Annotated in this window: 47 protein-coding genes and 1 pseudogene (1 of these 48 running past the window's edge); 15 read left to right on the top strand and 33 right to left on the bottom strand. The window is 39.1% G+C overall.

Annotation, left to right across the window (positions count from 1 at the left end; translation table 11 throughout):
* Together PSR9079_RS07410 and PSR9079_RS07405 are read right to left on the bottom strand one after the other, a co-directional pair.
* Positions 1-4,985, bottom strand: the beginning of a protein-coding gene (locus PSR9079_RS07410; RefSeq protein WP_149980975.1) for a non-ribosomal peptide synthetase. Its footprint begins 4,993 nt before the window's first position; the window shows 4,985 of its 9,978 coding nt (coding positions 1-4,985); its start codon is at positions 4,983-4,985; its stop codon lies off the left edge, out of view.
* 1 nt (position 4,986) lies between these two features.
* Positions 4,987-15,057: a non-ribosomal peptide synthetase/type I polyketide synthase gene (locus PSR9079_RS07405; protein WP_149980974.1), complete on the bottom strand. Its 10,071-nt coding sequence runs from the start codon at positions 15,055-15,057 to the stop codon at positions 4,987-4,989.
* A gap of 763 nt (positions 15,058-15,820) precedes the next feature.
* On the opposite strand from PSR9079_RS07405, the gene PSR9079_RS07400 reads away from it, so the two are divergent.
* The 4 genes from PSR9079_RS07400 (at position 15,821) to PSR9079_RS07385 (ending at position 21,438) form a co-directional block, all read left to right on the top strand.
* Positions 15,821-16,642: an AraC family transcriptional regulator gene (locus tag PSR9079_RS07400; RefSeq protein WP_149980973.1), complete on the top strand. Its 822-nt coding sequence runs from the start codon at positions 15,821-15,823 to the stop codon at positions 16,640-16,642.
* A gap of 16 nt (positions 16,643-16,658) precedes the next feature.
* The gene (locus PSR9079_RS07395) at positions 16,659-17,255 is read left to right on the top strand and encodes a LysE family translocator (RefSeq protein WP_149980972.1); all 597 of its coding nucleotides are present in this window, start codon (positions 16,659-16,661) and stop codon (positions 17,253-17,255) included.
* Positions 17,256-17,833: 578 nt separating this feature from the next.
* Positions 17,834-19,783, top strand: a complete 1,950-nt coding sequence (locus tag PSR9079_RS07390; protein ID WP_149980971.1) for a methyl-accepting chemotaxis protein — start codon at positions 17,834-17,836, stop codon at positions 19,781-19,783.
* Between the two features lie 296 nt (positions 19,784-20,079).
* Positions 20,080-21,438, top strand: a complete 1,359-nt coding sequence (locus PSR9079_RS07385) for a GGDEF domain-containing protein (RefSeq protein ID WP_149980970.1) — start codon at positions 20,080-20,082, stop codon at positions 21,436-21,438.
* A gap of 82 nt (positions 21,439-21,520) precedes the next feature.
* Here PSR9079_RS07385 and PSR9079_RS07380 read toward each other — a convergent pair whose 3' ends face one another.
* The gene (locus PSR9079_RS07380; protein WP_149980969.1) at positions 21,521-22,348 is read right to left on the bottom strand and encodes a phytanoyl-CoA dioxygenase family protein; all 828 of its coding nucleotides are present in this window, start codon (positions 22,346-22,348) and stop codon (positions 21,521-21,523) included.
* 115 nt (positions 22,349-22,463) lie between these two features.
* On the bottom strand, positions 22,464-23,357 hold the full coding sequence (locus PSR9079_RS07375; protein WP_149980968.1) for a LysR family transcriptional regulator: 894 nt from the start codon (positions 23,355-23,357) through the stop codon (positions 22,464-22,466).
* Between the two features lie 91 nt (positions 23,358-23,448).
* Between PSR9079_RS07375 and PSR9079_RS07370 the strand changes: the two genes are divergently transcribed.
* Together PSR9079_RS07370 and PSR9079_RS07365 are read left to right on the top strand one after the other, a co-directional pair.
* Entirely contained in the window at positions 23,449-24,372 is a 924-nt protein-coding gene (locus tag PSR9079_RS07370; RefSeq protein ID WP_149980967.1) for a DMT family transporter, read from the top strand.
* A 169-nt stretch (positions 24,373-24,541) separates the two neighbouring features.
* Positions 24,542-24,787 (top strand): hypothetical protein, encoded by a 246-nt coding sequence (locus PSR9079_RS07365; RefSeq protein WP_145233036.1) that lies wholly within the window; start codon positions 24,542-24,544, stop codon positions 24,785-24,787.
* Between the two features lie 92 nt (positions 24,788-24,879).
* Here PSR9079_RS07365 and PSR9079_RS07360 read toward each other — a convergent pair whose 3' ends face one another.
* From PSR9079_RS07360 to PSR9079_RS07340, 5 genes are all read right to left on the bottom strand, one after another.
* A complete protein-coding gene (locus PSR9079_RS07360) occupies positions 24,880-26,229 on the bottom strand; it encodes an SPFH domain-containing protein (RefSeq protein WP_149980966.1) in 1,350 nt (449 codons plus the stop codon).
* Positions 26,222-26,560 (bottom strand): methanolan biosynthesis protein EpsI, encoded by a 339-nt coding sequence (locus PSR9079_RS07355; protein WP_145233034.1) that lies wholly within the window; start codon positions 26,558-26,560, stop codon positions 26,222-26,224. Before PSR9079_RS07355 ends, PSR9079_RS07360 begins: the two co-directional genes overlap by 8 nt.
* A 265-nt stretch (positions 26,561-26,825) precedes the next feature.
* Positions 26,826-27,233 (bottom strand): hypothetical protein, encoded by a 408-nt coding sequence (locus PSR9079_RS07350; protein ID WP_149980964.1) that lies wholly within the window; start codon positions 27,231-27,233, stop codon positions 26,826-26,828.
* A gap of 214 nt (positions 27,234-27,447) precedes the next feature.
* Positions 27,448-28,071: a hypothetical protein gene (locus PSR9079_RS07345; protein ID WP_149980965.1), complete on the bottom strand. Its 624-nt coding sequence runs from the start codon at positions 28,069-28,071 to the stop codon at positions 27,448-27,450.
* A gap of 882 nt (positions 28,072-28,953) precedes the next feature.
* Positions 28,954-29,361, bottom strand: a complete 408-nt coding sequence (locus PSR9079_RS07340; RefSeq protein WP_149980964.1) for a hypothetical protein — start codon at positions 29,359-29,361, stop codon at positions 28,954-28,956.
* 161 nt (positions 29,362-29,522) lie between these two features.
* On the opposite strand from PSR9079_RS07340, the pseudogene PSR9079_RS07335 reads away from it, so the two are divergent.
* Positions 29,523-29,876: pseudogene (locus tag PSR9079_RS07335) on the top strand (hypothetical protein); the annotation flags it as partial.
* A gap of 136 nt (positions 29,877-30,012) precedes the next feature.
* Here the strand turns inward: PSR9079_RS07335 and PSR9079_RS07330 are convergent.
* Positions 30,013-30,462, bottom strand: a complete 450-nt coding sequence (locus PSR9079_RS07330) for a hypothetical protein (protein ID WP_149980963.1) — start codon at positions 30,460-30,462, stop codon at positions 30,013-30,015.
* A gap of 205 nt (positions 30,463-30,667) precedes the next feature.
* Positions 30,668-31,225 carry a hypothetical protein gene (locus PSR9079_RS24240; protein WP_246175503.1) on the bottom strand — a complete coding sequence of 186 codons (558 nt, stop codon included), beginning with the start codon at positions 31,223-31,225 and terminating at the stop codon, positions 30,668-30,670.
* Between the two features lie 251 nt (positions 31,226-31,476).
* Here PSR9079_RS24240 and PSR9079_RS23625 point away from each other — a divergent pair, with 251 nt between their 5' ends.
* Positions 31,477-31,650 carry a hypothetical protein gene (locus PSR9079_RS23625; RefSeq protein WP_179959152.1) on the top strand — a complete coding sequence of 58 codons (174 nt, stop codon included), beginning with the start codon at positions 31,477-31,479 and terminating at the stop codon, positions 31,648-31,650.
* A gap of 32 nt (positions 31,651-31,682) precedes the next feature.
* On the opposite strand, the gene PSR9079_RS07320 is transcribed toward PSR9079_RS23625, so the two are convergent.
* Positions 31,683-31,997, bottom strand: a complete 315-nt coding sequence (locus tag PSR9079_RS07320; RefSeq protein WP_149980962.1) for a hypothetical protein — start codon at positions 31,995-31,997, stop codon at positions 31,683-31,685.
* A gap of 124 nt (positions 31,998-32,121) precedes the next feature.
* On the opposite strand from PSR9079_RS07320, the gene PSR9079_RS07315 reads away from it, so the two are divergent.
* Positions 32,122-32,367, top strand: coding sequence for an ogr/Delta-like zinc finger family protein (locus tag PSR9079_RS07315; protein ID WP_149980961.1), 246 nt, complete (start codon positions 32,122-32,124; stop codon positions 32,365-32,367).
* 48 nt (positions 32,368-32,415) lie between these two features.
* On the opposite strand, the gene PSR9079_RS07310 is transcribed toward PSR9079_RS07315, so the two are convergent.
* Positions 32,416-33,594: a hypothetical protein gene (locus PSR9079_RS07310; RefSeq protein ID WP_149980960.1), complete on the bottom strand. Its 1,179-nt coding sequence runs from the start codon at positions 33,592-33,594 to the stop codon at positions 32,416-32,418.
* Between the two features lie 1,261 nt (positions 33,595-34,855).
* On the opposite strand from PSR9079_RS07310, the gene sbcB reads away from it, so the two are divergent.
* Complete coding sequence (gene sbcB, locus PSR9079_RS07305; protein WP_149980959.1) at positions 34,856-36,301, top strand: exodeoxyribonuclease I; 1,446 nt, start codon at positions 34,856-34,858, stop codon at positions 36,299-36,301.
* Between the two features lie 48 nt (positions 36,302-36,349).
* Here the strand turns inward: sbcB and PSR9079_RS07300 are convergent, their stop codons facing one another.
* The 11 genes from PSR9079_RS07300 to PSR9079_RS07250 all read right to left on the bottom strand — a co-directional run bounded on the left by PSR9079_RS07300 (position 36,350) and on the right by PSR9079_RS07250 (position 45,444).
* Positions 36,350-37,012 (bottom strand): hypothetical protein, encoded by a 663-nt coding sequence (locus PSR9079_RS07300; protein ID WP_246175522.1) that lies wholly within the window; start codon positions 37,010-37,012, stop codon positions 36,350-36,352.
* A gap of 38 nt (positions 37,013-37,050) precedes the next feature.
* Positions 37,051-37,791 (bottom strand): iron transporter, encoded by a 741-nt coding sequence (locus PSR9079_RS07295; RefSeq protein ID WP_149980958.1) that lies wholly within the window; start codon positions 37,789-37,791, stop codon positions 37,051-37,053.
* Complete coding sequence (locus PSR9079_RS07290) at positions 37,778-38,104, bottom strand: cupredoxin domain-containing protein (protein ID WP_246175520.1); 327 nt, start codon at positions 38,102-38,104, stop codon at positions 37,778-37,780. The genes PSR9079_RS07295 and PSR9079_RS07290 overlap by 14 nt, the downstream gene beginning before the upstream one ends.
* Positions 38,105-38,117: 13 nt before the next feature.
* Positions 38,118-39,422 (bottom strand): ATP-binding protein, encoded by a 1,305-nt coding sequence (locus PSR9079_RS07285; RefSeq protein WP_145233023.1) that lies wholly within the window; start codon positions 39,420-39,422, stop codon positions 38,118-38,120.
* A complete protein-coding gene (locus PSR9079_RS07280) occupies positions 39,422-40,081 on the bottom strand; it encodes a response regulator transcription factor (RefSeq protein ID WP_149980957.1) in 660 nt (219 codons plus the stop codon). Before PSR9079_RS07280 ends, PSR9079_RS07285 begins: the two co-directional genes overlap by 1 nt.
* A 1-nt stretch (position 40,082) precedes the next feature.
* A complete protein-coding gene (locus tag PSR9079_RS07275; protein ID WP_149980956.1) occupies positions 40,083-40,730 on the bottom strand; it encodes a hypothetical protein in 648 nt (215 codons plus the stop codon).
* Positions 40,731-40,732: 2 nt separating this feature from the next.
* Positions 40,733-41,527 (bottom strand): SDR family oxidoreductase, encoded by a 795-nt coding sequence (locus tag PSR9079_RS07270; RefSeq protein ID WP_149980955.1) that lies wholly within the window; start codon positions 41,525-41,527, stop codon positions 40,733-40,735.
* Positions 41,524-42,213: an iron-containing redox enzyme family protein gene (locus tag PSR9079_RS07265; RefSeq protein WP_149980954.1), complete on the bottom strand. Its 690-nt coding sequence runs from the start codon at positions 42,211-42,213 to the stop codon at positions 41,524-41,526. The genes PSR9079_RS07270 and PSR9079_RS07265 overlap by 4 nt, the downstream gene beginning before the upstream one ends.
* Entirely contained in the window at positions 42,210-43,682 is a 1,473-nt protein-coding gene (locus tag PSR9079_RS07260) for an AMP-binding protein (protein WP_149980953.1), read from the bottom strand. Before PSR9079_RS07260 ends, PSR9079_RS07265 begins: the two co-directional genes overlap by 4 nt.
* Positions 43,682-44,320: a thermostable hemolysin gene (locus PSR9079_RS07255; protein WP_149980952.1), complete on the bottom strand. Its 639-nt coding sequence runs from the start codon at positions 44,318-44,320 to the stop codon at positions 43,682-43,684. Before PSR9079_RS07255 ends, PSR9079_RS07260 begins: the two co-directional genes overlap by 1 nt.
* A gap of 242 nt (positions 44,321-44,562) precedes the next feature.
* Positions 44,563-45,444 (bottom strand): NAD(P)-dependent oxidoreductase, encoded by an 882-nt coding sequence (locus PSR9079_RS07250; RefSeq protein WP_149980951.1) that lies wholly within the window; start codon positions 45,442-45,444, stop codon positions 44,563-44,565.
* Between the two features lie 122 nt (positions 45,445-45,566).
* Here PSR9079_RS07250 and PSR9079_RS07245 point away from each other — a divergent pair, with 122 nt between their 5' ends.
* Both PSR9079_RS07245 and PSR9079_RS07240 read left to right on the top strand, forming a co-directional pair.
* Positions 45,567-46,088, top strand: coding sequence for a glutathione peroxidase (locus tag PSR9079_RS07245; protein WP_145233015.1), 522 nt, complete (start codon positions 45,567-45,569; stop codon positions 46,086-46,088).
* Positions 46,048-47,034, top strand: a complete 987-nt coding sequence (locus tag PSR9079_RS07240) for a 2-hydroxyacid dehydrogenase (RefSeq protein ID WP_149981180.1) — start codon at positions 46,048-46,050, stop codon at positions 47,032-47,034. Before PSR9079_RS07245 ends, PSR9079_RS07240 begins: the two co-directional genes overlap by 41 nt.
* Positions 47,035-47,283: 249 nt before the next feature.
* On the opposite strand, the gene PSR9079_RS07235 is transcribed toward PSR9079_RS07240, so the two are convergent.
* Complete coding sequence (locus PSR9079_RS07235) at positions 47,284-47,658, bottom strand: DUF3224 domain-containing protein (RefSeq protein WP_149980950.1); 375 nt, start codon at positions 47,656-47,658, stop codon at positions 47,284-47,286.
* Between the two features lie 98 nt (positions 47,659-47,756).
* Here PSR9079_RS07235 and PSR9079_RS07230 point away from each other — a divergent pair, with 98 nt between their 5' ends.
* Positions 47,757-48,551 (top strand): helix-turn-helix transcriptional regulator, encoded by a 795-nt coding sequence (locus PSR9079_RS07230; RefSeq protein ID WP_149980949.1) that lies wholly within the window; start codon positions 47,757-47,759, stop codon positions 48,549-48,551.
* 229 nt (positions 48,552-48,780) lie between these two features.
* Here the strand turns inward: PSR9079_RS07230 and PSR9079_RS07225 are convergent, their stop codons facing one another.
* Positions 48,781-49,083 (bottom strand): hypothetical protein, encoded by a 303-nt coding sequence (locus PSR9079_RS07225; RefSeq protein ID WP_149980948.1) that lies wholly within the window; start codon positions 49,081-49,083, stop codon positions 48,781-48,783.
* A 45-nt stretch (positions 49,084-49,128) separates the two neighbouring features.
* Positions 49,129-49,497, bottom strand: coding sequence for a hypothetical protein (locus tag PSR9079_RS07220; protein ID WP_149980947.1), 369 nt, complete (start codon positions 49,495-49,497; stop codon positions 49,129-49,131).
* A gap of 327 nt (positions 49,498-49,824) precedes the next feature.
* Between PSR9079_RS07220 and PSR9079_RS07215 the strand changes: the two genes are divergently transcribed.
* The gene (locus PSR9079_RS07215; RefSeq protein WP_149980946.1) at positions 49,825-50,256 is read left to right on the top strand and encodes a GNAT family N-acetyltransferase; all 432 of its coding nucleotides are present in this window, start codon (positions 49,825-49,827) and stop codon (positions 50,254-50,256) included.
* A gap of 235 nt (positions 50,257-50,491) precedes the next feature.
* Here PSR9079_RS07215 and PSR9079_RS07210 read toward each other — a convergent pair whose 3' ends face one another.
* From PSR9079_RS07210 to PSR9079_RS07185, 6 genes are all read right to left on the bottom strand, one after another.
* Positions 50,492-52,123, bottom strand: a complete 1,632-nt coding sequence (locus PSR9079_RS07210; protein ID WP_149980945.1) for a UvrD-helicase domain-containing protein — start codon at positions 52,121-52,123, stop codon at positions 50,492-50,494.
* A gap of 1 nt (position 52,124) precedes the next feature.
* Positions 52,125-53,825 carry an ATP-dependent nuclease gene (locus tag PSR9079_RS07205; protein WP_149980944.1) on the bottom strand — a complete coding sequence of 567 codons (1,701 nt, stop codon included), beginning with the start codon at positions 53,823-53,825 and terminating at the stop codon, positions 52,125-52,127.
* A gap of 401 nt (positions 53,826-54,226) precedes the next feature.
* A complete protein-coding gene (locus PSR9079_RS07200) occupies positions 54,227-55,021 on the bottom strand; it encodes a TIGR02391 family protein (protein ID WP_149980943.1) in 795 nt (264 codons plus the stop codon).
* A gap of 28 nt (positions 55,022-55,049) precedes the next feature.
* Positions 55,050-55,742 (bottom strand): hypothetical protein, encoded by a 693-nt coding sequence (locus PSR9079_RS07195; RefSeq protein WP_149980942.1) that lies wholly within the window; start codon positions 55,740-55,742, stop codon positions 55,050-55,052.
* Positions 55,743-56,020: 278 nt separating this feature from the next.
* A complete protein-coding gene (locus PSR9079_RS07190) occupies positions 56,021-56,464 on the bottom strand; it encodes a hypothetical protein (RefSeq protein ID WP_149980941.1) in 444 nt (147 codons plus the stop codon).
* A 290-nt stretch (positions 56,465-56,754) separates the two neighbouring features.
* The gene (locus PSR9079_RS07185) at positions 56,755-57,195 is read right to left on the bottom strand and encodes a hypothetical protein (RefSeq protein WP_149980940.1); all 441 of its coding nucleotides are present in this window, start codon (positions 57,193-57,195) and stop codon (positions 56,755-56,757) included.
* A gap of 136 nt (positions 57,196-57,331) precedes the next feature.
* On the opposite strand from PSR9079_RS07185, the gene PSR9079_RS07180 reads away from it, so the two are divergent.
* Positions 57,332-57,671 (top strand): IS110 family transposase (locus tag PSR9079_RS07180; protein WP_149980939.1); only part of this gene is annotated, 340 nt, incomplete at its 3' end.

The raw sequence follows: 57,671 nt of genomic DNA, 5'->3' as shown, positions 1-57,671 counted from the left end.
ATCGCCACCAACATAGCGGCACCTGATGGCAGCAAAATGGCAATTCGACTTTGCGCAGCAAAATCCATTTCGAGTAAACAATGTGCAAGCTGATTAGCACGTTGTTCAAGCGCGAGGTAACTATAGGTTTGGCCATTACATCTTACTGCGGGGTGTTGCGGGTGCTGCTTTGCAAAGTGCGAAAAACAAACATGTAAAGGCGATAGTTGGGTATTTTGTATATCAATTGAGTCACTATGAGATAATGCCGCTGCGTGCTGGCTCGGGCTCCACAGCATTAACTCAGCGAGCTTGACGCTTTGATCAGCCAAGCATTGCTGCAACACATAACTAAATTGAGCAAAGAATGTCTCTATATTCGCTTGATGCCATAGTGCGGTATCGTATAACCACTCAATTTCTAGCACGTCACCGGTATCTATAACTGAGACTTCTAAGTCAAGTTTAGCGCTACGCACCTTGCTCTGTGAGGCTTTAATTGATAGCCCTGCTAGCTGTAAATTTTCATTTATCGTATTGTTTACTCTAAAGATGACTTGTACTAACGGCGGAATTGCTAAACTGCGTTCAGTGGCTAATTCATCCACTAAGAGATCAAATGGGATCTGTTGATGAAGCAGTGCTTCACTCAATGTTGCTTTTACATCAGCTAACGCTTGGTTAAAGCATGTATCCGCTGACACCGTATTACGTAATACCAGCGTGTTAACAAAGTTGCCAATAATAGGTTCAAGCTCTGCGGCAACTCGCCCTGCAACTGGCGTACCTAGCACACAATCTGATTGCCCAGAAACTCGACTAAACCACAAAGTAAATACAGTTTGTAAGGTTACAAACAAAGTGTCACCTTGGTTTGCAATAAACAATCTTAATTGTTCAGTTAATGCAGGCGACAACACGGTTTTATATAAACCGCCGCCGCTGAGCACATCGTTACCTCGCTCGTACTGTGTAGGTAACTCATGCACTGTAGGTAATTGCGCTAACTGTTGACGCCAGTAGTCAATACTTATTTGCCACTGAGGATCAGCTTGCATACTATGCTGCCAATGTACAAAATCAATATAATTATGCTCTAGAGTTTGCAAATCAGTGGCGTTTGTCATACCAATATGCTGATTATAATTGCTAGCGAGTTCACGGCATATCAAGCCAATAGACCAGCCATCGGCAACAATATGATGAACAGTAACAAGTAACTGATAATGGTGATCGGCTATTTTAATCAAGCTTGCCCGTAACATCAGCTGTGAGGTTAAATCAAATGACTGATTATAATCTTCCACTATCATCTTCTGTAACAGCTGCTGTTGATCTGCTTGGGTGCAAAGGTCTATCTGTTGCAATGAAAAAGCTAAATGGCCGTTAAAATATTGGCATGGCTGCGCATCAGCTGTACTTTTATAGTTATAACTTAGGATCGTATGGCGCTTAATGATATCTTTAAATGCCTGCTGCAATGCCACCACATCAACATCACCGCGCAGCGTAAACACGCCCTGTAAATTATATTGACGGCTGTGTCCTTGCAGCTGATCAACAAACCAAATACGCCGCTGAGAAAATGACAACGGGTGTTCCCCAGCTAAATCAATATGTGTTAATTGCACCTTTGAACTAGCTTGTTCACTACAGGTTAAATACTGGGCTAACTCCTCAACGGTTGCATGATTGAAGATGTCTTTAAGTGACAATGAAACGCCAAACTGCTGACGAATTTGGTTAAGTAATCTAATTGCTAGTAAGGAATGCCCACCGATTGCAAAAAAGTCATCTTCTAGACCAACCCTAGCAAAGCCTGTTAACTGTGCAAATAACGCCGCTACTTGCTGCTGCATTAGCGTTTTTGGCGCTACAAAAGTATCGCTGCTGCGTACCATTTGTTGTTGTAAGAATTTACGATCAACTTTGCCATTTTCAAGATAAGGTAATTGCTCTTTCAGCACAAAGAAACTGGGGATCATAGGCTCTGGTAATACACACTTTAAGTCCGTTTTGATCCGTTGTTGTAAGGCCTCAGCAGTTAATTGCTGGCCTTCATTAGATGCCACATAGTACGCAACTAAAGTATCTGCAGAAGCAATTTCGCGACAAATCACAGCACTATTTTTAACCACTGATAAAGCCGTTAACTTTGCCTCGATATCAAGTAAGTCAACTCTAAAGCCTCTGATCTTAGGTTGCTTATCTAAACGCCCTAAATATTCCAGCGCACCGTCTTTGCGCAAACGAACATTATCACCAGAGCAATAATAGCGTTGTTGTCCCTTGGTCGTGTTAATCACAACAAAACTTTTCGCAGTCTGATCCGTTGCACGAATATAGCCTGTTGCTAAACTCTCACCACCAATATAAAGCTGTCCAGGCATGCCCATGGCAACGGGCTCGTGGTGTGCATCTAGTATGGCAAGTTCAACATGCGCAAGCGCGCTACCAATAGGATAACTCATCTGCTCAGCAGTTTGATGATCCTCAATTTCATAGGTAGCCACCCCAATGCAGGTTTCTGTCGGCCCATAATGATTGATTAATTTAGCGCTTGGATAGAGCGCCCGAATTTGCGCTACTAATTGCGCTGTTAATGATTCCCCCCCTAACACCCACTGTTGAAGAGGTGCGCGAGGTACTTGACTCGCAGCAATAGTGGCTAATAGTTCAGCAGCAAAGCTGGGAGTGATCTTTAAAAAGTTAATTGCTTGCTCACTGAACGTATCGACAATCGCAACAGGATCACTTTTTACATGTGGTGAAATTAATACCACAGTGCCGCCACTCGCCCATACCGGATATATCCCAGTTAAACAAAGATCGGTCGCAAGCCCTGTAACCACAGCTGACTTGGTATCATTATTCAATTCAAGTCGCTTAGTAATACTTTGAACATAGTGCGCTAATGCAGCATGATTAATTTCAACCCCTTTTGGCGCGCCTGTTGAACCGGAGGTAAATATCACGTACGCGCTGTCATTAAGGTTTAAATTGGGTAAGCCAGTTAAATTAACCGCCGCTTTTGACAGCTGCGCAAAAGGCCATAATGTAATGTGTTGCTCATTTAATACCGTAACTGCTTGCTTTTCGAGCGCTGTATCATCAAATGTTACTAAATATTCACAGCCTGCCTGCTGTAAAATTTCCGCAATACGCGCCACTGGAGTGCCTTGCTCAATCGGTAAGTAAGCACGGCCTGTTTGCAATAGTGCAAACATCGTTAATAAGGCATCGATTGAGCGAGATACCAATAATGCAATGGGTGCTGCAGTTGTTTGTTGATGATGAGTTTGCAAAGCTAAAATATGGCTGGCGAGTGCTGCGCTTTGTTGCACTAATTGTTGATAACTCAAACTTCGTGCGGTTTTTCCATGTTGGTCAGCTTCAATACAAGCTGTTTTTTCAGCACTAAGCTCAGCCTGCTTTATCACCTGTACAGGTAATGCAATCACATCACTGCTGACTTTTTCATGATCTTTTTTACGCCCTAACAACTGGCTGGCATAACACGCAGAGGGTAACTCAACGGTTGCAATAGTTTGTGCTGCGTTATTGCCAAAAGATATAACTAATTCATTAAAATCATTGCTCATTTGCTGAATAACATGGTCATCAAATAGCGCACTGCAATAATCAAAACTAATATCTAAGCCCTGCTCTGATTCACTTACATTCAAGGTTAAATCAAATTTTGCAGTACCGTTATCTAATGGCAATAATTTAGCCGACAATGTTGCGGTTTCCACAGTACCGGTATCTACACCGTTATAATTAAACAGTATTTGAAACAATGCTGAATGTGCTGACGATTTAGCTAAGCCAAGTGTTTCGATAATATCTTCAACTGCCACACTTTGATTTGCTAGCCCTTGCGCCACTAACACTTTAGTTTGCGCTATTAATTGCGCAAAAGAGCTCTGCGGTGACACCATTTGTCGCATAGGTAAGGTATTGATAAAACACCCTATAACATTCTCAAATTCGGGCTGTTCACGATTCAATACAGGCACCGCCACCGTAATATCCTGTTTTTGGCTATAGCGCTGTAATAGTACATAAAACACACTTAACAACCCGACAAACCGAGTAGCACTTAATTGCTGACAGCAACTGTCAAATTCGGTAACCAGCCGTGTCTCGATAACACTGTGCTGGCTCTTGCCTTGATAGGTTTTTTGTTTATCACGAGGATAACTCGTTGGCAGCTCAAATAACTCCATCCCTGTTAGCGCTTGTTGCCAATAACTTAGCTGCTGTTGATATATAGGTGATTGTTTAAACTGACCTTGCCAATGTACATAATCTAAATACTGTAAAGGTTTACATGCAGCCGCATTATTAACGGTATTATTATTATTTGTCAGTATCGCCAATAATTCTTGCACCAAAAGCCGCACAGACCAACCATCGGCAATAATATGATGCATCGCAATGTATAACCATTTACCTTCACCTGAGTGGCCAATTAACGTTGCACGTATCAGTAAATCATTTTCCAGATCAAAGCGGTAACTTAATTCATCGTGTAATTTTTCAACTATTTGTGTGGGTGTTTCATGCCGTGCTATCTCAAGTGTATTCAATGCTAGGCGCAACTGGCTATTAACTCGCTGCACAACACCTTGATCAGTGTTAAAAAATTGCGTTGTTAATATTTGATGGCGAACCAACAATGTGTCAAATGCCCGCTGTAGTTCATTTATTGTCAATGAATCTGACAGCTGCAACAGACCACACATATTGTATGCAGTTGACTGCTGTTCATATTGATCAATAAACCAAATACGTTGTTGCGCACTTGATAAATCCCCTTGTTGCTGATGATGACGTTGCATATAGGCAATCAGCTCATCCTTACATGCTTTGATCTTTGCCAGTTCTGGTGCTGGGACTGTCGTTAACTTACTTCGTAACTTTAACCGCCCATCTTGCAAATAAACGAAGATACCTTGTGCGTCCAATTCGGCCAGTAAAGTTTTAATTGCTACATTATCCATGTTACAAGTCCATTTCAGTCATGCTGCTATCATCAAGGGCTTTACTAATATCACGGCCGCTCACTATATCGCTCACAACAGTAACCTGAGGCTGACTTTGCTCGGTACTTGCTGCTCGCGCTGATAATAAATCGTCAATTCGTAGCGCTAATTGCGCCACGCTAGGGTAGTCAAAAATATCGCCTACCGTCACCCGTACTTTAAATTGCAGATTAATTCGTGACACAAGCTGCATAGCGAGTACAGAGTTACCACCACAATCAAAGAAACTTTCTTGGGTACCTAACACTGCAACCTTAAGTAATGCTAAATAATGTTGCAGTAAGCTCGTTTCAGTCGCGCAGCTGGGGGCAATACGTACTATTGCCGATTGCATAGCCGCAGTCGGAAGCGGTAATGCTTTCGTGTCTAATTTTCCATTTGGTGTGGTTGGCCACTGCGTTAACCAACAGATTGATTCTGGCACCATATAACTTGGCAATGATTGTGATAGCACACGACGTAATTCACTCACACTCCAAACACTTTCCAAACTGTCGTCCTCAAGGCTATAAGCACATAAACTCGGCTGGTCGTGATTGTTTGGTTTGATAAAAACACGTACATCTTGGTTCGCAAATAACAAGCGCAGGTGGTGTTCAATTTCACTTAATTCAATACGATGCCCGTTTAGTTTAACTTGTTGATCTAACCGCCCTTGTAGTTCAATACGGCCATCGAGTAAACGCCTTGCACGGTCGCCAGTTTTATACAAACGCTGATGCGATTGACCATTAAAAACATGACTAACAAAACGTTCAGCTGTGAGTGCTGGTTGCTGTAAGTAGCCAGTCGCTAATCCTAAACCACCGATCCATAACTCCCCCCACACGCCAATAGGTAGAGGTAAACATGGACTTTGTGCATCCTCAGCCATAACATACAAGCTCGTATTAGCAATTGCTGAACCTATCGTAATATCATCACTGTGCTGAATATGGCTAATTGCAGACCAAATGGTGGTTTCGGTTGGACCATACATATTCCATAAATCCCCCTGCTGCGACAGCACCGCCTGAGCAAGTGCTGGATCAAGCGGTTCGCCACCACACAAGACCTTGATACCAGCTAAACAATCAGGTGCTGCATTTATTATTAATCGCCATAACGTCGGAGTCGCTTGCATAATAGACACTGGGAAATGTGCTATTAGATCGGTAATTGCATATGGGTCACTGCATGTTTGCTCACTCGCAAGCAGTACATTAGCCCCAACAATTAAGGGCGAAAACAGCTCTAACATCGCGATATCAAATGCAATAGTGGTAACTGCCAACAAGCAATCGGTTGGCTCTATTCCAGGCTGTACCGTCATAGCGAGCAACAGGTTTTGCAGCCCTTGGTGATTAATTTCCACACCTTTAGGTTGCCCCGTTGAGCCCGATGTATATATAACATAAGCGGTTGATAAAGGAGCAATAACGCGATCTGGATTACTGCTTTGCAAGCCTGTAAGTACCACAGTATCAATATCTAATACGGGCAATTTGTTGCTCGCAATAATTGGGCTACTATCACTAAAACTGTCACACAACAGTAAATCAGCTTGTGCATCAGCCAGAATATATTCAATGCGTGCTTGCGGAAAAGTAATATCGAGTGGCAAAAATGCAGCCCCCGTTTTTAATACCGCTAATAAGCTAATAATCAGCTCCGCACGCCTTGGTAGTGCAATTGCGACTAAGCTGCCGCCCCCAATACCTTGCTCAATAAGATAATGGGCAAAGGTATTTACTCGTTGATTTAACTGTGAATAGTTAAGGCTTTGGCCATCACAGGTAATAGCAATATTGTCAGGGTATTGAGTCGCAGCATATTCAAATGAAACGATACAAGAATCGACACAAAGTTGTTTATCAACACGCTCACATTGTTCAGTAACCAGTGTCGCTATTTGTAAATCATCTAACAATGAACAGTTCGCACTGTTTAGTTCGTCTGTCCCAACAGCGTTGCTAAACAACCCTATTAACCCAGATAACCAATGATTTACCTGTTCATATGTAAATTTATCTTGTTGATATTCAAGGGTGAGTGACCAACTGTTAGCAAACTGAGTTAAGTTACAACTTAATTGGAATTGGCTATAACTGGTGTTGCTTGGCATGGTATTTAATTGCAATTCAGTAAATGCCGGTAAGGCAGTAACTTTATCTAAATTAAATAAAGTATTAGGTAAATTAAGCGATTCATTTGCTAACGCTGAATAAGGGAAATGTTGATGTTCAAATGCAGTTAATAATTCAGATTGCACTGTTTTGATTAACTCTCGAACACTGCTGATGTTTGTAACATCAATGCAAATTGGTAAAATATTCGTGCAATAACCGACTAATTCGCTATCGGAAGATTCTGCGCTATCAGCTTGAGGGAGTAATTGTCGATCAGAGCAAGGGATCCCAACGGTGATCATTGACTGCTGGCTAAGCTTACTTAACCACGCTATATATAACCCCAATAAAGTGGCAAATTGACCGCAGCCCTGCTGTTTAGCCAGATCAGCAATATTTCCTTTGGTGTGCTCATTAAGCTCAACAGTCAATACCGATACTGCATAGTTCGTTGTCGTTGCAATCGCAGTGTTTGTTGGTAGTTGCAACGGCATACTTGGCGCTAGTTGTGCCAACCAAAATGCCTTATCTTGCTGGTAATTAGCAGACTCTTTATAGTGGTCAAGTGCTTTAACATATGCACTAAAGTCTACCGGTGCTGCCAACGCCTCTGTTGTGTTTTTATAGTGCTGGGTGTTGTTATAGTGTTGGGCAACTTTACTCAAAATAATCTGCAACGATACGCCATCACAGAGTAAATGATGCGTAACCACACTTAAGTAAGCAGTATTATCATTTTCTCTTAGTAGCGCAAAGCGACATGCAACTTCATTATTAAAATCAAAAGCATGGTAACGTAACTCCTGCAACTGAGTTGCTACAGCGATATTATTATCTGAGTGTTGTAGATTAATAACTAACAATTGAGGACGATGCTCAGCCACTAACCTATGGCAAAGCGTATCGCTATCAATTGCATACTGTAAAATAGTGCACTCGCGTACTGTTTTATCAACTGCGGTAACTAAGCGACTTATATCTAACTGACCTGTTAATTTAAGTACGGCTTGTAAGTGATACGCAAAAGCCCCCTCAGGTGACTTTGACGCTAAGGCAAGTAATTGCTGCTGCGCCTCGGTCAATGGAAATGTCGCCGCTAAGGTGGCCAAGCTCATTTTATCATCACGGTCACTACCAAAATAACCTGCCGCCTTTAAGCTCAAGGCACTGTCTTTAACTGCGGTAATAATGATCTCTATATCTGCATCTGTATGAGCTGCTGATAAAAAGCAGTTACGTCCTTCCCAAATAAAGATGCCACGATTAAGCATTTCATAAAAAAACATATCTAGATTTTGGCTAAATCTAAAACGAAATAAAGAGCTAAAAGCTTCAATTTGAATAGGGATCATTGCATCAGCAAAAAAGCGATTAAGGGTTGTTTTCAGATAACTGGTTTTATCACTTAGCCTTTGTTGTAACTGTGGTCCTTGGCGTTTAATTTCGCTTAAAACCGCTTTTGCACTGGCCATTGCCATTGGGTGTTTACAAAATGTTCCAGCAAAAAAAGTCGTATCTGCTTGTGGATAAGACTGATCACCATATTGCCATACACCACCATCAATACCGTCTAAGTAATCGGCACTGCCGGCAACAACCCCGATTGGTAACCCTCCACCAACAATTTTGCCATAGGTTGCCATATCAGCTTGGATCCCCACTAATCCCTGTACGCCGCCTGGGTGAGCACGAAAGCCGGTGATCATCTCATCAAAAATCAGTGCTATTCCATGCTCTGCGGTTATTGCTCTGAGCTCTTTTAAAAATTCCCACGGTTGTATTTCTGGGTATCTGCTTTGAACCGGTTCAACCAATACCGCAGCAATTGTATGTGCATTTGCACGAATAATTTCCAGCGCCTGCGCGCTACCGTAATCTAATACTAAGTTGTCATTAACTGCGCCTTGGCGAACACCTGCGCACATAGGCTCGATGTCTCCTTGGCCCACAGAGTGCGCCAAAGTACCATCATAATGACCATGGTATGCCCCACTAAACTGCACAATTTTGTCACGTTTTGTATAATTGCGTGCTAAGCGCAGTGCGGTCATGACCGCCTCGGTGCCTGAATTACAAAACGTCACACGCGCCAAACCAGTTAATTCGCTGATCAAAGCAGCCACTTCACACGCTAAAGGACTGGCTAAGCCTAATTGAATACCTTGATCTACTTGTTGCGCTAAGGCATCAGTCACAAATTCGGCTTTATGGCCAAATAAATTAACTCCAAAATCCATTGTAATATCAATGTATTCATTGCCGTCTATATCCCATAATCTGGCTTGCTCGCAGTGGTCTGCATAAATCGGATAAAGCATTTCCTTGCTTGATAACCTAAACCCCGCTGAGGCTCTGCAATCAGCTAAGTTGCCACGATGTTGAGCAACCAGCTTTTTCGATGCGCTGGTTTTTGCGCAATAATCAGCTTTTAGTTGTTCAAAATGCTGCTGCATAGCGGGTGACTGATGCTGCATGTGTAATTGTCTACTTTGCGATGCAGGAAGTTCTGTGGCGCGTTTATTTACGGGCATTGCAACTGTTTTTACTTGCTGCTGAGGCATATTGTCTGGCGTTACACTTGCCGTGGAGGTTATAGCACTGCCTTGTAGAAAACGTAATTGTTGCGCTGTCACCGCAGCAATACTTTGACGGCCAAAATCATTAGTTACACTCGCGGCAGCTTGCAGCTGCTGCTGGCAAATTGCCATGATAGTCTGTTGATCAAACCCCATATTGGCTGAAGAAGTTGTTGTATCAGAGTACGAAGGGTTATTCTGCTCTATAATTGCAATATCCGAGGTTAACTGGGCATCTTCAGTGTGTGGGTAAAAGTCACTATGTTGCGCAATATAATCCAATAAACTATCCACTGTGCTTAGTTCTTCGTAAAACTGGCGTACGCTAAACTCTAAGCCAAATTCTCTTTCATAGGTGCGTACGGCTTGCATTATCATTAATGAATCAACCCCCATTTCAAGTAAGGGAACATTCGTTTTTATAGCATCAACTGGTAATGATAATAAATTTGCAAGATTAGAGAGTACGATGTCACGAATAAGCTCAGTTCGTGCAACAACTTGGTTTATGTTTGTTATCGATTTATTGGCCTGCATATTTTCCTGCATTGCAGTACTTTTTAGCGCTGGTTGCTTTGCTGTTGGCACTATCCAATGTACATTTTTTGCAAACGGATAAGCGGGTAACGGCTGTTTTTGAATATTTATTTGTGGATAAATATGCGCCCAATTTAGCTCAATGCCTAGTTCAAAAATACGCCCTAAACTGGTTGCTAAACGTGCTTTATCAGCACCTTGACTGTGCAATATAGGTAAATATTCAGCATCTAAATGGGGCAAGTTTTCTTGCAATAACACCATCAAAACAGGTTTTGGTCCAACTTCTACCGCGCACAAATGCTCACGTTTATCTAACTCGCTCACGCATAAATCAATGCGAACAGGTTTAGTGATCTGCTCGATCCAGTATTGAGGTGTTGCTAAGGCGTCAGTTTCTAGCTGGCCAGTCACCGACGACAACAAGGGATAACAAGGTTTTCTATAGTTTACTTGCGCTGCTATAGCAGCAAAATCATCAAGCATCGGATCCATAAGTGGTGAATGAAAAGCACGTGCTGTGTTGAGCTGTTTAATCGTCAGATTTTGTTCTTTTAATAACTCAATGGCAATCTCAAGCGCTGAGTTTTCGCCTGAGAACACCACGCCAGAAGCACCATGATAGGCTGAAATTGCAATTTGAGTCTTGCCATTATCATGGCATTTTGTAATGACTTGCTGGGCAACTTGCTCACTACAACGCACTGCAAACATGCCCCCATTATCAGCAAGTTCATGCATGAGTTGGCCACGCGCAGCTATCAATAAAATAGCATCAGCTAACGAAAACACCTGAGCAATGCATGCCGCTGCATACTCCCCAACACTGTGACCTAATAACAGCTTAGGAGTGGCGCCAAAGTGGATCATTAATTTGGCCGTAGCATACTCAACCGCAAATAAGCCGACTTGAGTCCAGTTAGTTTGTTCTAAAAACTGTTTATGGCTTTGCTGATACAGAACCGTTAGCAATGACTCGCCGAGTCTATCGCCAAGTAAATGATCACATTCATCAATCGCGTTTTTAAATACAATTTGCGTATCATACAATTGTTTTGCCATTGCCGGATATTGCGAGCCCTGACCAGTAAATAGCATTACTAACTCATAATTTGTCGCAGCTTTATCATTTTCAGCCGCACTTAAATGTGAGGTTGTATTTAAGCCACGCATCGCACGTAATAAACCTGCACGATCTTCGCCGCATACGGCACGTTTTGCTTCTTTAAACTTAGTCAGGTGTGCTGCTGTGTAGATCAGCGCATCAAATTCATTATCAGATAAACTCTTTAATCTCGTTTCATAACGCGTCAGTAAATTGGCTAACGCATCTGGAGTTTTAGCTGATAACGGTAACAGGTAAAATCCCGTTTGCGAGGCTAAATCAATGGTATCGACCGCACGTTGAGGTGCACTCGCACAGATAATATGTGCATTGGTGCCACCAAAACCAAACGAGCTAACACCAGCAATACAACCATTGTCTGAACCAACAGGCCACGGCTGTAAATCACGATTAATTTTTAACGCAATTTTATGCCAAGCAATGTGTTTGTTAAGCTCTTTAGCATGAGCTTGGCCGGGTATTTTTTTATGCTGCATGCATAACATGGTTTTGATCACACCAGCAATGCCTGCACCCGATTCCAAATGGCCAATATTCGCTTTCACAGCGCCCACAGTAAGTGGCTCAGCTAATGTTTGTGGCCTATATACTTTACTCAGCGCCGATACTTCTATTGGATCACCCAGCTCTGTACCAGTGCCATGGGCTTCAACATATTGCACGTCATCTGCTGCAATTTGTGCATTAGCTAACGCCGACTTAATAACACTTTGCTGTGACAAGCCATTAGGTGCTGTAATGCCATTACTGCGGCCATCTTGATTGACTGCACTGCCTTTTAGTACCCCGTAAATAGGGTCGTTATCCTGTACTGCCTGCGCTAACGACTTTAATAATAAACATCCCACCCCTTCACTTCGTACATAGCCATCTGCGGAGTCTGAAAACGTTTTACAACGGCCATCTTTTGCAAGCATTTGCGCGTTTTCACAGGCGTTCGTTACCTCATCACTGAGGATCAAATTCACCCCGCCTACCAAAGCTTGGGCTATTTCACCACAGTGAATACTTTGCATGGCTAAATGCAATGCAACTAACGAAGATGAGCATGCTGTATCAACTGCAACACTTGGCCCGCTGAAATTGTAATAATACGATAACCGATTAGCCGCAATACTCAGCGCAGTACCAGTACCTAAATAAGCATTTTGCTTTTCATATTGCTGAGAAAGTAAGAAGTAATCATTTTGCGAGATACCAATATAAACCCCTACTTTTGCACCCGATAATTGCATCGGCGCATAACCTGCGGCTTCAATGGCATGGTAACTGGTTTCTAGCAATAATCGATGCTGAGGATCTATATGCTTAGCTTCGGTTGGAGAAATACCAAATAAATTTGCATCAAATTGTTCAATGTCACTGATGTAACCACCTAAACGGGTATTATCCAAATGTGGGCATAACATGCCGCGACTTTCGTTTGGCAGTCCAATTGCATCTTGTTGGTTACATAATAGCTGCCAAAACGCCTCTATACTTTCAGCTTCAGGGTAACGACATGCCATCCCTATAATGGCAATGTCTTTGTCCGTGCAGTCCCTTAGAGACGGAGCAGCTTCATTTAGTGTGGGTATAGCCGCGGGCATAGTGACTGCATTTGATGATATAGCAGCGGTTCGGATCGCAGCAAATTGCCATAAATAATTAGCAAGCTTTGAAATAGATGGATAGTCATATAAAACTGTCGGCTCTAACTCAATATCATGCAATTCCATTAACTCACCCGAAATACGCACCGCCTTCATTGAATCAACTCCTAAAGATTGAAATGAAGCATCAACAGCAAGTGATTGCGGGTCCATATCAACTTCCTGTGCAACGACGCTTTGCAACAAGCGAAGTAAATTTGCATGTTGTTCATCTTCAAGTGCACAGTGGCTACTGAATATATCTGCTGATTGTGGCTCAAACGTTTCGCTCTCAAAAGAACCACGCAATTGATAAAGTGGCGTTAGCTGCTGCGCTAAGTAATGACGTTTGTTTTCTTGACGTTGAATTTTTCCGCTAGATGTTTTTAATACTCGCCCAGGTTTTATCAGTACAACATCATAGGGCGTAATACCATGCTGCTCTGTAATCGCTTGGATCACATCTTTACATATCGCTTCAGGATCAAGTTTACGAACCGCAGTACGTTTTACTTGTTGCACAATGACAAGTCGCTCTTGCTGTTCGCACATTATTGAAAATGCCGCACCACCGTTATTATCAAGTGCAGCATTTGCGTTACTTACCGTCAATTCAATATCTTGTGGGTAATAATTTTTACCGCGAAAAATTAATACATCTTTAGAGCGCCCAGTGACGAACAACTCATCGCGATATACAAAGCCTAAGTCGCCAGTGCGTAAGTATGGGCCATCGTTATCATCAACATAGGCCTGAAATATTTCTTTTGTTAATGCGGTTTTTCCCCAATAACCTTGTGCAACACTTGCACCTTTGATCCAAATTTCGCCGGTTTCGCCATCAGCACAGCGTTTATTAGTGTCAGTATTAACAATGGCCATTGTATGGTTGTGCCACGTAATGCCACACGACACCGCATAATAAGGCGAGTTATCGGATGATGTGTGTAAATCACAAAATGAATCATCATCGCCATGCGTTACGTTTGTTACTTTACCTATTTGTAATTCTGCAGTGATAAGACGTAACACAGTTGGCGAGTGTGATAATTTACCACCGCTTGCAAATAAAGTTGTTTCCGCCATACCATAACAAGGAGAAATACTGTCACGGCGAAAACCACATCCTTTAAATTTCTCTACAAAGCGCTCCAACGTCGTCGCTCGAACGGGCTCCGCACCATTTAATGCAGAGCGCCAATGTGATAAATCGAGGTTTTTTAAATCAGTATCTTTAACCGTATCGACACATAAATCATAAGCAAAGTTAGGCGCACTAGAGGTTACAGCTTTAGTATCACTTAACAGTTTGAGCCAGCGATACGGCTTTTGTAAAAAGTAAGTCGGATTCATCAAAGCCGCTGGTGCACCAATATAGATCGGATGCAAAATACCAAAAATAAGACCCATATCATGAAAGTGCGGTAACCAGCTGACAATACCGGTGCTGTGATCATGACCAAAGGCTTGCTTCATCATTTCTTGATTATCGAGAATATTGGCTTGGCTAACCATTACCCCTTTTGGCTCACCCGTTGAGCCAGATGTATATTGTAGAAAGGCTAATTCGTCAGCTGCGACTTCGCAGTGCTGAAAATCTATAGTATCAATTTGATAAGTGGGTTCAGCGTCAGTGGTAAAAATAGCTAAATCAGCCAATAAAGGCTCAGCTTCAAATAATGGACGTGCTATTTCATTAATTTTTTCTGTGGTCAGTGCACCTTTCGCACCAGCATCAACAACAATAGTTCTTAAACGGTCAATATTTTGATTCTTTTTGGGAGGATAGACTGGAACAGCAACAATGCCAGCGTACATACACGCAAAAAATGCCTCCACAAATTCAAAACCAGAATTAAATAGCAATAGCGCCCTATCCCCTTGCGAAAAATGCTCCTGCAAGTGCCGAGCAATTTGCTTAGCACGTTCATCTAACTGCGCATAAGTGAGTGTTTTACAAGGTTGCTGATCGTCATAAAAATATTGATATGCAGTATCACTACCACGCGTGTTAGCTAATTTAACTAACCTAGCCGCTAAATTTATATTCATTCCATGACCTATTTTGGTTTGCGGCTCACTGCAACACCAAAGCCAAAATAAAGCTCTGCACTTCTACAGCTTGGTTGCCTCAGTGTATAAACCACTAAAATTGAAATATAATCAATTACATAGACTCATAACATTATTTAACGATTGCACATATTGTAATCCGCACAATATAAATAACGTATTGAAACTTAAAGGTAAACTAACCGCTAAAACCACCAGCTGCGCTAATCAACTGCACCTTAATTTTGCAATAACTTTCATTTAAAACTTGGTATATAAATACCAACAAATAAAGTTACTGTGATAAAAATAATTAATATTGCGACTAAGAGAGTAGTACAAAAAAACTAGACCAACATTAATAAAGCCAATAATTTACAAGTTAACACCAAAACCATCCTAAAGACGTATTTATTAATTAACCTCTATGCTGAGACTCATGTTACTTGATCAAACCCTATAGAAATATTACAAAACATTACGTTTTATTAAAAAACAATTAACCCAAAAGTGATGATTGATTTAAGGCAACAATTAGCTTTATTAGTAAATTCACTTTACCTACTTGAGCTATTTTCAGCATTTTTTGCGTGGGTATTATCGGGATCTTCAAGTTACGTGACTACATACACGGGGGGTAGATGCGAGGCAAGCATTTATAAGATATCAAACGCTCAGCTAAATCGCGCAATTTTGTTCAAGTTTTTATATTTCGATCTGCTTATACTCAAGCAATAGGTGATTAGCAAAGAGCGCGAAGCAAATGAATCAATTTCAGTACATCAACGATAAAACATTAAACCAGTTTACTTTACTTGATGCGAAGATGACCGACTTTAGCTACTCAAAACACGCCCATGAAGAGTACTCACTGGGTGTTACCTTAAAAGGTCGGCAAGATTTTTTTAGTCAAAGAGCCTTTCACAAAAGTCCAACTGGCGGAGTAATAGTATTTAACCCAGAAGACGTTCACGATGGTCACTCAGGTTTAACAGAACATCTTGAATACGTTATGCTCTATGTACACCCAAATGAATTTGAACCAATGTTTAAAGCATTGGGTTACACCAAACATGCAACGCCAAGAGTCGCTACACCTTTGCTGGCAGACCCACAATTAGCACAGCAGATTTTAGCGCTCAAACAACTTATCAGTGGTAACAATTACACAACCATTGATACCGAAAACACGCTGTTTAATATTGCTCATTCAATCATCAAACAGACAGGCTGCGCCATAGAGCCGCTGGGGCTCAGTTCAAGAAAAGACACTTTATTACTTAAAGCAAAAGACTACATTATGGCGAACTTAGGTCATGACATCTCAATTGATGATATCGCTGGTGTCGCTACTATGTCGAAATATCATTTCATTAGGCTGTTTAATGAGCAGTTTGGCCTAACGCCTTATCAATATGTGGTGAACTGTCGGATAAATATGGCCCGAAAATATATCGAATCAGGCGCACGAGCATCTCAGGTCGCATTAGATTCGGGCTTTGCCGATAACAGCCATTTAAATCGCCATTTCAAGCGTATTTATGGTTTAACTCCTAAACAATACCAATTACAACTTTCGCTCTAAACAATAAGGGATCAAAATGTTAGAAATATTCGCTTATGCAATAGGTATAATGTACACCCCTGGACCCATCAATCTGCTCGGTTTACAAAGTGGCATCAATAATAAAACCACGGCACATTTAGGCTTTTTCTCAGGTGTAGCCACCGCGATGCTAATCTTATTTATATTCCTAGGCTATGTGGGTATAGAGTTGATCCCGGCGAAAATATTACCAGTTTTAAGCTTTGCAGGTTGTTTATATATACTATATATCGCGGTTAGAATTGCTAAAACACAGGTCAATTTTAACAATCAAAAAACCACTACAAAATCGCTGTCATTTAGTAACGGCTTATGGATGCAGCTACTTAATCCCAAAGCACTGGCTGCGACATTACCCATCACCACCATTCAATTTCCAGCAGCGGATATATCAGGCATGGCAGTCATCGTTTGGTCATGTATCCTCGCATTACTAGCGTTTGGCGCTCCTGCGAGTTACTCATTAGCTGGCCATGCTATTGGTAAACATATGACAAACTCAAAATACTTTAAAATAATTAACTTAGTCATGGCTGTTTTGCTGGTCGTGGTTGCCATTGATATAGCCCTCACACACGTATTAGTACAGTAATTATGATTATTACTTCACTCAGTATGAGTGAAGTAAACAGTTAACTATCCTGCTTGAATCTCTACCTGCTTAATCTAAACCTTTTGATGAACGCACCACTGAATTCTAGCTGTTAAAAATAACATCTTGAAGATTACTTGCTGACAATTTCACATTTTTAACACTACAACCTTGCAACTAAACCTTTAAGAGTAAGCATAACGGTTATTAAAAACTCTGTTATACGTTTATATTATTTGATTACTTTAGCTCTTCAGCTAATCTATAAAAGGAATTAGTTTTTCTATATCAACCTGAACTCTGGTTAACATATGCACTAACAGGTTGATCTTATTTTATAAACTTATATTTCATATTTCCATCCAGAGACTTCCAGTGACAATAAAATGAACTTTCTATATAAAAACTTGATTTTTAAAGAAAATAAAAAAATAGAACGCTGGAAATAGATTTATTATCCACAGTTGAAATTGTATTAATAGTTAAAAAAATACTTAGTATTGTGTTCTTTACAGCGTCCCCGCCTTCACTGTTATGAATGTAATATGCCAAACCCCAATTAGAAGGTGTGATTACCAATGTTCAAAAATTTAAACTTAGGGAAAAAAATAGGTGTTGGCTTTGCAACGGTACTTTGTTTGTTATTAGTCGTTGTTGGCATCAGCATGACAGCATTACAAAAAGCCAGCACAGAAACAGATGAATACCAAAAAATAACGCAAATCACTACTCTAGCAGGTAGAATTCAGGCCAATATGTTGATGATGCGAATGTCAGCCTATCAATTTTTACGAAATAAAGATGACAAATCAATAAGCGACTTCAAAGAACGCTTTAATGCCACAGTGCAATTTACTACTGATAGCAAAAATAATATCAGCGACCCAAGAATAAATGCTGACATTAACCAAATATTACAGTTGATTAAAGAATATAATCAGGCGTTTGAGAGCGTTGTGGTATTAATGCGTGATATACAAAATGAACGTATACCTGCCCTTAGTAAATACGGCGAAGAAATGCGCCGTGAATTAGATTCAATTACCGACACGGCGTTTACTGATAACAGCCTGACTTCTTCGTATCAGGGCGCAAATGCACTAAGTTCAATGCTTACCGGTCGGGTTTTTGTACTTAAGTTTATTGAGTCGGTTAACAACAAGGACTACCAAGCTGCAATGAACTTTTTAGTCAACGATCTAAAAGGCGAGTTAGACACGCTCGATAGCAATCTACAAAATCCGCAAAGAAGAGCATCTCTTAAAAAAGCGATGCAAAGCTATAACTCATATATTAATCACCTTAAAGAGCTTAATGAGCTGTTAATTAAGCAAAACGATATTTCTAAAAAGACTTTAGACATGATTGGCCCAAAAGTCGCGAATCTAATTGAAGACATTAAGTTGGAAATGCTGAGTAAGCAAACCGCTCTTGGCACTGAATTAAAAGAGGCTATTAGTTATAGCTTCTATTTTTTATTATCAATATCGCTACTCGCTATTGTTATCGGTATTGCAGCTGCAATGATGTTATCCCGCATTATTACCAAGCCAATTCATGAAGCAGTAGCAGCTGCAAATCAGCTAGCAAAAGGTCAACTTAATATAAATATACAAAACACTGCAAACGACGAAACTGGCTTGCTACTTAATGCTATTACCAATACAGCAAACAATTTAAAAGCAATGATCTCTACGATTACAAATGCAAGTAATGAGCTTGAGTCTGCTTCACAAGAGCTTGCTGCGGTAACAGATCAAACCTCGCAAGGGATCCGCAATCAAGAATCTGAAACAGATATGGTTGCAACCGCTATGAATGAGATGACCATTACTGTGCGTGATGTAGCTAATAACGCAGCTCAAGCAGCCGATGCAGCAAATACTGCAAGTAACGAAGCCGTATTGGGTTACCAAGTTGTCAAAGAAACAATTTCCTCAATAAATAAACTTTCAAGTAATATTAATGATTCATCGTCCGAGTTAAGCGGTGTGCAACAATCTGTTGAGAGCATTAGCACGATATTAGATGTGATCAAAGCGATTGCCGAGCAAACTAACTTGTTAGCCTTAAATGCTGCTATTGAAGCTGCCAGAGCTGGTGAGCAAGGTCGAGGCTTTGCAGTTGTTGCCGATGAAGTACGTTCACTAGCATCTAGAACGCAAAATTCAACGGGTGAAATACACAACATCATCCAACAGCTACAAGCTGGCACCCAAAGTACCGTGGCAACAATGGGTATAGGTAAAGAAAATGCCTTAGCATGTGTTACTCAATCTGAAAAAGCCAGTGCAGCACTTGAGTCAATTACAAATAGTATTTCAATCATAAACGACATGAATATACAAATAGCCAGCGCCGCAGAGCAACAAAGCTCTGTCGCCGAAAGCATTAATCAAAATGTTGTCAATGTGAAAACTATTTCTCAAGAAAACTCAGTTGCAGCAAGTCAAACGAAGAGTTCGAGTGAGGATATCGCCCGTTTAGCAACGCAATTAAATCAATTGATCGTTAAATTTACTGTTTAACGTCATTTTTATATGTAACTGTGTGGTGAAGATTAATTACCGCACAGTTACAGTGCCAGCCAAAATGACTTGTAGAGCTCCATAACCCTTTACCAAATATATAGTTAGCTTGAGCTTTGGTTTAAATATTTAATAACATGTTGATTAAAAATCAATATTCGTTTTACTCTCCAGCCAGAGATAGATTTATCATCAACAGATCAGAATAATTAATGCTTGCTGTGGTCATACTGAATAAGCTAAATTACGCGCTTTTTAAACTATACTTGAGGGACTATTAAGCAGTGAGGAACTTTATGTCGGTATTCAACTGGTACAATGCGTCAATAAAGCAAAAAATTGGTGGATTATTTGTTTTTTTATTAACGTTTTTGTTTTGTGTTATTGTTTTTTCGGCCTATAAAGTAAATCAAATAGAGCGTGAAATGCGCGTAGTGGCTTTTCTTGATATTCCGTTAAGTCAGTTAATGCAACAAGTGGAATTCATAGAGCTTGAACAACACCTGCAATTTGAGCAATTTCAACTAAAAAACAAAATTGATGATAAGCCGCTCAACCCACATCAACAATTTGCTTTTGAAAAACAAAAAATAAAACAATTGCTCGATAAAGCGGTAGCAATGATTAATCACTCATTAGCATTAAAAGAAGTCATATTACAGCCTGAAGCACATCAAAAAGTGGCCACCACAATTGAAAACTATACGCAAAAAAGTGACGAGTTCGAAAACTATTTAGAAAATGTTTACCAACAAAATCAACTTACTGAGCAAGCGCGGTTGCAAGTCGAAACAATGGCAACTGAGCTAGAAAGTGCAGAAAAGCAAATAATAGCGCAATTAAATAAATTAACCTCTGATGATGCGTATTACACAGATCAGCACGAAAAAGACTTTCTATTTGTCAGCAGCTTACTCGGTATATGCGCCATCATCCTAGGCTTGCTGTTAACGACCTTTATTATTCAAATTATTTTACGTCGTATTCAACGCATCCAATCTAATATCGAAACGTTAAACTCTTCTGTTGAACACCATGAGTTACCCTTGGAACTTCAAAAAAAGATCAAAACTAAAGATGAGCTTGCAGCATTAGAACACGATATAAAAATTGTTATATCACGTTTGAATCAGGAAATGACTAGCCGTGAGGAAATTGAAAAACAATTAATAATATTAGCAACCCAAGATCGCTTAACCGGTGTATTTAACCGACACAAGTGGGAAGAACAAATAGAAAACCAGATCAATATGGCAGCACGAAGCGAATATCTATTTGCTTTAATAATATTGGATATTGATCACTTTAAACAAGTTAACGACCAATATGGCCATCAAATAGGTGATAAGTTATTAAAACATCTTGCGACACAATTACAGCCACAAATACGCACCATGGATATGCTGTTTCGTATCGGTGGCGAAGAGTTTGCAATTATTTCCCCCACACAAGATAAGCAACAAGCCCATCAACTTGCAGAGCGATTACGAGTGTATATTAGCGAATTAGATGAAGTGAGCTTACCTAAAGTGACCGCAAGCTTTGGGCTAACATGTTATCAGGCAGATGACTCGAGTTCAGTTATTTTTAATCGCGCAGATAAAGCACTCTATGAGGCAAAAGCACAAGGTCGTAATTGTATCGTAGTCGCTTAACTTGTACTGGCTGTATTAGTTCAGAGCAAATTTATATATTTAGGCTGGCTTTACACACATGTAAATACCTATGTTGATACTGTTAACTGGCAAACTCAATACAATATTCTGCCGGCTCTATTTGTACTTGAGTTACATACAAATCATTGGGTAGCTGCACATTATTAGCCATATCAGCTGAATTAAGCGCGTTGAGGTTAGCCATTAACGCTTGCCGCTTTTCGACCCACTCACTAGGAAAGCACGGATTATCAATAAAATGTGATACTGCTCTGAACTCAAAATAGATCGTTCTACGTATAGCTGAACCTTTCTGTCTACCTGATGCATGAACCGTGTTTACATGGTGAATTACCACATCACCGGCATTGGCCGTAATATCCACACTTTGTAATTGTGCAATGGATAGCTGGCGCTTTAAATCACACACACTTGCTTGGCTACAATGAGACTGCGGGATCACTGTTAACGCCCCTTGCTGCGCTATTGCATCATCTAAATACACCCCCACGGTAAAAATAGGCTCTTGAGTTCTCACCGCCATATCGCGGTGCCAATCAAATCCGCGTGCATCTAATGAATTTTTTATCACAAGTGACTCATAGCTAGGTAAAACAGCTTCGCCGATAATCGCTTCAACGTAACTCATTAGTTTGGTTTGCGCTAGCAGATGAGCAAATTGTGGCTGAAATTGAAAAAGCTCATTAACGCGATACACAAAAGGCTCATCTGCAGTTTGCATAACAGCAATATTATCAAATGGTAAACCGGCTACATAGTGTGACTGTGCTTGAGCAACCAGCTCATCACAAAAGTGCTGCAGTTTTGTGATTACACTTGGTTTAAGTACTTGTTTAATTTTTACAAAACCCTGCTGCTTAAACCGTTCAACCACTAAATTGGTTTGCATATTTAATATCTCCTTTTAATATACAGGTACTTAAATTTGTAGTCCGGCGCTATTAATAACTAAACAGGCTGTATTTCACTTGCCCAACAGTTCAGAAAAGTCATAAAAAAGCATACTAACCTTGCTCAAATCTAGCTAGCACATATTCGATGAATAATCTGACGCGCAATGGTATATGGTCACGATCCCGATATAACATAAATAAAGTGCGTGCCTTGCTTTGCCAATCAGGCAAAACATGCTGAAGCTCACCTTGAGCTATCATTGGTAATGCATAATAGTCAGGAATATAACCAATCCCCAAGCCTTTTTTAACCGCGTGTGTGAGCATTTGAATTTCATCAAGCTCTAAACGAATGCCCTTACTGGGTTGAAAATCATAAGCGTCATCATTTTGTTTATTTACTAATTGCCAAATAGACATCGGCTGGCAAATCACAGCGCTTTTTGCACATAAATCAGTGGGATGCTTAACACTGTCGGCCACCGTCTGCGAATTACTGCACAAAATAAAGTGAATATCTTTTAGTGGCCTCGCAATCCAATTATCAACCACCGTATTACCCACCCTAAACACCACATCCATTGCTTGCGCTTCAATATCAATTAAAGTATTCGAGAGCCTAATATCTAGTTGGATCTCAGGATATTGCAGTAAAAAATCATAAAAAATATCCCTTAAAAATTGCGAGCCGGCATTAATAGGTGCACTGATTATGATCTTACCTTTCGGTTGATTCTTCTCGATATGAAGATCATCATTAATGCCATCTAACTCAGCAAACAATGCACTCGAACGTTGGTAATACAGCTCCCCCATATGGGTCAGCGATACGCGATGAGCATCACGGTTTAACAATCTAAGCTGTAAATCATCTTCAAGTTGTCGAATACGACGGCTCAATGTTGATAAAGGCACTGATAAAGCCAGTGCAGCATCTTTAAAACTTTTTAAATGGGCAACAATACAAAAATAGCGTAAATCGTCTAGTGAATATCTATATTTCATTTTTGGAATCTACTCTCTTATTTTTGCTTGTTTATCCACATTATGGAAAGTAATACACTTGCCGCAACTTTTCAACATCTCTGGATTGCTGATGAACTTCTCAGCCAACACAAAAGCTATTTTACTCCTGTTATTATGTGCATTTTTTTGGGGAAGTTGTTTTCCTATTGGTAAACATGCATTAAATCAAGTACACGCACTGACTTTAGTATTTTGGCGCTTTAGTATTGCCGCAATCTGCTTGGCTATCTACTTAAAAATAATTAACAGTGCAAAACCGAGTTTAACGTTCAACCAATGGGCTTGGGTGATTATTGTTAGTGCTGTTGGCGTAGGTGGCTTAAACCTCGGTTTATTTACCGGGCTGGAACATACCAGTGCCGCAAACGGCTCGTTAATAATGGCGCTGAGCCCACTTGCAACCTCATTAATAAGCTCAGTTGCAAAGCGCTCAATGCCTACTGCAGCACAATGTTTTAGCTTAATCGTTAGCCTATCAGGTGTATTATTAGTTATCACCAATGGCGACTTAGCCGTGCTTTTGAATATGCAAATCAATGCCGGCGACAAAATGATCTTTTTAGGTATGTTAGCTTGGAGTTCATACACTTACTTTAGCCAAGGTATCAATCAGTACATGCCTGTATTGCCTTATACTTTTGTTAGTATGCTAAGTGGTGCAACAATCATTAGCTTAATGTGTTTAGTGACCGCCAATGTACACCCGCTTAGCGAACTCAGTAATAGCTCAATGGTAGGTATTATCGATGTTATTTATATTGGCTTATTTGGAACTGTTGCCGGCTATCTTCTGTGGCTTAATGGCATACGCCAACTTGGCTCAGCGAATGCGTCGTTATTTTTTAACTTCGTTCCGGTATTTGCCATGTTAACAGCATTTTTGATGGGCCAACCAATTACAGAACTACAATTAATTGGCATTATTGTTGTGATCATCGGCTTATTAATGCCACGAATTGTTACCCCAAAACGCATTCCTGAACCTTGTAAATAACAAGTAATACAGCACCAGCTCATGATATAGCGATGAGTTACCTGCAACTCTATCGCTATTTAACCGCGTATTATTTTAGGATCAACAGGTAAGTGTGGCAGTTACTCTTTAAATAGAAAGAGTTACAATAATGCATTAGCAGCACACATAAACACCAAAGAGCAAAAAAATGAAAAATAACGACACCTTTAAAACTATCGCCACCTTAATTTTTAAGCAGCTTTATCAGCAGTTTCCAACACCAGTCAATTTAGATCCGAAAGCTATTATAGAAAGTGCATCAGCAGAGCAAATCGAATCAGTTAAAGGCACAATTGCGTTTCTTAACTACGAAGGCTATATTTTTGCTACCCCAAGCGCGACTTTTTTATTAACTGAAAAAGGCTTTGATCACGCTTTATGTCCAAAGTTTTAAATATTAAATCAAGACGTTAGCCTATAGTTTACTAAAGCTAATCACATAAAAAAGCCCTAGTTGACTAGGGCTATTAAATACAATTTACTGTTCTACTTTGTTTTTTTATCTTTATCTAAACGCTTTTGTAAGCTCAATGCTGCATCCGCTGCAAGTATGCGCATAAACTCAGAGCCATTGCTTTGCTCGCCCTGCCCGGCACCTATTACAATTTCAGGCACTAAACGACTATTACCTAAACTGGTGAATAAAGCAGTTTGAATTTTAACTTCAGCTTTTAGTGTTTCATCAAACACATACTTAGGATCAAGGGCTGCCGATTTAGCTCGTTGACGCGCTTCGGCAAGTACATCCATCCCCATCGCTTCTAAGCGCTGCTGTTTTAAGATCTCTGCTTGCTCTTTAGCCAATTCAGCTTTCACCGCTACGCGTTGCTGCGCAGAAATAATTGCATTCGCTTTTACTCGTTCAGCATCAATTTGTTCTTTGATTTTTAACTTTTCTGATTCTGCGCGCTGTTTAGCAATCGCTTGTTCACCTAGAGCAACTTCAGTACGGGCTTGTTGTTCAGCTTTTTTTAAATTCTGTCTTGCTAAAGCTTCATCAGCAGCCGCTTGCTTTTGTGCCTCAAGTCTTGCATTAACCTTACTTTCGTAGTCAATATCAATAATACTGGCGTCAACCACTGTAATACCATACGCACCTAAAATAGGCGCATTACGTAATGCATTACCTTCTGAATCCTTTTTGATATTGATCGTGACACGTTGCTGTTTACTCAAATTATTTAACTCATCCGTTTTATCACGTTCACCGCTACTAATAATTTGTTCAGTCACAAAAATACCATTAGTAAGTTGATCTGCAAAATCTTGGCTTAATTGACCATTACCACCAGAATAATGCTGCTCTACAGACATCATCCGCGCAGATGCCTTTACATTTTCAGTGGTAGCGCGCATTAATAAGTTTGAGATCAAGGTTTCTTGCGAACCAAACTCTTCATGGATCTTAAGTAATCCACGTAAAGAACCAGATTCACCAGCAGGCACATTACCAGGTAACCTAAATCGCGACACCCCTCTTGCACCGCCTGTTGTTGTATCTAAAAATCGAATCGGAATTAGCGGCACAATGGCGCTTGCTGTAGCACTACTGTCGCCAGTAAAGTTAATTGAAATAACTTTTTTATAAGCAGATGTAGAACCAAAAGCTTTTAAATAAGGTCCAGCCTGATCGATAACAGTTAAGTTACCCGTAAATGCCGATTGATGAACTAAACGTTCATCAGCTTCATTCCATGAAATAACTTGCGACATAAGCGTAGCAATTACAGCTAATACTATAAAAATAGCACTCACTAAAATAACATTACGACGACCAAATCGACTTATAAAAGAACTCTTATTGCCTTGAGGGGTTACAGCTTGCTGACTATCCATTTTTATTACTCTCCATATCTAATTTTTTCTTAACAAAGTAAATAATTTCTTGCTCACTTAGTTGCCCGCAAAAACTACCAGAGCGATGCAACTCGATGAAAGTTGTTAAAATATCTTCTTTGCTTTTAAGCACTTCATTTTCGGTTTCTTGGGTTTTATTCTTTTCTGTTAGCTGGGTAATTAACTCATCTACAATCGTGTCTTTATCAAATAACACATTGTATTCTTTAGATTTATTAATCCTATTTTTATGCATGTTACTGTAAATTATATACAAAGCAGCGCACAAAATAATGATGAGTATCGTTATCCCAATAAGGTAAAAAATCATAAAATCTACTTATATTGTTTTAATATTGGGGGGTTGGTAATAAGTGTAAAAATGGTTTACACCTGTTAAGCCGAGTATTATACAAGGTAACAGGAACAAAATGCAGGTTTTAAAATACCAAGAAGAAATATAATTTCTCTAATTGTATAAGTAATAACATATAAGTGAGTTTTACGGTTGGCTCAGAAGAGAAACACTTTAAAAAACAAAAAACCACGTTGGCTTAGCCTAACGTGGTTTTGTCTTTAATCGTTTATAAAAACAATTATAAAGAAAGGTACTCTTTAGCGCGCGTCAGGTTATGAGAAACCATTTCGCTATCAGCGATTTGTGCCGCTTCGTATAAATCAGAAAGACCAGCCGTATCATTGTTTGCCATCATACGTGACACACCACGGTTGCTTAATGCAAATGATGTTAGCTCGCGAACTTTCATACGTGGACCATTACTTTGCTTTAGCAATGCAATTGCTTTGGTACAAATTTCATCTGCTTGTGCATAATTTTTTGATTTCACATTTAATGCGCAGTTATTAAATGATTGTTCTACTGGCTGAGACGCTGCCGCATTATCAATAATCATTAATTTGTAATCACTTTGATCAGCCATAACAGCCGCTGAGCAAGTAAATAATGAGCCAAGTGCGATGGTTTTGATTAGTGAACGTTTCATGATTATATTCCTATTGGTTACGTCGTATCTGTTGCCGACAACTAAACTTTAGAGTGTTAGCTCAATTTCGACAAACGATAAAAATAAATCCGATAGGTGAAGAAACTTAACTTATAGACTTTAGTCTAATGATGCAGCAACAATCACATTAAAAAGCCATATAAATCAGACTGTGAACACATAATTCCCCCATATTAATGAGTGAATTAATAGCTTAGCTTGTTATGTTATCAAGAAAATGAGCTTTCATTTTACTAGTGTTGGTATAACTCTCATTTGTAAAAGGAACCACAAGATCACTCGCTTCAATAAAGAGCAAGTCATTGTCAATGCAGTAATTTAAAGATCTTTTTAAAGAATCTAAGGCATCTTCATCTACAGCTAATTCGTGATTTTCTACAAACTCTAGAATTGCCTTTGGATCATCACTAAAACCTGAACCAGAATAATTACTTGAAATAGCACCACCACTTACATCTCTATAATTACTTAGTGGCGAATCATTAATTGCATTATAGCTTTTAAGAAAATTCACTCGATGCTCCCCTTCAATGAAAGATAAAGCAAAATTTCGCGAATAATAAAAATCATGAAGGTAACCAGATATTGCTGCAATAGCAAATGAGAAGGTTTCAGCAAAGTCGTCACATTTTTGCGGGGAAGAGCTTATCCATTGCAGCATATTGTCATAAATGCTTTGTATGTACTCTTGATTATCTTCATTTTCGTCAATATCTTTAGATCGTTCTGCAGCTAGACTAGGATCGTCTAGAACATCGAAGACATATTTTTTTAATTCACTTTTTGAAATTGCATGAAAAGTTACATCATAACCCATTTTTTAATCCTTTATTTCATTCATTAAAATGCCGTATTTCTAGGCAATGGATGGTATAAATACCTAGCAATTTTAATCACAAAACGTACCTAAAATAAAGATAAAATTTACATAAATAAACGTACTATCAACTTCATACATTTAATAAACGCCACTAAACTACAAAAGCCACGTTGGCATTAACCAACGTGGCTTTTTGTATTTCGTTTATAACGATTAAATTATTATAAAAAAGGGGTTCTTTCACACGCGCCAGCTTATTATAAAACCATTTCGCTATCTGTAGCTTTGCGGCTTTATAGATCACAACAGCCAACTATATTATTGGTCGTGATCGTGGGTAGTACGCAGTTAATCACTTTTTATGCTGTAAACTCATGTACTCTAAATTATGACTCACTGCTTTTTTGTAAAAGTGCAATTGCTTTAGTGCAAATCGTTTTAGCTTGTTCATAATAATATTCCTATTAGGTTAGTCGTGTTTGTTGCCGACAACTACACTTTAGAGTGCAGGCATAATTTCTACAAACGATATAAATAAAACCAATAGATGAAGAAAACTAACCCGTAGCACCCAGTCTAAAAACCATATTTAATGCACTGATATAAAAGTGGTTTTACTTTAATTTAAAGCGAGTGTTTAACAACGGTAGAATACAAAACATTAATACAAGCAATACGCCTTATCTAAAATTAAACACGTACAAACATACAAAATTTGCATCGCGTTTTTCAGCTAAATAAGCGAGATTAAGTCACACTTAAACCATCAATTTAGCAAAAGCTTAATTGGCAATTAATGCCCAATTAAAACGCAAAAACCCACATTGAATAATCAACATGGGTTTCTTAGTAATACGCTTCTGGCAATACAGCAATAGCTTATAGAGAAAGGTACTCTTTAGCGCGCGTCAGGTTATGAGAAACCATTTCGCTATCAGCGATTTGTGCCGCTTCGTATAAATCAGAAAGACCAGCCGTATCATTGTTTGCCATCATACGTGACACACCACGGTTGCTTAATGCAAATGACGTTAGTTCGCGAACTTTCATACGTGGACCATTACTTTGCTTTAGCAATGCAATTGCTTTGGTACAAATTTCATCTGCTTGTGCATAATTTTTTGATTTCACATTTAATGCGCAGTTATTAAATGATTGTTCAACTGGCTGAGACGCTGCCGCATTATCAATAATCATTAATTTGTAATCACTTTGATCAGCCATAACAGCCGCTGAGCAAGTAAATAATGAGCCAAGTGCGATGGTTTTGATTAGTGAACGTTTCATGATTATATTCCTATTTGGTTTGAGTCGTGTCATGTCGTCTGCGTTGCCGACAACTGAACTTTAGAGTGTTGACTCAATTTCGACAAACGATAAAACTAAACCCGATAGGTGAAGAAAATTAACTTATAGACTTTAGTCTAATAACTTTGTCATAGTCTTACTTAGCCCGCGCTGAAAACAACTTTAATATTGCCCAGTTTAATGCTAAAGCAAAGCGCTGCATGCAAGCCGAGCAAAACGACGCTGATTATGACCTGCTGGTTTTAAAGAACCGCGACAAAACAATGATGGATGAAGTGATCATTCTATTCTTTTTGGGTTTGTTTGTGTGCCATTTTATACCGGCCATGCAGCCTTATATGAGCAAGGGCTGGCAGGCCATGGGCTATAATGGCGCGCCCTGGTACTTTGAATTTGTGATTGTAGGTATTGCGGTTTCAACACTCGGGTTAATGCGATTGTTTAGAGCGTTTTGGGGTGGTAAGAGCAGCAATATGAAGAAAAATGCTAGTTAGGGATTAACACTTCATTTTTGTATCAACAGACAAGTTTTAGATGCCTAGTTGTGTTGTATAACTTATTTATGCACAATAAGACTTTAGAACTTCCAAAAATGGCATATTCTTATGATTCGTAATATTGTATGCCTTTTTAGCCTGCGGTGTTAACAACTTTGCCCTTTCTGTCTTCTGTAGATTCTTCAGTATTAAACCTACCAAAGCTTGGCCAAGAGCTTTCCATTGCTTCATGAAATTCTCTAACCATTTTACTAACTTCAGATATAGGCACGCCTTCATATTCTAACTGATACAGGAAGTTCTCAAGTCTTCTGGTTTTAAGATAATGCCATTCAGAATGTTCTTTAAATCGAAAAACAGTTGTACATAATATAGCAGCTCCAGGTAAAGCTGTGAGCGAGGCAAGGAACATATTTGGCAATGCACCTGAAGCAACAAGGATAGCTGAAGCTAAACTAGATAAAATACAAATTGAGTACATTAAAAACATTAGTGTCGTATGAACTCTAGCCAGCCTTCGATATTTTATAGATTCATTATTTAGTCTTACTTTCAATTCAAGAAACTTATCATCAACATCCATTTAATTAAAACCTCATAAAAAATAACTAATAGTTAAGGGCTACTTATAACTTTTTATTTAAGTTAGTGCTAAAACCATATAGCTTGATCAAGAAATAGGGATATTTGTCCCTCATACTTTATATTGTATAAGTAGCAAAGTATCTCGCTTTTCGCCACAAAATTTTATTTTGAAATAAATAATTTAGACTTTATTAATAGTGAAATCAAATAGGTGTTTGGCTTTTCCAATATTCAAGCACATCTATGCAGTCGATAAATTTTTCATCTACCTGTTCATCTTTATTTTCTAATATTTTCAACACTTCGCCATATGCTTCGGCCAAAAACACATGTTCATTCTCAGTAGTGCGTTTGCTTGTACCAATATGGTTAATTTCAAGATCTAGCCTTTTAACTATCCTATCGTTATGAGTTTCCCACTCTGCATCTGAAAAACTTTCATTAGCTAACAGTAAGTTTAACTCAATCAATAAAGCGTCAATTCTTTCTTTTATTAATTCTAATTTCATATTTTGCCTTTGTGAGTACCATTCAATTTCTAATGCGTTTTCAAATTTCCCTGCAACAACTTCAAGGCGCTTAAGCGCTCTTGTAAAATTTGGACCTGGCACACCATTCAGCGTTGCTGCATTGGTCTTGCTAATACCGCGAACTAAGTAATCACTGAGTGCTGCTTTTATATCTTCACTGGTGCTTTTACCAAACGATAAAAGTGCATCTAATCGCTCTTGGCTTTGTGAGCCTTTATGCAAATATTTCATAATTTATTTATCACTTAACTGATAATAAACTAATGATATTTCAATATTAGATAAATCACCAGCTATATGATCTTTTTGTTGTCACTTTATTGTCAAACATTGTCACTTTTTGACAACGCGATCTTTTTAAAATTGCTCACAGATCCTTTTGCTGGGCTGGCTGGCGATTAATTGCATGTCACTGGGGTTGTCAATTTGACGCGTTTTTTGCACGAAAGCGGAAGGCGAGGAGGAGTGAATTTTGGAGCCTTTTGGTTCTCAGCCCACACTTTTCGGCGGGCCTTAGCGACCCGACTAAGTACGATGCCATGTATTTTAAAAACGAAACTAAGCCGCTGATTAAATTAATGATGGACGAAGTGGCACGGCATCCTGAAATTGGAAGCAAATTGCAGCTTAACTTTGATTTAGCACCGAGTGCTTAAGATTTTAAGGCGCAAAAAATCGCGCCTTAAAATTATATTAATTCTCTATGTTTAGATATTTCTGTGTATAAACTAATTATTTCTTCAACAGCAGCTTTCCTTTCCATTGCACTGAAGGAATTTATTGTTGCTCTAAACAAACCTTCATTTTGTGTTGGCTGAACTGCTCTAAATGATTCCATTAAATTATCAAATCGTAGTTTTAGACTTTCTGGTAAGTCATTCTCTGATGTTATTTGCGCTAAATTAAATGAAACAGCATCGACAAGTCTACCCGTCTGATCTCCTTCACTTGTAAGACAATCAATTGCCAAATACAGCTTTTCCCAACCATAACTAATACTCATACCAACTCCATTTAAAGTAAAATTACATTTATCATTCATTCTATTGAATAGTTAAACTCTTTTTGGAAACCTTATCAATACTGTATATAATAACAGTGATTTTTATTAACGATGGGTGGTTATTATGGCGCGGGTTACTTGTCCAAATTGCGAAGCTAAAGCGACGATCACATCGCGTGAAAAGCAAAGCTCGCATGTGGTTAATTTATATTGCTCGTGCACAAATACTAAAGAATGCGGCGCTACTTTTCGTATTACCCAATCGTTTGATCACTTCTTAAACCCGCCTGTAAAAAGCACGCAAGAACTGGCTGTGGCGCTTATTAAAAACCTACCTCGAGAACAACAACTCGAATTAATTGGGTTTTAGATCTATTTATACATTTAATAAAAGCTTTTGATTTGTATATTAATTTAACTAGTTATTTTCTATAGATACTATATTTGAACCCTGGTCTGCTCTTGATAAATTTAGGTGTTTAAATTTTACTTTGTCAAATTTATCATCTTCAATAAATTTTATTAATTCATAAGATAAGTTACGGAATTCTGTTTGCGCAGCAGCCCATTTTCTATCATCAATGTTTTGGGGGGCATCACCATGTATACCTTTAATATCACTTAAACTTAAATTGCTAATGTCATTCTTCTTTTTATTGAAAAATGCTTCTACCTCCTGCTTTAGTTTTTCTTCCCTCCAATAGGTCACAGATTCATTTAAAGTATCTTTTACTGTATTTGGCAGGTTTAGAAACAATCTTTGGGCAGAATTAAATTTATCAGGTTCACCTTTGAGAGCAGTTAAAACCTCCCCTAATACGCGCTTCACTTCGTTATTTCCTTCCGCAACAGTTGTACCAACTTCAATTACATAATAAATTGCACTTAGCTGCTTTTCAGTTAACGAGCCAACCTTTAATACCTCTCTTAGTGAATCGAGCAAAATTATATTATACGATTCACTCGTAGGGCTTTTAATTTTTGCCACTCTCAGCGAGTCTTTGACAAGCTCATCTATCTTTGATGAAGAACATACATATGAATAATCCAAAATTAATTGAGCTGCTTTTGTAAAGCTATCTGAGGGCGCATTTAATGCATATTTTTGTTGGACATTTAATGCTTTTTCTACCAGAGAAATTACACCTTCTGCGTCAGGTCCCAGTAAGTAATAATTATTGTACAGCTCTGACGAACTTACTAAAAAGCTCGTCCCTAGTGCCAACTTCTCGAATGAACTTGCTGAAGCACCATTTATTGCCATCAAACCGGATGCTAATACTGTGCCTATTAAAAATTGATCCTTCACCCATCTATTGTTTTTATTGCTATACACTATATCGTGTAATGTATTTAAACAATTTGCTCTAGTTAGCAAAATACCTTCAGCTACAAAGTCCTCGAAATTTTCTCTGGTTGCCCCCGGTTTAATAGCATCTTTATATGCTTTATAAGAAGTATTCCTATTAGCTAGCTCTGCCTCTGGAACTTTTCGAATATGCTCTTCAGTAATGTACTTATTTTGATTTAATTTGTGGCTAGTGCATGCGCTTAGAGCTAAAGAAAGTATACATATTAGTAATGAGGAATGTTTCATTTTTGAAATCCTTTTCTATTTATTACTAAAGCATAGAATCTAAAGTGAAATTTGCAAAAATAAAAAAGGCCGACATCCCATGTCAGCCTTTTTAGATTTGAAGTTTTTAACTACAATAATAGTCACTTTTAAAGTTAGTCCCTTTTGTGGGTTTTGCAAATTATTAACCAAAACCGTTGATAAAAAAAGCAGACGAAATTTATTTTTCAAATAGCTAAATTTAATCGATAGTGAGTTGATTTATAAATATTTCATTTTTATCAGATGGTCAAAGGTTAATGACTACTAACACATGCGTGTTATCCCATCTTTATCCACAATTAGGGGCGTTTATGCCCCTTGCAAATGATCGCGTACCACTCTATCTTGTTACGGAACTTGAAAATTATACTACATATAGTGTGTACTTTCAGGGGAGGAACTAACACCATACGCCAATATGGTGTTAGTAAAGTCACTTGCTAAGATTTCAGCTAAGCGCTTAGGTTTGCAAAAAGAGCGTAACTTATTCTGGAATCTTGAGCAAGCCACATCTAAAAATTGGAGGATAATAAATTGAAAATCAATTTATCCTTAGAGATTTCAGATCGTGCAATTATTAACGTTATACATTTAATAATTGCAATCAGTTCATTTTTAGCAATGTAATTAGAAAGGGCTAAAGAAATTTAGCCCTTACATCTCGTACCTTAATATGACTTTTTTTCCGAGACTAATGTATTAACCTTAGTTCTAACAATTTATAAAAAAATCGAAGGACAGGTATTGATTTCATAGATAAAGAATGGGGCTTCGAAGTATCGAAAGAGACGTGTAAGTAAAAACATTCGTGGCTAAAGCGCACTCCTACTTATAGGGCCAAAAAACTCAACAACAATTTAAATATTGCTTTTAATTTAGATCACTGATTTATAAAAACTTTAACGCTGATACTCGCCCTTGTTTTCTCGACCAAAAAACGCGCCAGCAAGCTTAACGCCTACGATAATGCTCTTGTAGCTCGCAGTAAAATTTTTTCGGGCTAAAACTCAACCTACAATTGAATGCATTCATAGTTATGAGTTTTTAAGCAGGCTTTTCTTTTAATGAATGATTAAGTTTCGCAACACTCTAGCTAAGCTACCTGCGAAAGTATGATTACCATCATTTCATCATCCAAACCTATAAACTCCCTCGCCTGTATGCCATAATCTAAATAATTCATGAATTTAGTAACTTGGCGGTATTGCAACCGCTTCAAGCTAACTTAAAGGGTTTTTAAATGGCTTATCAAGAGCAAAATCAAGCAACTATTTATTGGCACGATTATGAGACCTGGGGGGCGAATCCGCAAAAGGATAAGCCGAGCCAGTTTGCGGGTGTTCGTACTGATCTTGATTTAAATATTATTGGTGAGCCGCTGATTGAATATTGCAAACCTGTGGCTGATTATTTACCGCATCCTGAGGCATGTTTGATCACCGGTATTACTCCGCAAGTAGCGATGCAAAAAGGTTTAGTTGAGGCTGACTTTATTGCCAAGATCCATGCTGAATTTAGTGTGCCTAATACCTGCGTGGCCGGTTATAACAGCATTCGTTTTGATGATGAAGTAAGCCGTTATAGCTTTTACCGTAACTTTTACGACCCTTACGAACGCGAATACAAAAACAATAACAGCCGCTGGGATATTATAGATTTAGTGCGTGCTTGTTATGCACTGCGCCCTGAAGGTATTGAATGGCCGTTAAAAGAAGATGGCAGCCCAAGCTTTAAGTTGGAACATTTAACGGTTGCTAACGGCATTGAACACGCTGCGGCGCATGATGCGTTATCTGATGTAACCGCGACGATTGCTTTGGCTAAACTAATAAAAGAAAAACAGCCAAAACTGTATAACTTCTTTTTTAGTTTGCGCGGTAAAAAAGCCTTAGCTGAGTTAGTTGATGTATTTAATATGACGCCGCTGGTGCATACTTCATCACGTATTCCTGCTACCCAAGGCTGTACCAGTTGGATTGCCCCGATGAGCTTTCATCCGACTAATAAAAATGCAGTAGTGTGTTTTAACTTAACCGAAGATCCACAGGTATTACTCGATTTATCAATTGAAGAGTTGCGCACCCGCCTTTATACCAAGCGCAGTGAGCTTGCCGATGATGAACTGCCTGTTGGTTTAAAATTGGTACATTTAAATAAATGCCCTATTTTAGCGCCTGCTAAAACTTTATTACCTGAAAACGCCGCCCGTTTAGGCATTGACCGCGAGCAGTGTTTAAAAAATCTTGCGATTTTAAAAGCCAACCCAAGTCTTCGCGATAAAGTCACTGAAGTATTTAACGATAAGCCCGATTACGGTAAAACCACCAATACTGATTACATGTTATACGACGGCTTCACCAGTCATGCTGATAAAGCTAAATTTGCCATTATCCGTGATGCCAGCCCTGAGCAATTAGCGGGTATGAAGTTGGATTTTGAAGATAAAAAGTTTGATAACTTATTGTTTAAATACCGTGCCCGTAATTGGCCGCAATCGCTTAATCAAGATGAACTTGATCAGTGGCGTCAATATTGCCAAAACAAATTAATGCATGGTGAAGATCAACCATCGATCAGCGCACAAGATTTTATGGTTACGCTAGAAAATCTCGCCCATGAACATGACGATAATGAAAAAAATCTGACTATTCTAAAAGCGCTTTATAACTACGCGCAAAGTATGTAGTTTGCAGAGATTTAAAGCCGCGAGTAGAGTTATTCGCGGCTTTTTACTTTAAAATTCAAACTCTAGGGCAAGGCGAAAACTATGATCTTTACCTTGTTGGCTCAGCTCGGTCACAAATCCTGCTTCCCACTTTAGTTGTCGCTTCGCTGAAAATCGATGCAGCCCAATAAAACCAGGGCCAATACCAAAGAAGTCTTCTCCGGCGTATAGCTCTAATGCAGGCTGAAACTCAGAGCGAAAACGATAGCGATACTGCGCGCGAAACTCAGTTTCCCATTCGTTTTTAATATCACCGCCCCACTCGTAGACTAAAAATGCATTCATGGTGAGGCTAGTCCGACCAAATTCTTTTTCCCATAAAAAGCCAGTTGTGGCTTCATAACTATCTTTGCCTTCTTGCTTTTCAAGTTCAAATAAGGCGCCCCAATCAGCCCACAGCCGCCCTTGCTCCACCAACTGCCAACGCAGTTCTAGTTCGTAGGCTGAGAAGCCAAAGTTACCGTCGTCATCACGTTCTCCAACCGCATAACCTTCCAAACTCATAGTGTCGTTAAACGAGCCACCTAAGCCAATTCGTTGGGCTAAAATATTGCCCTTATCTGTTTGATGAGAGATCAAACGCCATTCAAATTCGCGCTCAAATGGTAATACGTAAGGGTGGTAAACTTTATCTACGACTATTCCATCGGCTCGCACATTAAACGATGCCATGAACAAAAGCGAAGTTAAGCACCACGCGAGAATAAATCTCATGATGGCTCCTTTTGAGAAAATTGCCGAGTAAATACTATACTGTTGCCAATAAAGGCTATAACCGCCACTAGATAAAGCCATAATGCAGTTTTGCTTGGCGTTGCCTCATAGCCGACTAAGGCTTTGAGTACACGGCCTAACTCTGAGTTTTCGACTAGCACTGCACGCCAATCAAAGTAGTTGGACGTAATATTGATCAAGTCAATTTGGCTGGCCAGATCTAATACTATCAGTAATTTTGCCGAGGCATTAAAAGCCAAAAACAACATCAGTGGATACACACCAAATCGTGCTCTAACACTGTGCAGTAAAAATAATAGCAACACACCAAAACTACCACAGATCCCTATTCCCAAAGATGTCCCTATAAGCAAAGGTTTTGCTGTATCGGTGTTATGCCAAAAACCAACCAGATAAATAAAATAGTGACTCAAATACAGCGCCATAACCGCAACTATTGCAAGCAATGCGAATAAACGCTGCTGTTTACAACTTATTAGTGATGCAATATACACGATGACACATAACAGCATTTGACTAAACTCTAGGCCGCGATGATCAAATAACTGGCTCAACCAAGCAGCACTTTGTACATAAATAATACTACAAAGCAGCCCAACAAAAGCGGTCACTATCAGCACTCGCTGGTTTAGCTTTAGCAATGACTGTAACAGCACGAGTAAAATCACGACTGGTAACAGCTGATTTATACTCATCAATAAACTAGTTATCAGCATCAGTCTTTCCTTCTACTAATACTGCCCCACGGGCTGTGTTAGGTGAAAACTCGCCAAAAAACTCATAACGCCCAGGGCTCAGTGGCCCGATATAAATCACACTACTACGATTAGGATACAGCACTTTTTCTCGATTTAAATCAAAACTGTCAAACTCTTCTGGCGTACTATCTTGATTTTCAATTAAAAGTTTTAGTTTAGTATTGGCCGGAACAATGATCTCCGCGGGATAAAAAAGGTGATCTTTTAAAATTAATTTATATTCTTTAGCAAAACACGAAAATGGTAATACGCTAAATAGCAGCAGGCTGATAAACCCTAACCAGTTATTCACTCTCTGCTCCTTGCATAAATTCTACTCGTACTTGTAAGCCGCCTAATTCACTGTCGGCTAAAGAAATACTTGCATCATAAATTGTTACTATATGTTCAACTATCGCCATACCTAATCCGGCACCTTGCTCTCCAGAGGGGTGTTTATCACCTCCAACACGGTAAAAACGGTTAAAAATTCGTGCTTTATGGGCATCATCAATGCCAGGACCTGAGTCATCAATCTGCCAACCATACGCACCTTGCTGATTGCTTAAGCGGATCACTATATTGCCACCACTGGGCGTATATTTTATGGCGTTACTTAATAAATTACTAAATAAGGTTGCCAAGGTAAATTGGTCACCATTAATAACATAATCATCGCCTTCAATACTGATCATATGTTGTTTTGCATCAAGTCGTTCGTATAGCTGTGCAACCACTTGTTGACTGACCTCTAGCACTGAAATTGGGCTAAATTGTGCCTGCCATTGCTCTGGATAGGTGCGTCCCAAAATCAACATTTGCTCAACAATATTACTAAGTTTATCGATACCTTGCGCCATTGCATCAAGTTCCAAGCAACCATCACCTTGTGCGCGTAGATTATGAACATTTATTTTTAAACTACTTAGCGGGGTGCGTAATTCGTGGGCAGCATCTGAGGCAAAAAAGCGCTCTCTTAAGTAGGCACTTTCTACACGTTTAAACAGATCATTTAACCGTGAGATCACCGGTTTAATTTCGTATTCGCTCACTTGCCAATTAATGGCAGTAAAGTCATTGGCTTGTCGCGTTTTTAATAATGTTGAAAGGCGTGTTAAGGGCCTCAATCCTTGTTTGACAAATAGACTGATCAACACCGCAAGCAGTGGCACACTCCAAAGCAAAGGTGTCATTGCTGACAAAATCATGGTCTCACTAAGTTCATAACGTTTACTCAGCGGCTCAGCCACCAGCACTTGTTTTGTCTGCATGGTTAATCTGAATACTCGCATCCGCTGCCCGGCTAAGTTTTCAACACTAAATCCGTTCAGTCTTGGTTTTTGCGCCAGTTCAGCTAATGATTTAGACGCGCTAAGCAAATTGTTATCTTGCCAAATTTGAAACAGTAATCGAGTTAGATCACTTCTTAACACTGGCTTGTCGCTGTGTATAGGTTGCTCGATCAGTACATGAGCAATGGTTTGCAATTCGTTATCAAGTAGCAGCTCGGCCTGGCTCATACTTTCGCGGTAGCCTTTGCTGAATGCCAAAAAGCAAGTCAGGATCACCGTTGATAAAATAATCAGCGTTAATCTGCGTTTAATTGACACTAACGTTTACCTACCACATAACCTATGCCACGTAAGGTTTTAATTAGATCTTTAGGGAGCTTTTTACGTAGATGATGAATATGCACCTCAATAGTATTTGAACCTACTTCTTCGCCCCATTCATATAGTTTGCTCTCTAATTGTTGTTTGGACAATACGCGCCCTTGATTTTCAAAAAGTGCTTTTAGTAACATAAACTCTTTACGCGGCAGGTTTACCGGTTCCTGATCAAGTGTGACTGTAAAAGCGGAGGTATCCATTTCTACATTTGCTACATTAATAGTACTTGATTGCGCATGAGTTACGCGCCGACTAGCGACTCTTAAACGGGCAAATAATTCAGCAGGATCGAATGGCTTAGCTAAATAATCATCAGCACCTAAATCTAGCCCTTGTACTTTGTCGTCAATACTACCGCGTGCCGTTAAGATCACTACAGGTAAGTTAGGGCGATGCTTTTTGACGTGTTTTAATACATCAATGCCATCGCCATCAGGTAGTCCTAAATCAAGTACAAGTAGTTCGATCTCGTCATTTTCGAGCCATTGCATGGCTGATTTTATACTAGCACAGTGCTCTACACTGTAACCTTGTTGGCGAAGTGAACGACATAATCCTTCAGCCACTAACTTATCATCTTCAACCAGTAGTAAATGCATATTATCTCTTTAGTTTCTTATCTACTTTTACCAATAACTGGGTGATCTCTTGCTGGCGGTATAAATCCGCTTTTGGCCTATCAGGGCGTGCCGGTGCCTGTTGAGCGGCAAGTAAATGTGTTTTTGCCTTTTTGTATTCTCTTTCGTCATACAAAAATGCCGCGTATAAGTAATTACTATCGATACCGTTTGGATTAATAGCAAGCGCTTGGTTAAATAATGCATTCGCTTTGTCATCATCACCAAATCCAATTGGCCAACCCGGTACTTTACTATATAGGGTCGCTAAACTGGTGTAAGCAGAGCCTGATAACGCATTGGCATCAATTTCTATGGCTTGCTCTAACTGTGCTTTAGCATCTTTTGCTAATCCTAATGCACCTAAGCCGCCTTTTGCCCCAGCATAACTAGATAGCACAATACCATACCAAATATGGCTTTGTGCCTGATCATCATAGGTCTTTGCAAACTCAGCGGCCTGCTCTGATAACTTTTCAAATGCATTGAGCTGCGCTTTATCTACTAATTCATAATTCACAGTTGCCCAACTTGTTTGCACCTGAGTTAATTCGCTAGCAAGATCGGCATGCGCTGCGCTGGTTAAAAATATCCCAGTTAACAAGCAGCTAGTATAAAGTAGTTTAGTCATAGTCATTCACCTTTATCAATTTTATCTGCAAAAAAACTTTTAATTTTAGGAAGTTGTTTTGCAATTGCGTTATCTACTAAGGATGGAAAAGCACCATTTAGTTTGACAAATAAGCGTTCTGGAAAACCAATGTAACTGCGTGAATTTCCAGATTTCAATAATGAAATAAGCGCATCTGCCACTTTATCAGGTGGATCCATTGTATTGCCTAAAGCTTTATTCATCGCGCGTACTTGCACTGAATTGATATTTGTATCAGTTGCTCTAGGTGCTAAATATAATATTTTTACATCACAGTGACTGAGTTCGCGGGCCAGCGCTTCGGTCATTCCTCGTAAACCAAATTTACTTGCGCAATATAAGGTTTGATAAGGGTAACCAATACTACCAAACGATGATCCCACATTAACAATTGAGCCTTTTTTAGCTAAAATTTGTGGTAAAAATAGTTGGCATAACTTAATTGGCACCGACAGATTAACGATCAGTAAGTCATCTATTTGCTGCTCCGTCATTTCACTAAAACCTTGCATCACATTAATGCCAGCGTTATTGATAAGCATTGTTGCACCACCAAGTGATTTAGCATGTTCAAGTAATTTTTGGCGAGTCTGTGCTGATGTTAAATCACCAATAAATATCTCACAGTCTTGGCCACACTTAACCTGTAATGCCTCTAGTTGTGCTTGTTGACGACCAACTAACAGTAAACGCCAGCCATGCTGAATCAACTTTAATGCTACGGCTTGACCAATTCCGCCTGTCGCACCTGTTAATACGCAAAGTGGACGGTTCATGCAGTTTGCTCCAAGTCGCTACTTGCAAACTGTGGATCTGTATCTAATTCACGAAAAATATTGCCATATAACTTATAAAAACATTTAGCGGCATGCACAATCGCTTGTTGATCTGCAGGAGACTCTATTTTATTCATCAGATCTTCAAAAAACTTCACATGCTCAATATCCAAAGCTCCATGAGATGTTAAATAGCTAAATGCCTTTTTAGGTAATCCGGTCATATTGGCTATATTACTTGCCGCATTATCGGCTAACGCAATTGAAGTACCTTCGAGTACATGCACCATGCCAAAAAATGCCAATGGATTACCACGATTAATTGTATCGTAGGCATAAGCAACCATTAACTCGGTGGCAAATTTGGGAGCACTTTGACGTACTTGTTGTTTATCAAAACCACAGGCTGCAATATCATTGAGCACCCACTCTTGATGACCTATTTCTTCTTCTATATATTGTGCAACAGCCTCGCGGATCCACTCTTGTTCAGTCGATAATTTCGCGCCCACGGCCATCATTAATGGCACCGTATGTTTAACGTGATGATAGGCTTGAGCTAAAAATGAAGCATACTCAGTTGTGCTTACTTGCCCCTTGAATACTCGAGCAATGATCGGTGCAGCCAGTAAATACTCGCGTTCTGCTTGGGTTTGTGATTTTAATGTCTCGAAAAAATTGCTCATAATATTGCCTCACTGTACAGTGCTGTTAGTTGTGCATGATAATAGTTTGCTATTGCTTGGCGTTTAGGGCGGTTATTACTGGTTAATAATCCCCGCTCTGCAGTAAGTGGTTCAGCTAAGCGATGAAATGTTTTAATTTGGGCATATTCAGGTAATTGTGCGTTAATACCTCTACAATGCTCGGCTAATACCTCATCAGTCATATTTACTGATGCATAAATAAGTGCTACTAAATGCGCTTTACCTTCACCAAAGACAACAGCTTGTTGTACTTCACTGTTACTGAGTAGCAAAGATTCAGGCCACTCAGCGCTGATGTTGCGCCCAAAACTAGTAATAATTTGGTTTTTTAAACGCCCCTTAATAGTTAACCGACCTTGTTGTTGATCAACCAAATCACCGGTTGCATACCAACTCGTTTGATCATGGGGTTGTTGACCTAAATAGCCTAAAAATAAGGGTCCTTTAATAAATAGCTGCCCGTCTACCAGTTTGCTTTGCAAGTGATTTAACACCCGCCCTGCACACTCTATGTCATCATCATTTGGCGTGTTTAAGCTCACCACTGATGAAGCTTCAGATAAACCATAACCTTGATAAACTGGTAACCCTAAACTACGCGCCACAGTGATCAATTCACTGCTGAGTACAGCGCCACCAACGGCAATAAATTTCAGGCTCTTTGGTACTGTCCATCCCTGCTTGGCAAACCAAACTAAACAGGTCAATAATTCTGGCACCAAAATAAGCGTATTCGGTTGCACACGATCAATGGCATTGATCAGTTGACTGGCATCATTTAATTTTGCCCCAGAGAAGCCTAATTCTGGCAGTGTCATAACATGCACTTCACCTGCGGCTAATAACGGTGCAAAAACCCCTGCAATGTTTTCAAGTAATACTGGCAAAGGTAATAAACACAGATGTTTTGGCTGTTTTATCGCTATTTTTTTATGCAATGAGGTCGCCACTTGTAATTGACTTTGTAAAGATAAACACACTCCCTTTGGCTCACCGGTAGAGCCTGAAGTAAACGTCACTTTTTGGGTATCTGTAAAAAATGTTGTAGGGCTCGACGCGCTTACTTTATAGATATAAAGCGGGTAGCGGGTTAACACGCTCAAGGTCGCAATACATTCTAACCCGTCAAGTTCACAGGGGGTGTCGCTGATAAAATGCGAAACGCCGCTTTTATTCACGCTATTAGTTAGCTGTTGTGGGCTAAAAAAGGTCGGCAGCGGAATGCTTACTTGTTGTAACTCAATCAATGCAAAGTCAACAATTAACCAAGCAGGCGTATTGTCCATTACAAACGCCACGGCTGACATATCAAGCGCTTTAAAGTCGATAATTAACTCTGCCACTGCTTGCATCAGCATCTGTTTACTGATCGGCTGCATTTGTTGGTCATGATGATCAACAATCACAGTATCAAGCGCTGCGTGTGGTAATTTCGATAAAAACCCCATTATGCCTCCAATTGCGATGCTAGTTGGCAACTCGCTTGATGATAGTGCTGTTTAATATTAAACAAATGAGGTGTGTTTATTACGCAATCATGAGCAGCCGCTAAATCAACCACACACAGTGTTGGTTTATTTTCATAATAAGTCCCCCAATCTGCTGGGTTATCAAGTGCCTGACTATTGGCTAATGCAATTTCAGTGCAATTAACTGAGAGCATTTTTAATAATGCTCTAACCTTTGCAGTGGCACAAAATACCAAACGTTTTGCGCCAATTTGATAAAGTGCTTCATTCATTAGTACAAAATGAGCGAGAGTAGCTTTGCGATTTGTTGAGCATAAATTACCAAGCTCGTAAATATCTTCCCTCGGTACATCAACAAAGTATTCAATCGGCTCTGGTAAGTATTGCTCGATAAAAAGTGATTGAGTAGCAGCTCTAAGTCCCAGCGTGCAAGAATCAGCGGCAATACTTAATTGGCATAACACCGGCATAAACTGCTTAATATTGGCGCCGTAAGCTCTGGCAAAACTCGCTTTAACGACTTGCTCTAATTGCACACGAAATGGCATGTTTGCATTAGCACACACATAATCATGTGTGTTGGTAACAGGCAAGTTAGTAACTTGAAGTGATTGCATAGTGTTCGCTCTTTTTAGACTATGGGTAAAATCTAACGAGCAAAACTTAAATAAACCTTAAGAAAAATTAATTTTTATAAAAAAACCCAAACAATGTTTGGGTCAGTGATTACGTAACTGGAGATTTCAGGAATAATAAGCCACATCTACCCGCTAATTGCGGGCTTATGCAAGTAAATTTAAGACAGTTAGCGTTTAATTTACTTGCTGGAGATAGACTTATTATCCGACGCTCTGATTATCTATTTTTTATGTAACGCTTCGATGCGCGCCAATAAGCTTGATGTGTCAAAACGCCCACCACCAAGTGCTTGTACGTCAGCGTAGTACTGATCGACCGTCGCGGTCATTGGTAAAGTGGCACCATTATTTTTTGCTTCATCTAACGCAATACCTAAATCTTTACGCATCCAATCAACAGCAAAACCAAATTCGTACTCACCTGCCCACATGGTTTTGTAACGGTTTTCCATTTGCCATGAACCAGCCGCACCTTTTGCAATCGTCTCAATGACTTTTTCGCCATCAAGGCCTGCTTGTTTGGCAAAATGTAAGCCCTCGGCCAAGCCTTGTACAACGCCCGCGATACAGATTTGATTAACCATCTTACACAACTGCCCAGAGCCAACTTCGCCAAGTAACTGGCTAAAACGGCTAAATGCCGCCATAACTGGTTGTACTTTTGCAAACACTGCTGAGTCGCCACCAGCCATGACTGTTAATACACCATTTTCAGCACCAGCTTGACCACCCGATACTGGCGCATCAATAAACGCAATATCTTTTAGTGCCGCATTAGCGGATACTTCGCGCGCAACTTCGGCTGAAGTCGTAGTGTGATCGACTAAAATAGTGCCTGCTTGCATACCTTTAATCACCCCGTCAGCACCATAAACGACTGAGCGTAAATCATCATCGTTACCTACACACATAAATACGATATCTGCATGTTCTGCGGCTTTTGCTGGCGTTAATGCCACCTGACCTGCGTATTTTTCTGCCCATTGCTGTGCTTTTGCTGTGGTACGGTTATACACGGTTATTTGATGACCGGCAGTTGCTAAATGACCCGCCATTGGATAACCCATTACACCTAAACCGATAAATGCGACTTTCATTGACATAAAATTGACCTATTTCAGTGGTAACTTAAAAAGATAATTTGATTATCTCAACCGAACAGTAAAAAAGCGAATGAAAAAGTCTTCATTAAATTTCTTCATGGACGACACAAAATAGGTAACCTATGGATAGCATATATCAATTCAGTGCCCCGCTTTATAACGGCGAAAATTTTGCCTTAAGTCAGTTAAAAGGCAAAACGATTTTAATCGTCAATACCGCCAGTAAGTGTAACTTTTCGGTGCAGTTAAGCGCACTCGAGAAACTATATCAGCAATATAAAGCGAATGGTTTTACTGTGCTGGCATTTCCGTGCAATCAATTTGACTACAATGAGCCAATAGACAACATTGATATTAAAGACTTTTATCAACAACAGTTTAATGTTAGTTTTCCTGTGTTTAGTAAAGTAATGGTCAATGGCCCTGATGCTCACCCGTTATTTAACTATTTAAAAGCACATACCCGAGGAATTGCACAAAATCGTGCTATAAAATGGAATTTCACCAAGTTTCTAATAAACTCTGAGGGACAATTGGCGGTACGTTATGCACCGCGCACTAAACCCGACACCTTGAAACAGGTCATAGAGAGTAATATTAATGATGCAACTAACGGTAGCGCTTTTCAGTTCGCAAAAATATGAACATGCATCTTTTGATGCCTGTTTAAACAATCAAACACGTATCAAATTAACCCGTTTTGAACAATCTCTTGATGCGAAAAGTGCCATACTTAGCCAAGGCTTTGATGCTGTATGCGTATTTGTAAACGATATCGTTGATAAAACGGTTATTGATCAGCTTGCTCAATTCGGCGTGAAATGTATTTTATTACGCTGTGCTGGCTTTAATAACGTTGACCTAGCTGCGGCACATGCCCATAACATCAAAGTATGCCGAGTACCCGCTTACAGTCCTGAGGCAGTTGCAGAGCACTGTGTAGCATTAATGCTTACCCTCAATCGCAAAACTCACAAAGCCTATAACCGTATCCGTGAAGATAATTTTGATTTAAATGGCTTGCTTGGCTTTAACTTATTCAAGAAAACCATTGGTATCATTGGCTGTGGAAAAATTGGCTTGGCTTTAGTAAATATACTCAATGGCTTTGGTGCAAATGTATTGGTTTGCGACCCTTATGCAGTACCAGGCAATTATACAATTTGTGATCTAGACACTTTATTAAGTCAAAGCGATGTGATCTCTTTGCACTGCCCGTTAACCGAGCAAACTCATCATATGATCAACGAACACGCTTTTGCCAAAATGAAGCAAGGGGTGATGCTTATAAACACTTCCCGCGGCGCATTAGTTGATAGCAAAGCCTGTATTGGCGCACTTAAAACTAAAAAATTGGGTTATTTAGGGCTAGATGTGTACGAACAAGAGTCAGAACTATTCTTTAAAGACCGCAGTGATGAAATTATGCAAGACGATGTGTTTTCGCGTTTGGTAAGTTTTCCAAACGTACTGGTCACCGGCCACCAAGGCTTTTTTACCAAAGAAGCATTAAGTGAAATTGCGCAAATCACCGTAAATAATGCACTTGAGTTCGCCAATAACCAACCACTAAGTAATGAAGTTAAATAAGGGGTTGATTTAGGTGCTAGGTGCTAGGTGCTAGGTGCTAGGTGCTAGGTGCTAGGTGCTAGGTGCTAGGTGCTAGGTCAAAGTTTAAAAACTAAGGCTTAAAAAATCAACCAAGTTAGCTTGGTTTAAGCCGGTTAAGTTGCATAAGCTGGAGTAACAAATATCTGTTCTAACACTATTTAGAGTTCAGCTAATAGGCTGCTATGAGGGATAAGCGGACGTAATACTATTGTCCGCTTTGTAAAGAATTTATGAAATTTGGTAGGTGGCTTTCCCTCCTTCTATGGAGCTGAAGGTGCCACTTTTACCTACTAGGTTATTTTCATGGCTACTATCAACTATAGTAAATTCGCTTGATGCAATTCCACTCTCAAATCTTCCATCATGTTTTATTGTGAGTAAAACTTGTTCATTGTTTTTATCATATGTAATGGTTTCAAATCCGTTGAACAGAGCATCACCACTTTCGCTGTAGTAAAGCTGATACCTTACTTCGCTATTACCATTAATATCACCTGAGTAAGCTTGTTGTACCAATGCGGCACTCAATTTCTTACCCTTTTCAAATTCTTGTTCAACGGTTTCTTGCCAGTCGGTAATTTGAAATGTACCTTTTAACTCCATAGTTTTTTCCTTTTAATCAACCTAACAAAAAAATGTTACTACGTTATTAGTTGCTTGATATAGTAAAAACGCGACAATAAACAAAAGACTGATCAGATTTGAAAATAAATAATGAAGAAATAAAAGGGGTATTACACCGTCAGGTGAGTGAAGAGAACTATCACTTACGTAGATATTTTCCAAGTGACCTTTTTAATGGGTTTATTGAACAATTTTGGTTTGTGAATTGGAACTTAGAAGAGCAAAAAACTCATACTCAACAAAACTTACCAGATCCAAATTTTCACTTAATTATCAGTAAAGAAGGGGTTAAGTTATTGGGGCCTGTGAGCAAAAAATACTCTTATAAAATGGAAGGGGTAGGACGAATAATAGGTGTGAAATTTGAAACTGGAGCCTTAAAGGAACTTTTACCTCTGCCGATTGAAGATTATGTTAATAAAGAGGTACTAGCCAAAAAGATATTTGGCTTAGATTTCGTAAATAATTTAATATCTTTATATGAACATGAAAACGATTTAGAGGTTATTAGCTATATTCATGATAATCTTGCTTCTTTTGTTCAACCGATCACTAAGTCAAAAGCTATCACTCAAAGTTTGGTCTCATTGATCAAAAATAATGAAAATATTTGTACAGTTAAGCAAGTAGCAAGCTATGCTAACATCTCTTCACGATCTGTTCAGCGACACTTCTCAGAATATGTAGGTCTTAGTCCTAAATGGCTTATACGTAAGTACAGACTTAGTAGGGTTTTAGATGAACTTGAAACCAACTCCGTTAGCATCTTAGATATTGTTACCCAATTGGAATATGTTGATCAATCTCACCTTATTCGAGATTTTAAAGAAATTTTAGGAATAACTCCGAACAGATACAACAAACTAAAGTGAATTTTTATATCCTAGTAGAGTCAATATCGGCTTATGGCACACTCACGAAGTTCTGTTTGGAGCGAGAAGCAGACGGCCAGAAAAACTCGTTTTTGGACAGAAACGTGTCAGAACAGTACGATCTGACACGCGTATGGAAAAGAATAATTAGTGCAGGTTTCCTCTGACTTACCAAGACCTTTATCTTTCTACCAGTATTTGCGGCTGGCAAAAAGATGTCCCCGTATCTTTAAAGGCTCTTTAGTTCACTTAGAGAAAACGATCTTGATACATTGTTGGGGTTAAAGAAACGCTCCTCTTTTGGCGTATCATCATCAAATTTAAATGGCTCATGGTTAACTCCATTTTTTGTCAACCTAGTTCCATTTGGAAGTGTGACTTCATAGTGGGGTGTACGGCCAATGCCTGTATTTCCAAAAACCACAGTAGACTCTTCATAACCGCGGAGAGAGGCAATCACTTTACGAATATAGACAGGGTTTTCTACTTTTAATTTTTTTAAAAAATCGATGTCGATAGTTAATTTGCTCATCTAATAACCTTCATTTAAAACTTGTAGTTTCACTAAATCAGTGTGTTAAGATTGATACTTCAATATTTTATATGTGGCAGCCGTCTTGAAAAGCAGTGGTCTATCGTCTTGAGCGGTGATATTAACCTTACTTGGCTTTAACTCGTAGCCTCCAATCTGATGACACAACAGGAATTTGACTAACGATCCAATGAGCTGTTTCAGCCTATTTACTTTGTCTTCATCATTTGACATCAGTATATCTAACTTTAATAGCTCGGGAGTAAGAGCTTCAAGAGGACTCTTTCCTAGATAAACAGCGGTTTCAATACGAATAATATTTTCTGGCTTTTGAAGGAAGGCCCATACTGCTTGCCCTTCAGGTTCCTTAAATAGTGGGATAAATGAGCGGTGAAGATAATCTGTAACCAACATTGCACTAACCTATTTATATAACACACAAATACACTACATATAAAAGAACATAGTGTAAAGTGTTATTATTATTATAGTGAACGAAAAAGTTCTGAGTTGTATCAAACTTTGGGGCAGAAACGAGTTGATTATGAATGACTGCTCATGGCACAGAACCGCCCTTCAGCCTAACTCATGACTGTCCATAGACGGGTTTTAAATATAACTCGTCTCGCCCCATTCCAAGCCAGAACCCTTTGCTTACATCATTAGACTACTTAATTATTTTCGGATAAAATACGCACTCGCGGCTGCACATGAATTTCAGTCAACTTTAGAGAGAATACGATGATTGTAGAAAATGTGCTTCCTGAAGATTACGCAAAAATGCTGAATGTTTGGGAAAACTCAGTCCGAGCAACTCATGACTTCATAACAGAAGAAGATATTGAGTTTTTTAAACCAATTATCATTGAGCAGGCTTTTCCTGCTGTCACGTTAAGATGTATTAAAAGTAATGATGGCTCAATTCTAGGCTTCGTGGGTATCCATGATTCTAAGGTTGAAATGCTGTTCATTTTAAACGAGGCAAGAGGGCATGGTATTGGTAAGGTGCTACTGCAATACGCAATAGAGCAGTTAGGTGCAACCAAAGTCGATGTAAACGAACAAAACCCGCAAGCAGTAGGTTTCTATGAGCATATGGGTTTTAAAGTAGTTTCTCGTTCACCACTTGATGATATGGGAAAACCTTTTCCAATTCTGCATATGACACTTTAAAGCTCGGTTTGTCGTAACCAAGTTTGTTAGAAGAAACGCCCAAAGCTAATAACTTTGGGCGTTTCCGTATACGCGAGCGTTGTTCTAACTTGACTAACCCTTGCCCCATTCCGAGTTAGATTTACCGCACAGTAAAGTACAACACTCACCAAACTGTACCTTATTTTAAACAAGCACCTAGGCAACAATGATGAAGGTGTTTACTGCTAAATACAGAACTTAAAAACTGCACTTATTAAGTATATAACCCCTCTAACCCAGGCAGATCAAAAAACTGAGAGGGTTTACCGTTTTTTACTTGATGTTGATAGTTTAGACGATTGCTGCTGGTAACTAATATACAGTGCTTTTTTGCTCTAGTAATACCAACAAAATGTAGATTCAGCTCTTGCTCCCAGTTGTCGTAATGAACATCCCATGACCCTTGAACAACACGCCTTTTGGGGTGTACCCAGTCATAAAGATCTAAATGATAAACCACATCAAATTCCAGTCCTTTGGATTTGTGAAGAGTCATTACTTGTACTTCATTTTCGTTAATTGGCATGTAATGTTTTAGTAGTTTGCTATCAACACAAATATTATGAATTAGCTCTTTATCTGAATCTGAAACGACACAATCAAAAATACCTTCAGAAATCTTAATAATCGATTCTGCCAACTCTCCATATTCTTTACCTATTACATCAAAAATCAATCTCCGAAGATTAACGACCTGTTGCTCTTGAACTCTTATGTACCGATCAACCGTTTCGATTACATCGTTAATTCTATAATCTTCATTAAGACGATACCGTAATAAACTTGCATACAAGTTAGTGATACGAGTATTTCTTACAGCCAATGGATCTTCATCAAAAATTCTAAAAGGAACTTTTAGCTTTTGCTCTAGAAATTCCAGAGATATATTGTTTCTAACTAGAATACCTATTTTTGAATAAGAGTCTGTTATACCTTTTTCGATAATACCTTGGATAGAGTCACTAACTTGTTCAGACACATTAAGCTGAGTACCTTGATAACTCCATCTATGAACTCTTATTTCATCAGTAGAAATTAAATCGCAAGTTGGATTAAACAATCTGTTTGAATAGTTGGTAATTGAAGGGTGGCACCTGTGGTTTATATTAACTATGTGGTGTTCAAAGACATCAGGCTGCGCAGTTAAACTTGTAATATATTCTGGGTTACTTCCTCGCCACGCATAAATTGACTGCTGTGTATCCCCAACTGCAACACCTGTTAAACCTAGATCTATTAATTTTAAAAATAACATATGTTGAGGTTCAGATGAATCCTGATACTCATCAACATAAAGAGAAGAATACTTTGCTCGAAAGTAATTTTGGCAGGCTAATGAGGTATTTAGAATATGGTTAGCCATTACGCCTAACAGCTCAAGTAAAACATACCCATTTTCATATAAAATCTTAATATCTTGTTCAAATGTTGAATAAATGTCAGTTTTGATGTCACCAGAGTATCCAGAAATGGTAGGAATTTGCTCTTTTAAATTTTGAGGAACTTCATCGAATAATTTGCACTCTACAGCCGAAGAAGAGTGACCAATCAACCGTGCACCAAATGGGTAAATTATTTCACTTAAACAAAAATGATCAATGGTCCCGAAATAGCTAGCCTTTAAATCGCACGCACCTTTTTTGCACCGTTGTTTTAATTCTTTGCTGGCCTTTACCGTAAACGTAATACCAATCACGCCCTTATAGTCAGGGAGCGATTGGACTTCATTTCTTATTTTCTCTACGACAACAGTTGTTTTACCGCTTCCTGGGCAAGCAGTAATAACCATATTCGCTCTTGAAGCTATAGCAGCGTCTTGATCAGGGGTAAATTTAAAATCAGCCATACTAAGCTATTGCCCTAGCTACTGCGAATGCTAAGGGCTTTGCCAGTTCACCACTGACCAACTTGGCAAACGCGCCTCTATTTTGTGAAATAAACTCTCGCATTCTAATCGCTTTTTTACCTTGCAAATACTTGATGGCATCTACTACGTCCTCTTTATCTGCGAAAGCTAAAAGCTCGGCTTTCAACTCAAGTGCAATATCATTCTCAAGGTCTATTTTTGATAAGAACATACCATTTGGATTTACTTGGTTAGAAGCATTTTGCCAAGCACCATTATCAACAAGGTCTTGTGATGTAGTATTCGCCGGATAATATGGAGCATTGGGTAAACCCTTTAGAGAAAAACAGCGATTAAACCCTACAGCTCTTTTATCTGTTCTCCCCCTCGTTCCAGAAACGTCATTGTCCGTTCTCAGCACCCAAGGGATTTCCATTGCATCAAGTATCTGGCAATAAACTTTAAATTGAATACCATCAACACATAAGATTGTTATGTTGTAAAAATCTAAATCAAACCCTAATTGGATCGCTAGCTCTTCATAAAACAATTTTTCAGAAGGTCCTTCTACAAGAAATACGCAACTAGCAAAAAAAGCTTCTGCCGGAAGTATGCTCATTCTATACCCCAACTCATCCCATGCATCTGAAATACAATCGGAGCAGCCACCTTTTGCTGCTTTAGAGCCTTCAGCTGTTGAGAAGAGCCGTATAATAGAGTCAGGTTTATAACGTTCAGTTATTTGTGGAGAATGACTGGTGATAATTGTCTGGCCTGGTAATTCATGTATTAAGTAGTCAGCCAGTTTACGTTGTTGATGCGGGTGTAGGTGAGCTTCAGGTTCTTCTACACAATAGAATGTTACTTCATGTTCAGGGTCAAACTCTCTTTGACTTTTTGCCTTCCATAATGCTAACAATATCTGGTTATTTCTCCCATCACCCCCTAGCATTATTTTAGATCCTGAAGTTGAAGCTCCAAGCTCCAAATTATCAATGAACTGATTAACTTTAATGGCTCCTGTATCTAAGTGGACACTATAATCGCCATTTGTATATGATAACTTTTTTAATTCTTCATTAACTACAGATGTTGCGTCTTTAACGTAATTTAGCCCAGCTACTTTATCGTTCACTTGATTTAACTGCCCAGAAATTACATTCATTTCTGCTTGATCGGCAGCCAGGTCAGCCGCTTTAAGATTATCCAGAGATTGCTTTAGAAGTTTTTTCTTTTCTATATTAATGAACTTTTCGAGGTCTCTTCTAGAGCGAACATATCTTAGATTTAAACGCTTTAAATAAAATCTGGATTGGACTAATTCTAACTCGCCTTCTGAACAACCTATGAATATTTGGCAATCCAGTGTTGCTCTATCAGCGACCATTGAAATTACACATTTCCCATCGTCACTCACATGCCCTTTTAAAATAGATAAAACAGCATCCTCTGTGACTTCTGAAAAATATATATTTATTATAAAGGTATCTGGTTGTTCGCCATTCCTGTTGATATAAAAATCAGTTAGTTCAGGTTCTATATCACGGTCTGATAGAGACTTATCCAGCAACAAGCGCAAAGCATAAAGTAAGTTTGTTTTACCAACGTCGTTACTGCCAATCATCAAAGTTCTATCATTAAAACTCACTGATGCGGCTTTAAAATTTCTAAAACCATTGAGGTTTACTTTTTCGATTTTCAAACTATCCTCCTTGCGACTTTTTCTTCATCATACACTGTAAGCTATTCTGCATTGCTACATAAAACGACTAAAGGGCCGCATTGAATTGATTGTACATTATTGTTGGCTAGTAATGGCTGATCATTAAAGTTCATTTATCTTGATTGCAAGGAAACAGAGGGAACCTTACATTTAACTCACTTTTTAACTTTTATAAGCATGCTCTAACTTGTTTCTGTCCAAAAACGAGTTTACCCGACCGTCCGCTGATCGCTCTTTGCCGAAGTCCGGCTCAGTGCCATGAGCGGACATTTGTAACTCCGCTATAAAAGACGCGCGTTAGCGCGTCGAGTGGAGGCCGTTTTTGGCCGGAACGATTTTTGATAGCCTTGTTAACACGGATGTTACACACAATTTTAGCTTTAATGGGCATTGTCTAGCTTCCTGTGAATAAATGATACCGTTGACAAAATATCCAGTGCATCTAGCTCACTCATAGGCCACGATGTTTTTGGCGCATGAGCTACAGGATTTCTAACTGCGCCAAACAACCCTACAAGCATATTGCTAAAGCCTTTTTGTTCACTGATTTCTGTATCTGTTCTCAGAGCGTTTATCTTTAAGATTGGGTGCTTAACAGAAAATGCGGTATTAAATAGATCTGCGCCATCTGTTGTTAAAGATGACATATTGCGAATTCGTTCTGCAATACCCTTTACAGCTTCGAGGACAGCATGAAAGTAATTTTCATCAACTAGTTCAGCACGACAATAATTGAAAACCTCTTCATGAGCTCCGCGATCTTCGAGCTTTGAGCGAAGTGCGCCAGCTCGTTCTCGCGCTCCTTTCAATGTGGTTTCTTTTGTGGTTTTAGAAACCTTTCCATCTTCTCTTACCGCGAACCCAGAAAATGACAACACAACGTTTAGTTCAGAGCGGCGCCACTCAAATTTTTCTTTGTCCCTAGCGTAGCTAACTGGATCAAGCGCACGATTAATAAACATAATTAAGTGGTTTCCCACCTGATATTTATTCTGCGCTTCTGCAAGAGCATTAAACAGGCGTTTCCATTTTGTCATTGAAGGAGTGACATCTTTAATTTTGCAATCTTGAATCAGGCAACCTATTTCAGGGCCAGTTAGTCCTCGCTCAGTATCGGCTAATACCCGACAAGCGGCTTCAAGTTTCTGGGAGTTAAATGTCTCGATTCTTTGCATGATTTATAGTGTAAATAATTTATTCCATTTAATTTGATACGACATACGTTTTTGATTCGATATCGCTAATAATTGTTTGAATTAATGCTTCTGTTCGATCTATAAATTCACAAACTAAATGCTCACTCATAATGTAGAATTGAGTCTCACTTTCGTTAAGCTCCAAGGAGTTAAACATATTCAGCATTTTGTTTTTATTTTGCCTTATCGTGTCTTCGTTTTTACCTGCGAACTTTCCATTTTGATGCACAATTTCATTTCTCAGATTTTGAAACTGTCCTATTCGAGGCCATATATGCTCTATAGATGAAAATGGCAACCCAACAGTTATTTTTAAGTACTCAACTGCCTTTTTGATTATATTTCCTCCAGAAAGGCCATCATATGAAAAATCTGCTTTTACTTTGAATTTAACCTCTGTACATATTTGTGCCAAAGTACTTTCCAAAACGGTATAAACCAAAACGATCGAAGAATGATATAGATAGCTATTTATGGCTCTTTGTTCTTCTAAAAACATTTCTTGAAGTAATGCCTCATGCTCCGGGTTATCGATTGAATCTTGATATATTTGATCTCCTAAACTTTCCGTTCGTTCCTCTACAGACAGTGAAGAGAAATTCATATATTCCCGCAGGTATTTAATTTCATACGTGAACCTATCTGTTAATAGGTTTAAATTAAAAGTAACTTCTGAAACATCTTCTTTCTTAGTGAACATACAAACCTATGAGTTAACTTTTAGACATAACATCTTATAATCACTATTTTGATAGTTTATAAAACACCAAAAAGGTAGTTAATAATGTTATCAGACAAAATTAGGATTCGACTCATCAAAACAGGAATAAATTTAACTTTTTCAATAACTGGTTTTCGCTCTCAGCCGAACTTCGTAAAAGTGCCAGAAACAGACATTGGTAACGCCCGTAGCTGCGGACGCCTTGTAGTGACGAAGGAACGAAAAGGCGTTCCGACAGACTGTCGTTTATTACCCGATTATAGAGCTATTTGCTTATACAACAAATCACCATAACCAGATAATATACCACCTAAAAAAATGAAAAACGCAGTTATATATAGCGATGTGTTTTTAAGAAGTTTAAAGCGCCGCTCTTTATAAATTTCACATAGTAATTTTGCAGGGTGAATAACACTGGCCAAATTATTTAATTTTATTAAAAATACTGCTTCGCCAAATACAGCAAATAACGGAATAATAGCCCCCGCTCGTTGAATTCTTTTTCCGACACTCTCATCAATTAAATCACAACTAATCCAACCAACAACACACATCGTAGATAGAATTATAAAGAAGCACCATAAGACGAAATATTTCCATATTTTGCCTGCATCCTTATTAACTGACATGCGCAAAGATTCAGGGAATCCGTCATAAATATCCTTTAATGGTCTTTTATAGTTATCTTCTTCAGTTGCCAATTAATTACCCTTATTAAAGTGATGGATGAACTGCCCTATAACGTGGCTGTAGAATTACTCTAACAGCCAAATTCAATTAAAAAACGAGTTCCTGTAATTAACTCTAGGCGTTTTCAAAGCACTAGACAATGCATTTGGGCCCAATAAAATTGGCTGTTTTTCTTAAAAAAGAGTAATTCTACAGCCTCAACGCCCGCAACTCCGGACGATTTGAGATGGCTGCGTTTTTGCGGCCCTTTGCAAAAACGAAGACAGCTTAAAGCGTTCCGAGTGATTGCGTTTGTTAAATTTTATTGCCATAAACTTTGTGTACCTGTGAGTATAGGAGAACCATAACTCCAAATAACAGCGCCTGACGCGCCAAGAAAAAGAACTATTTTATGGATAATAGATTCATGCTTCGCATAACGGTTTATCTGCTGAAATAAAGATGGTGGTAATTGGGGTACGGCATCATTTAATAGATTACTGATATACCTTGAACGAAACTCAATAAACATTGCCATTACGCCAACTAATGCACCTGACCTTTCGAGCCACGAGCCAGCTGTTTCGAAGCTAGGCTTCATGAATGGCACAAAATTTAAAGTACCAAATATAATAAGTGTACCCATTAATAAGGCGACACATACCCAAAACTCTTTCTTCAATGCCGACTTGTATCTGTCCGCTAGTTCGATAACTTTTGGATCATTTTCGTCTGGCACGATAATTCTCGCTGGTTTAGCCATATGCTTGAGGATTCCCGCTTAGAAATTTAGACATAATGACTCCCACACGGTGTTAGCCTCCGCTTTTCGTGGGTTAGCTTAATTCAAAGCCAGAGCCATAATTAGTTTGTCTATCAACTAAACAGCAGAGGCTAACATGAATAAACATAGCATACTTTTTATCGGACTTGATACACATAAAGAATTCAATGAAGTCGCCTATATTGAAGAACATAGAGGTGCACAACCTGTTCACCTTGGTCGATTTTCCTCTTCCAAAGTTGCCGTTCAAAAGCTTGTTCGTCAGTTTGAATCTAAATACCCTGGCGCAACGTTACACTTTGTTTATGAAGCAGGCCCTTGTGGTTATTGGATTTACAGATTAATCACAAGCCTTGGCCATTGCTGTTATGTGGTTGCCCCGTCTCTTATTCCTAAAAAACCAGGCGAGAAGATTAAAACCGATAAACGTGATGCCCTTAAGCTCGCTAAATTAC

It is taken from the genome of Pseudoalteromonas rhizosphaerae, assembly GCF_902498845.1.
In the GTDB taxonomy this organism is placed as follows: Bacteria; Pseudomonadota; Gammaproteobacteria; order Enterobacterales; family Alteromonadaceae; genus Pseudoalteromonas; species Pseudoalteromonas rhizosphaerae.
The sequence above is the reverse complement of the archived record's forward strand: the minus strand, read 5'-3'. Positions and strand labels throughout refer to the sequence as shown.

Bases quoted from the DNA above. Each gene is read 5' to 3' on its own strand.
- PSR9079_RS07200 (WP_149980943.1), bottom strand. From the start codon at position 55,021: ATGCAAAGAATCGAGACATTTAACTCCCAGAAACTTGAAGCCGCTTGT.
- PSR9079_RS07330 (WP_149980963.1), bottom strand. From the start codon at position 30,462: ATGGATGTTGATGATAAGTTTCTTGAATTGAAAGTAAGACTAAATAAT.
- PSR9079_RS07345 (WP_149980965.1), bottom strand. From the start codon at position 28,071: ATGGGTTATGATGTAACTTTTCATGCAATTTCAAAAAGTGAATTAAAA.
- PSR9079_RS07220 (WP_149980947.1), bottom strand. From the start codon at position 49,497: ATGTTGGTTACAGATTATCTTCACCGCTCATTTATCCCACTATTTAAG.
- PSR9079_RS07210 (WP_149980945.1), bottom strand. From the start codon at position 52,123: ATGGCTGATTTTAAATTTACCCCTGATCAAGACGCTGCTATAGCTTCA.
- PSR9079_RS07225 (WP_149980948.1), bottom strand. From the start codon at position 49,083: ATGAGCAAATTAACTATCGACATCGATTTTTTAAAAAAATTAAAAGTA.
- PSR9079_RS07295 (WP_149980958.1), bottom strand. From the start codon at position 37,791: ATGCTGATAACTAGTTTATTGATGAGTATAAATCAGCTGTTACCAGTC.
- PSR9079_RS07400 (WP_149980973.1), top strand. From the start codon at position 15,821: ATGAATCAATTTCAGTACATCAACGATAAAACATTAAACCAGTTTACT.
- PSR9079_RS07380 (WP_149980969.1), bottom strand. From the start codon at position 22,348: ATGCAAACCAATTTAGTGGTTGAACGGTTTAAGCAGCAGGGTTTTGTA.
- PSR9079_RS07375 (WP_149980968.1), bottom strand. From the start codon at position 23,357: ATGAAATATAGATATTCACTAGACGATTTACGCTATTTTTGTATTGTT.
- PSR9079_RS07395 (WP_149980972.1), top strand. From the start codon at position 16,659: ATGTTAGAAATATTCGCTTATGCAATAGGTATAATGTACACCCCTGGA.
- PSR9079_RS07255 (WP_149980952.1), bottom strand. From the start codon at position 44,320: ATGCAATCACTTCAAGTTACTAACTTGCCTGTTACCAACACACATGAT.
- sbcB (WP_149980959.1), top strand. From the start codon at position 34,856: ATGGCTTATCAAGAGCAAAATCAAGCAACTATTTATTGGCACGATTAT.
- PSR9079_RS07280 (WP_149980957.1), bottom strand. From the start codon at position 40,081: ATGCATTTACTACTGGTTGAAGATGATAAGTTAGTGGCTGAAGGATTA.
- PSR9079_RS07385 (WP_149980970.1), top strand. From the start codon at position 20,080: ATGTCGGTATTCAACTGGTACAATGCGTCAATAAAGCAAAAAATTGGT.
- PSR9079_RS07360 (WP_149980966.1), bottom strand. From the start codon at position 26,229: ATGGATAGTCAGCAAGCTGTAACCCCTCAAGGCAATAAGAGTTCTTTT.
- PSR9079_RS07320 (WP_149980962.1), bottom strand. From the start codon at position 31,997: ATGAGTATTAGTTATGGTTGGGAAAAGCTGTATTTGGCAATTGATTGT.
- PSR9079_RS07260 (WP_149980953.1), bottom strand. From the start codon at position 43,682: ATGGGGTTTTTATCGAAATTACCACACGCAGCGCTTGATACTGTGATT.
- PSR9079_RS07250 (WP_149980951.1), bottom strand. From the start codon at position 45,444: ATGTCAATGAAAGTCGCATTTATCGGTTTAGGTGTAATGGGTTATCCA.
- PSR9079_RS07310 (WP_149980960.1), bottom strand. From the start codon at position 33,594: ATGAAACATTCCTCATTACTAATATGTATACTTTCTTTAGCTCTAAGC.
- PSR9079_RS07365 (WP_145233036.1), top strand. From the start codon at position 24,542: ATGAAAAATAACGACACCTTTAAAACTATCGCCACCTTAATTTTTAAG.
- PSR9079_RS07195 (WP_149980942.1), bottom strand. From the start codon at position 55,742: ATGTTCACTAAGAAAGAAGATGTTTCAGAAGTTACTTTTAATTTAAAC.
- PSR9079_RS24240 (WP_246175503.1), bottom strand. From the start codon at position 31,225: ATGAAATATTTGCATAAAGGCTCACAAAGCCAAGAGCGATTAGATGCA.
- PSR9079_RS07240 (WP_149981180.1), top strand. From the start codon at position 46,048: ATGCAACTAACGGTAGCGCTTTTCAGTTCGCAAAAATATGAACATGCA.
- PSR9079_RS07265 (WP_149980954.1), bottom strand. From the start codon at position 42,213: ATGAGCAATTTTTTCGAGACATTAAAATCACAAACCCAAGCAGAACGC.
- PSR9079_RS07405 (WP_149980974.1), bottom strand. From the start codon at position 15,057: ATGAATATAAATTTAGCGGCTAGGTTAGTTAAATTAGCTAACACGCGT.
- PSR9079_RS07300 (WP_246175522.1), bottom strand. From the start codon at position 37,012: ATGGCATCGTTTAATGTGCGAGCCGATGGAATAGTCGTAGATAAAGTT.
- PSR9079_RS07245 (WP_145233015.1), top strand. From the start codon at position 45,567: ATGGATAGCATATATCAATTCAGTGCCCCGCTTTATAACGGCGAAAAT.
- PSR9079_RS07275 (WP_149980956.1), bottom strand. From the start codon at position 40,730: ATGACTAAACTACTTTATACTAGCTGCTTGTTAACTGGGATATTTTTA.
- PSR9079_RS07340 (WP_149980964.1), bottom strand. From the start codon at position 29,361: ATGAAACGTTCACTAATCAAAACCATCGCACTTGGCTCATTATTTACT.
- PSR9079_RS07350 (WP_149980964.1), bottom strand. From the start codon at position 27,233: ATGAAACGTTCACTAATCAAAACCATCGCACTTGGCTCATTATTTACT.
- PSR9079_RS07315 (WP_149980961.1), top strand. From the start codon at position 32,122: ATGGCGCGGGTTACTTGTCCAAATTGCGAAGCTAAAGCGACGATCACA.
- PSR9079_RS07215 (WP_149980946.1), top strand. From the start codon at position 49,825: ATGATTGTAGAAAATGTGCTTCCTGAAGATTACGCAAAAATGCTGAAT.
- PSR9079_RS07390 (WP_149980971.1), top strand. From the start codon at position 17,834: ATGTTCAAAAATTTAAACTTAGGGAAAAAAATAGGTGTTGGCTTTGCA.
- PSR9079_RS07270 (WP_149980955.1), bottom strand. From the start codon at position 41,527: ATGAACCGTCCACTTTGCGTATTAACAGGTGCGACAGGCGGAATTGGT.
- PSR9079_RS07235 (WP_149980950.1), bottom strand. From the start codon at position 47,658: ATGGAGTTAAAAGGTACATTTCAAATTACCGACTGGCAAGAAACCGTT.
- PSR9079_RS07355 (WP_145233034.1), bottom strand. From the start codon at position 26,560: ATGATTTTTTACCTTATTGGGATAACGATACTCATCATTATTTTGTGC.
- PSR9079_RS07370 (WP_149980967.1), top strand. From the start codon at position 23,449: ATGAACTTCTCAGCCAACACAAAAGCTATTTTACTCCTGTTATTATGT.
- PSR9079_RS07185 (WP_149980940.1), bottom strand. From the start codon at position 57,195: ATGGCTAAACCAGCGAGAATTATCGTGCCAGACGAAAATGATCCAAAA.